This is a genomic window from Chromobacterium sphagni (genome assembly GCF_001855555.1).
Classification (GTDB): Bacteria; Pseudomonadota; Gammaproteobacteria; order Burkholderiales; family Chromobacteriaceae; genus Chromobacterium; species Chromobacterium sphagni.
Genome location: NZ_MKCT01000083.1, coordinates 1 through 57,671, shown reverse-complemented (window position 1 = coordinate 57,671; position 57,671 = coordinate 1). Strand labels below are relative to the sequence as shown.

Annotated in this window: 48 protein-coding genes, 3 tRNA genes, 2 CRISPR repeat arrays and 1 riboswitch (1 of these 54 running past the window's edge); of the genes, 25 read left to right on the top strand and 26 right to left on the bottom strand. The window is 61.9% G+C overall.

Going from position 1 to position 57,671, the window contains the following annotated elements; genetic code table 11:
• The 5 genes from BI344_RS21340 to BI344_RS21320 all read left to right on the top strand — a co-directional run.
• A protein-coding gene (locus tag BI344_RS21340; RefSeq protein ID WP_071114808.1) for an MFS transporter crosses the window boundary here: on the top strand, positions 1-957 show its 3' portion. The gene continues 225 nt to the left of window position 1, outside the view; 957 of the gene's 1,182 nt are visible here — the last part of the coding sequence; its start codon lies off the left edge, out of view; its stop codon occupies positions 955-957.
• A 10-nt stretch (positions 958-967) separates the two neighbouring features.
• Positions 968-1,660, top strand: a complete 693-nt coding sequence (locus tag BI344_RS21335; protein ID WP_071114807.1) for an HAD family hydrolase — start codon at positions 968-970, stop codon at positions 1,658-1,660.
• On the top strand, positions 1,657-2,628 hold the full coding sequence (locus BI344_RS21330) for an ABC transporter substrate-binding protein (protein WP_071114806.1): 972 nt from the start codon (positions 1,657-1,659) through the stop codon (positions 2,626-2,628). The genes BI344_RS21335 and BI344_RS21330 overlap by 4 nt, the downstream gene beginning before the upstream one ends.
• Positions 2,625-3,707, top strand: coding sequence for an aldose epimerase family protein (locus BI344_RS21325; RefSeq protein ID WP_071114805.1), 1,083 nt, complete (start codon positions 2,625-2,627; stop codon positions 3,705-3,707). The genes BI344_RS21330 and BI344_RS21325 overlap by 4 nt, the downstream gene beginning before the upstream one ends.
• Before the next feature lie 132 nt (positions 3,708-3,839).
• Complete coding sequence (locus BI344_RS21320; RefSeq protein ID WP_071114804.1) at positions 3,840-4,208, top strand: LysR substrate-binding domain-containing protein; 369 nt, start codon at positions 3,840-3,842, stop codon at positions 4,206-4,208.
• Positions 4,209-4,221: 13 nt separating this feature from the next.
• Here BI344_RS21320 and BI344_RS21315 read toward each other — a convergent pair whose 3' ends face one another.
• The gene (locus BI344_RS21315; RefSeq protein WP_071114803.1) at positions 4,222-5,124 is read right to left on the bottom strand and encodes a LysR family transcriptional regulator; all 903 of its coding nucleotides are present in this window, start codon (positions 5,122-5,124) and stop codon (positions 4,222-4,224) included.
• Positions 5,125-5,243: 119 nt separating this feature from the next.
• Between BI344_RS21315 and BI344_RS21310 the strand changes: the two genes are divergently transcribed.
• Entirely contained in the window at positions 5,244-5,429 is a 186-nt protein-coding gene (locus BI344_RS21310; protein WP_071114802.1) for a 4-oxalocrotonate tautomerase, read from the top strand.
• Positions 5,430-5,566: 137 nt separating this feature from the next.
• Positions 5,567-9,622: a CRISPR direct-repeat array (repeat unit 29 nt; unit sequence CGGTTCATCCCCACGCACGTGGGGAACAC).
• Positions 9,623-9,721: 99 nt separating this feature from the next.
• Here the strand turns inward: BI344_RS21310 and cas2e are convergent.
• The 14 genes from cas2e to BI344_RS21235 all read right to left on the bottom strand — a co-directional run bounded on the left by cas2e (position 9,722) and on the right by BI344_RS21235 (position 27,148).
• On the bottom strand, positions 9,722-10,027 hold the full coding sequence (gene cas2e / locus BI344_RS21305; protein WP_071114801.1) for a type I-E CRISPR-associated endoribonuclease Cas2e: 306 nt from the start codon (positions 10,025-10,027) through the stop codon (positions 9,722-9,724).
• Positions 10,008-10,925, bottom strand: coding sequence for a type I-E CRISPR-associated endonuclease Cas1e (gene cas1e / locus BI344_RS21300; protein WP_071114800.1), 918 nt, complete (start codon positions 10,923-10,925; stop codon positions 10,008-10,010). Before cas1e ends, cas2e begins: the two co-directional genes overlap by 20 nt.
• Positions 10,922-11,626 carry a type I-E CRISPR-associated protein Cas6/Cse3/CasE gene (cas6e, locus tag BI344_RS21295; RefSeq protein WP_071114799.1) on the bottom strand — a complete coding sequence of 235 codons (705 nt, stop codon included), beginning with the start codon at positions 11,624-11,626 and terminating at the stop codon, positions 10,922-10,924. Before cas6e ends, cas1e begins: the two co-directional genes overlap by 4 nt.
• A complete protein-coding gene (gene cas5e, locus BI344_RS21290) occupies positions 11,623-12,384 on the bottom strand; it encodes a type I-E CRISPR-associated protein Cas5/CasD (RefSeq protein WP_071114798.1) in 762 nt (253 codons plus the stop codon). Before cas5e ends, cas6e begins: the two co-directional genes overlap by 4 nt.
• A 4-nt stretch (positions 12,385-12,388) precedes the next feature.
• A complete protein-coding gene (cas7e, locus tag BI344_RS21285; RefSeq protein ID WP_071114797.1) occupies positions 12,389-13,483 on the bottom strand; it encodes a type I-E CRISPR-associated protein Cas7/Cse4/CasC in 1,095 nt (364 codons plus the stop codon).
• A gap of 20 nt (positions 13,484-13,503) precedes the next feature.
• On the bottom strand, positions 13,504-14,091 hold the full coding sequence (gene casB, locus BI344_RS21280) for a type I-E CRISPR-associated protein Cse2/CasB (protein WP_083370327.1): 588 nt from the start codon (positions 14,089-14,091) through the stop codon (positions 13,504-13,506).
• Positions 14,075-15,655, bottom strand: coding sequence for a type I-E CRISPR-associated protein Cse1/CasA (gene casA / locus BI344_RS21275; RefSeq protein ID WP_071114795.1), 1,581 nt, complete (start codon positions 15,653-15,655; stop codon positions 14,075-14,077). The genes casB and casA overlap by 17 nt, the downstream gene beginning before the upstream one ends.
• A gap of 418 nt (positions 15,656-16,073) precedes the next feature.
• Positions 16,074-18,818 (bottom strand): CRISPR-associated helicase/endonuclease Cas3, encoded by a 2,745-nt coding sequence (locus tag BI344_RS21265; RefSeq protein WP_071114793.1) that lies wholly within the window; start codon positions 18,816-18,818, stop codon positions 16,074-16,076.
• A 201-nt stretch (positions 18,819-19,019) separates the two neighbouring features.
• Positions 19,020-19,463, bottom strand: a complete 444-nt coding sequence (locus BI344_RS21260; protein WP_071114792.1) for an RES family NAD+ phosphorylase — start codon at positions 19,461-19,463, stop codon at positions 19,020-19,022.
• Positions 19,460-19,933 (bottom strand): antitoxin Xre/MbcA/ParS toxin-binding domain-containing protein, encoded by a 474-nt coding sequence (locus tag BI344_RS21255; RefSeq protein ID WP_158021099.1) that lies wholly within the window; start codon positions 19,931-19,933, stop codon positions 19,460-19,462. The genes BI344_RS21260 and BI344_RS21255 overlap by 4 nt, the downstream gene beginning before the upstream one ends.
• Before the next feature lie 230 nt (positions 19,934-20,163).
• Positions 20,164-21,839: direct repeats of the CRISPR family, unit length 29 nt; unit sequence CGGTTCATCCCCACGCACGTGGGGAACAC.
• Between the two features lie 166 nt (positions 21,840-22,005).
• The gene (locus BI344_RS21250; protein WP_071114791.1) at positions 22,006-24,258 is read right to left on the bottom strand and encodes a glycoside hydrolase; all 2,253 of its coding nucleotides are present in this window, start codon (positions 24,256-24,258) and stop codon (positions 22,006-22,008) included.
• A gap of 76 nt (positions 24,259-24,334) precedes the next feature.
• Positions 24,335-25,150: a DUF2861 family protein gene (locus tag BI344_RS21245; protein WP_083370325.1), complete on the bottom strand. Its 816-nt coding sequence runs from the start codon at positions 25,148-25,150 to the stop codon at positions 24,335-24,337.
• The gene (locus tag BI344_RS21240) at positions 25,147-25,794 is read right to left on the bottom strand and encodes a response regulator transcription factor (RefSeq protein WP_071114790.1); all 648 of its coding nucleotides are present in this window, start codon (positions 25,792-25,794) and stop codon (positions 25,147-25,149) included. Before BI344_RS21240 ends, BI344_RS21245 begins: the two co-directional genes overlap by 4 nt.
• Positions 25,775-27,148, bottom strand: a complete 1,374-nt coding sequence (locus BI344_RS21235) for an ATP-binding protein (RefSeq protein ID WP_071114789.1) — start codon at positions 27,146-27,148, stop codon at positions 25,775-25,777. The genes BI344_RS21240 and BI344_RS21235 overlap by 20 nt, the downstream gene beginning before the upstream one ends.
• An 88-nt stretch (positions 27,149-27,236) precedes the next feature.
• Here BI344_RS21235 and earP point away from each other — a divergent pair, with 88 nt between their 5' ends.
• The 4 genes from earP (at position 27,237) to serS (ending at position 31,739) form a co-directional block, all read left to right on the top strand.
• Positions 27,237-28,382, top strand: coding sequence for an elongation factor P maturation arginine rhamnosyltransferase EarP (earP, locus tag BI344_RS21230; RefSeq protein WP_071114788.1), 1,146 nt, complete (start codon positions 27,237-27,239; stop codon positions 28,380-28,382).
• Between the two features lie 61 nt (positions 28,383-28,443).
• Positions 28,444-29,007 carry an elongation factor P gene (gene efp, locus BI344_RS21225; RefSeq protein ID WP_071114787.1) on the top strand — a complete coding sequence of 188 codons (564 nt, stop codon included), beginning with the start codon at positions 28,444-28,446 and terminating at the stop codon, positions 29,005-29,007.
• A gap of 110 nt (positions 29,008-29,117) precedes the next feature.
• Complete coding sequence (locus BI344_RS21220) at positions 29,118-30,437, top strand: replication-associated recombination protein A (RefSeq protein ID WP_071114786.1); 1,320 nt, start codon at positions 29,118-29,120, stop codon at positions 30,435-30,437.
• Positions 30,438-30,452: 15 nt separating this feature from the next.
• Complete coding sequence (gene serS / locus BI344_RS21215) at positions 30,453-31,739, top strand: serine--tRNA ligase (RefSeq protein WP_071114785.1); 1,287 nt, start codon at positions 30,453-30,455, stop codon at positions 31,737-31,739.
• Positions 31,740-31,787: 48 nt separating this feature from the next.
• Here the strand turns inward: serS and BI344_RS21210 are convergent, their stop codons facing one another.
• From BI344_RS21210 to phaR, 4 genes are all read right to left on the bottom strand, one after another.
• Positions 31,788-34,310, bottom strand: a complete 2,523-nt coding sequence (locus tag BI344_RS21210) for an EAL domain-containing protein (protein WP_071114784.1) — start codon at positions 34,308-34,310, stop codon at positions 31,788-31,790.
• A gap of 175 nt (positions 34,311-34,485) precedes the next feature.
• Complete coding sequence (locus BI344_RS21205) at positions 34,486-35,598, bottom strand: DUF3472 domain-containing protein (protein ID WP_158021098.1); 1,113 nt, start codon at positions 35,596-35,598, stop codon at positions 34,486-34,488.
• Between the two features lie 144 nt (positions 35,599-35,742).
• Positions 35,743-37,047: a tetratricopeptide repeat protein gene (locus BI344_RS21200; protein WP_071114782.1), complete on the bottom strand. Its 1,305-nt coding sequence runs from the start codon at positions 37,045-37,047 to the stop codon at positions 35,743-35,745.
• Between the two features lie 117 nt (positions 37,048-37,164).
• Complete coding sequence (gene phaR, locus BI344_RS21195) at positions 37,165-37,725, bottom strand: polyhydroxyalkanoate synthesis repressor PhaR (protein WP_071114781.1); 561 nt, start codon at positions 37,723-37,725, stop codon at positions 37,165-37,167.
• Positions 37,726-37,909: 184 nt separating this feature from the next.
• Here phaR and BI344_RS25915 point away from each other — a divergent pair, with 184 nt between their 5' ends.
• Together BI344_RS25915 and BI344_RS21185 are read left to right on the top strand one after the other, a co-directional pair.
• Entirely contained in the window at positions 37,910-38,464 is a 555-nt protein-coding gene (locus BI344_RS25915) for a phasin family protein (protein ID WP_071114780.1), read from the top strand.
• A gap of 129 nt (positions 38,465-38,593) precedes the next feature.
• Entirely contained in the window at positions 38,594-39,727 is a 1,134-nt protein-coding gene (locus BI344_RS21185) for a M14 family metallopeptidase (RefSeq protein WP_071114779.1), read from the top strand.
• 61 nt (positions 39,728-39,788) lie between these two features.
• Here the strand turns inward: BI344_RS21185 and BI344_RS21180 are convergent, their stop codons facing one another.
• From BI344_RS21180 to ygfZ, 3 genes are all read right to left on the bottom strand, one after another.
• The gene (locus tag BI344_RS21180; protein WP_071114778.1) at positions 39,789-41,510 is read right to left on the bottom strand and encodes a hypothetical protein; all 1,722 of its coding nucleotides are present in this window, start codon (positions 41,508-41,510) and stop codon (positions 39,789-39,791) included.
• A gap of 162 nt (positions 41,511-41,672) precedes the next feature.
• A complete protein-coding gene (locus tag BI344_RS21175) occupies positions 41,673-41,978 on the bottom strand; it encodes an H-NS histone family protein (protein WP_071114777.1) in 306 nt (101 codons plus the stop codon).
• 96 nt (positions 41,979-42,074) lie between these two features.
• A complete protein-coding gene (ygfZ, locus tag BI344_RS21170; protein ID WP_071114776.1) occupies positions 42,075-43,109 on the bottom strand; it encodes a CAF17-like 4Fe-4S cluster assembly/insertion protein YgfZ in 1,035 nt (344 codons plus the stop codon).
• A gap of 217 nt (positions 43,110-43,326) precedes the next feature.
• On the opposite strand from ygfZ, the gene BI344_RS21165 reads away from it, so the two are divergent.
• The 6 genes from BI344_RS21165 to BI344_RS21140 all read left to right on the top strand — a co-directional run bounded on the left by BI344_RS21165 (position 43,327) and on the right by BI344_RS21140 (position 45,851).
• Positions 43,327-43,402: transfer RNA gene (locus tag BI344_RS21165), tRNA-Asn, on the top strand.
• A gap of 30 nt (positions 43,403-43,432) precedes the next feature.
• Positions 43,433-43,508: transfer RNA gene (locus BI344_RS21160), tRNA-Asn, on the top strand.
• A gap of 26 nt (positions 43,509-43,534) precedes the next feature.
• Positions 43,535-43,610, top strand: a tRNA-Asn gene (locus tag BI344_RS21155).
• Positions 43,611-43,695: 85 nt separating this feature from the next.
• Positions 43,696-44,553, top strand: coding sequence for a DMT family transporter (locus BI344_RS21150; protein WP_071114775.1), 858 nt, complete (start codon positions 43,696-43,698; stop codon positions 44,551-44,553).
• Positions 44,554-44,608: 55 nt separating this feature from the next.
• The gene (mscL, locus tag BI344_RS21145) at positions 44,609-45,070 is read left to right on the top strand and encodes a large conductance mechanosensitive channel protein MscL (RefSeq protein ID WP_071114774.1); all 462 of its coding nucleotides are present in this window, start codon (positions 44,609-44,611) and stop codon (positions 45,068-45,070) included.
• A 31-nt stretch (positions 45,071-45,101) separates the two neighbouring features.
• A riboswitch (yybP-ykoY riboswitch) is annotated at positions 45,102-45,281 on the top strand.
• 3 nt (positions 45,282-45,284) lie between these two features.
• Positions 45,285-45,851, top strand: coding sequence for a TMEM165/GDT1 family protein (locus BI344_RS21140; protein WP_071114773.1), 567 nt, complete (start codon positions 45,285-45,287; stop codon positions 45,849-45,851).
• A 59-nt stretch (positions 45,852-45,910) separates the two neighbouring features.
• On the opposite strand, the gene BI344_RS21135 is transcribed toward BI344_RS21140, so the two are convergent.
• From BI344_RS21135 to BI344_RS23310, 3 genes are all read right to left on the bottom strand, one after another.
• Positions 45,911-47,710 carry a methyl-accepting chemotaxis protein gene (locus BI344_RS21135; protein WP_071114772.1) on the bottom strand — a complete coding sequence of 600 codons (1,800 nt, stop codon included), beginning with the start codon at positions 47,708-47,710 and terminating at the stop codon, positions 45,911-45,913.
• Positions 47,711-47,790: 80 nt separating this feature from the next.
• A complete protein-coding gene (locus tag BI344_RS21130) occupies positions 47,791-48,396 on the bottom strand; it encodes a methyltransferase domain-containing protein (protein WP_071114771.1) in 606 nt (201 codons plus the stop codon).
• A 15-nt stretch (positions 48,397-48,411) separates the two neighbouring features.
• Positions 48,412-48,795: a DUF1289 domain-containing protein gene (locus BI344_RS23310; protein WP_083338851.1), complete on the bottom strand. Its 384-nt coding sequence runs from the start codon at positions 48,793-48,795 to the stop codon at positions 48,412-48,414.
• A 480-nt stretch (positions 48,796-49,275) separates the two neighbouring features.
• Here BI344_RS23310 and BI344_RS21120 point away from each other — a divergent pair, with 480 nt between their 5' ends.
• The 3 genes from BI344_RS21120 to BI344_RS23305 all read left to right on the top strand — a co-directional run bounded on the left by BI344_RS21120 (position 49,276) and on the right by BI344_RS23305 (position 50,514).
• Positions 49,276-49,563 carry a hypothetical protein gene (locus tag BI344_RS21120; protein WP_071114769.1) on the top strand — a complete coding sequence of 96 codons (288 nt, stop codon included), beginning with the start codon at positions 49,276-49,278 and terminating at the stop codon, positions 49,561-49,563.
• A 54-nt stretch (positions 49,564-49,617) separates the two neighbouring features.
• Positions 49,618-50,037, top strand: coding sequence for a hypothetical protein (locus BI344_RS21115; protein ID WP_071114768.1), 420 nt, complete (start codon positions 49,618-49,620; stop codon positions 50,035-50,037).
• 168 nt (positions 50,038-50,205) lie between these two features.
• Complete coding sequence (locus BI344_RS23305) at positions 50,206-50,514, top strand: H-NS histone family protein (protein WP_083370323.1); 309 nt, start codon at positions 50,206-50,208, stop codon at positions 50,512-50,514.
• A 412-nt stretch (positions 50,515-50,926) separates the two neighbouring features.
• Here BI344_RS23305 and BI344_RS24180 read toward each other — a convergent pair whose 3' ends face one another.
• Positions 50,927-51,250, bottom strand: coding sequence for a hypothetical protein (locus tag BI344_RS24180; RefSeq protein ID WP_139167105.1), 324 nt, complete (start codon positions 51,248-51,250; stop codon positions 50,927-50,929).
• 264 nt (positions 51,251-51,514) lie between these two features.
• Here BI344_RS24180 and BI344_RS21105 point away from each other — a divergent pair, with 264 nt between their 5' ends.
• The 4 genes from BI344_RS21105 to BI344_RS23295 are packed head-to-tail and all read left to right on the top strand — an operon-like array spanning position 51,515 to position 57,566.
• Complete coding sequence (locus tag BI344_RS21105; protein ID WP_071114766.1) at positions 51,515-54,160, top strand: type VI secretion system Vgr family protein; 2,646 nt, start codon at positions 51,515-51,517, stop codon at positions 54,158-54,160.
• A 3-nt stretch (positions 54,161-54,163) separates the two neighbouring features.
• A complete protein-coding gene (locus tag BI344_RS21100) occupies positions 54,164-55,018 on the top strand; it encodes a DUF4123 domain-containing protein (protein WP_071114765.1) in 855 nt (284 codons plus the stop codon).
• Positions 55,019-55,038: 20 nt separating this feature from the next.
• Positions 55,039-55,596: a DUF3304 domain-containing protein gene (locus BI344_RS23300; RefSeq protein WP_139167104.1), complete on the top strand. Its 558-nt coding sequence runs from the start codon at positions 55,039-55,041 to the stop codon at positions 55,594-55,596.
• A complete protein-coding gene (locus BI344_RS23295; protein ID WP_083370321.1) occupies positions 55,593-57,566 on the top strand; it encodes a phospholipase effector Tle1 domain-containing protein in 1,974 nt (657 codons plus the stop codon). Before BI344_RS23300 ends, BI344_RS23295 begins: the two co-directional genes overlap by 4 nt.
• The last annotated feature ends 105 nt before the right edge of the window (positions 57,567-57,671 follow it).

Here is a 57,671-nt window from a genome sequence, read left to right as displayed (position 1 = left end):
AAGCGGCTGCCGATCAACCTCCTGGTGCGCGGCAGCGCCATCGCGATGGTGGCGGCGGTGCTCAGCATCACCCAGGCCGCAAACTTCGCCGGCACCCTGGCGGCGGCGGCGGCAATGGGTCTTAGCGGCGGCGTGGTGCAAGCCGCCGTGCAGGCGGGGTTGGCCTGGCATCAGCCCGGCCACCGGGACATGGCGATGGTGGAGGCCTTCGTCTTCGCCGGCATCGGCGTGTTTTCCGGCCCCTTGCTGGTCGGCCAGCTGGCGGCATACGGCCTGTCCTGGCGCATGGCTCTGCTGGCGTCGGCCCTGATCCTGGCGGTGGTTATGCTGCTTCCCGGCCCTTCCGCCCGCAGCGACGCCAGTCGGCCATCCGCTCGCGCCGCCGCGATCCCGCTGGCCGTCGCGCTATGCTGGCTCACCGTGCTGCTGGGCATAGGAGCCGAATGGGGCATAGGCTTCTGGGGCGCGCAGTTCCTGCAGATCAGGCTGGGCCTCAACCCGCCGCAAGCAGTCAGCCTGATGTCGGTATTCTTCGGCGGCACCGTGTTCGGCCGCATAGTCTCCAGCCGCCTGCTGGCCATATTCGATGGCAGGAACATGCTGTTCAGCGTGATTCTGCTTGGTTGCTGCGCCATTCTCGCGCTGTGGGGCAGCGGCCATGCCGTCGTCACCGTCTTCGCGCTGGCGCTCGCCGGCATGTGCCTGGGCAACTTCTTCCCGCTGATCATCAGCAACGCCATCCGGCTGGAGCCGGCCCATGTCGGCCTGATCTCAGTGGGCTCCACCCAGGCGGTCGGCGTTTCCCTGCTGGTGGTGCCCATCGTGCTCGGCTATGTCGGCCAGTCTGCCGGCCTCATAAATGCGATCGGGATGCTGGCCGCTCTGCCGCTGCTGATGGCAGCCGCCTGCCTGGCCGCAAGCCAGCGCCATCTTCTGCCGCACAAGGCCACCTTTTGAAAGGGACATCATGAATTCAGCCGACTTCACCCTGCTGTTCGATCTGGACGGCACTCTGGTGGATACCGACATCCTCCATTTCGGCGCCTACCAGACATTGCTGGCCGACTACCAGCGCAGCATCACCATGCAAACCTACAAGCAGCGCATCATGGGCGCGCCAAACGACGCGATCATGCTAGAACTGTTTCCCGAGCTGCCGCAAGACGCCCGTCGCCGCTTGTCCGAGCACAAGGAGGAACTGTTCCGCGCCGCCATCATGGAGCTGGAACCAATGCCAGGCGTGTTAGCGCTGTTCGAGTGGGCCGAGGCTCGCCACGTGCCCATCGCGGTGGTGACCAACGCGCCCCGCGCCAACGCCGAGTTGATGCTGAAAGGCTTGGGACTGGCGAAACGAATCAACACGCTGGTAATTGGCGAGGAGCTGCCGCGCGGCAAGCCCGACCCCCTGCCCTACCTGACCGGGCTGCAGCGGCTGGGCGGAAGGGCGGAACGCGCGCTGGCCTTCGAGGACTCGCTGTCTGGCGTGCGAGCGGCCAGCGCCGCCGGCATCCACACCTTCGGCATCGGCACCTCGCTGCCGGAAGCGGCGCTGCTGGGTGCCGGCGCCCACGAGGCTATCAACGACTTCACCGCCGTCGCCCTGTGGCGGCGTCTGAACGCGCTGGAGCTGGGCACCGTCACAGAGGCATCGCGCGCATGAGCCATCCTGCCCCCCCTCACGGAGTGCCGGCGGATGCGGTGCGGATTGATGCCGCCACCGGCAGCGGCCTGGCCGGCAGACTGATCGCCTACAGCTCCTTTGAGCCCTACGAACTGGCCGACTACCTGCAGGCGCTGCGCATCCTGTTGCCCGATATCGCCATCGAGCTATGGCGCATGTCCACCACCAGCCTGACCGAACTCTTGCAGGCCGGCGTCGAGGGCGACCTGATACTGGGCTGGGCCGACACCGCCGCGCAGTCGCCCGGCATCGCCGAACGGATCGCGCCACCTGCTCCGGGCAGCGGCGCCGATCCCGACGGTTTCTGCCGACCAACCGGCTTTTCACTGGCCTTCATCACCGACCCGAGCTGCCTCCGCGCGCGCGGCGCAGATGCGCCAAAAATCTGGCAGGACCTGGCCGCGCCGCAGCTGGCCGACTGCATCCTGTTTCCCGACCCGCGCCGCTCCGGCGCCGGCTATCTCGCGCTGAGCACCATATTGCAATGTTTCGGTACGGAAGACGGCTGGCGGCTGATGACGGAAATAGACCGCAATGTGCGCGACTATCCCGGCTCCGCCTGGGCGCCCGCCGCCCGAACCGGACAGGACGGCATCGCTATCGGCGTCACCGTGCGCATCGCCGCCAGCCGCCGCCAGCAAGAGTTCCCGACTCTGTCCATCGCTCTGCCGCTGGATGCCGTAGGAGCGGAGGCGGAGGTCTACGGCGTGCTGGCCGCCAGCCGGCAACCGGCGCTAGCGCGCCGCGTGCTGGCATGGGTCATGTCGGACGATGCCGCCCATCGCTTTCGCAGCCACGCCAAACTGCTGCTGCAAGAGCCTGAACAGGCGCTGTTCGCCATCGACCCTTTACGCGCCACCCGTGAACGTCCGGCCATTCTGCAACGCTTCGACGAACTGATGCGGCAACGCGCCGCGCGCAGCCCCCTGACGGAAGGAATCCAATGATCACCCGATCGGTTTTCGGCACCCTGCCCGGCGGTGAAACCGTAGAGCGCATCGAACTGATGCTGGCCAACGGCTTCAGCGCCGCCATCCTTACCTGGGGCGCCACGCTGCAATCGCTGCGCAGCCCTGACCGCGAAGGTCGCTTCGCCTCGGTGGTGCTGGGCTACACCACGCTGGACGACTATCGCAACGCCGGCGGCAGGCTTGGCGCCACCATGGGCCGCTACGCCAACCGGATCGAAAATGGCCATTTCCATCTGGATGGCCAGGACCATCAATTGCAGCGAAACGAGGGGCGCCACGCCATACATGGCGGACCGGAAGGATTCGACCGCCGCCTCTGGAGCGTCGAGAGCATCCTCGACCTGCCGGACCGGCCGGAAGTCCGCCTGCGGCTGGAAAGCCCGGATGGTGACCAGGGTTTCCCCGGTCGCCTGGTTCTTACCGTATCCTATGCGTTGAAGGCGCCCGGCGATCTGGTCATCAGTTATGAGGCTAGCAGCGATAGGCCTACTGTGTTCAACACCACCAACCATGCCTATTTCAACCTGGCCGGCGAGGGCAGCGGCAGCGTGCTGGATCACCGATTCACCATCCCGGCCGACCGCTTCCTGCCGGTAAACGACGAACTGATCCCCACCGGCGAAATCCGCAACGTGGACGGCACAGAGTTCGACTTCCGCGAAGCCCGCCCCCTGGCCGCCGGCATCCGCGCCGATGACCCGCAGATCCGCCTGGGCCGCGGCTACGACCACTGCTACGTGCTGTCGGAAAACGGCCCCGAGCCTTACCCGCGGCTGGCCGCCCGCGTGGAGGAAGAGCAAAGCGGCCGCCAGCTGGAGGTGCTCACTACCGAGCCCGGCCTGCAACTGCACAGCGGCAACGTGCTGACCGGGCGCTACCACGGCGCATCCGGCCGCGCCTACCGCCAGTCTGACGGCTTTTGCCTGGAGGCCCAGCACTTTCCCAACGCGCCCAATGCCGCCCACTTCCCCAGCACCGTGCTGCGGCCAGGCAAGCCTTACCGCTCCATCACGATCTACCGGCTGGGCATCACCCCGTCTCTCGCTCGGAGTTGAGTGACCCGGCTTCCCCGAATGCCGGCGCCAACCTGGTGTCGGCATCCAGCTGGAAAATGGCGGCATACGCGCCGCAATGGCGTCGACCCACATCACGCCCAGCGCTGTCCTTGCGCCGGCCAGCCCAGCTTGATGGCGGACGGGCAGGCCCTGCTGGAGGAGCTGAAAGCCCGGCCGCGCTGGCCCTGGCTGGGCATACGCATGCGGCCAGGGCGCAAGACGCTGGTCAACGCCGCCGGCGAGGAAAACGCCTTCGCCTTCCGGCCTCTCCTCACCGTCAACAGCATAGACGCCGCCTGCCAGCTGGCCATCGCCGGTGCCGGCCTCGCCACGCCCCCGGCCTTCCTGGTGGAAAACGAGCTGGCCGCCGGCCTGCTGGTGGAGCCGCTGCCCGGCTGGCGAGCGGCGGCGCTGGGGGTCTACGCGGTATGGCCGGCCAACGCCGCCCGCGCCAGCCTGACGCTGCGGCTGGTGCAACATCTAGCGCAAACCGCTGGATAAACCGCTCGCAGCCTTAGCCGAGGGGACCATCCGCGCCGAAGCGCCGCAGCAGGAAATCCACCACGCTGCGCAGCTTGGCGGTGGGGCGCCGGTCTTGCGCATAGACCAGATGCATCGGGGTGGTCCGGAACGACCACTCCGGCAGCACCGGCAGCAAACGACCGGCGGCCAGGTCGTCGGCCAGGATGGCCTCCGGCTGCAGCACAATCCCCATGCCGTGCAGGGCGGCGATGCGCAGGGCATTGCCTTGGTTGGCGGTGAAAGGCCCTTGCACCGACACCGTGCAATTTTCGCCGCCCGGCCCCAGCAGATGCCAGCGGTCATAGCGCCGCCAATACGACATTCCCAGGCAGGCGTGCCCGCTCAGCTGTTCCGGATGGCCTGGATGGCCATGCTGTTCCAGATAGGCGGGCGCGGCGGCCAGTAGCCGGCGATAAGGCTGCAACGGCCGCGCCACCAGGCCGGCATCGCCAACCTCGCCGATCACGATGCCCAGCTCATACCCTTCGTTGATCAGGTCCGGCGCGCGGTTGTCCAGCGTGAGATCGACGCCGACTTCCGGATAGCTCGCCAGATAGTCGGTCAGCGCCGGCACCAGGCTGTGGCTGCCGAAGCTGACCGGCGCGATCAACCGCAAGCGGCCGCGCGGACTGGCCTGCAGCTCCAGCGCGCTGGACTCCGCCAGCTCCACTTCCGCCAACACATGCTTGCAGCGCTCGTAGTACAGCCGCCCCACTTCGGTAAGCTGCTGCCGTCGGGTGGTTCGGTGCAGCAAACGCGCGCCCAAGCGCTGCTCGATGACACGGATGTGCTTGGCCGCCATGGTAGCCGAAACCTGGCTGGCCTCCGCCGCGGCCGCGAAGCTGCCGCTTTCCACCACCCGCACAAACATCGCCATGCTGGCCAGCTTGTCCATGATTAACAACCCATAGGTTTGGAATGTATCAAATCATGGCATATTTATCGGCGGCGCGCGCTGGATGATACTGGCCTCATCGGCACCCGCTTCGCGGCGCCGCCCACTGGAGAATTGTCATGCCCATCCTGCACCTGGAACTGCAACCCGGCCGCACCCCGGAACAAAAACGCGCCTTCGCGAGCGAAGCCACCCGCGTCATGGTGGAAACCCTGGGCTGCCCGCCGGAAAGCGTGGACATCCTGATCAACGAAGTATCGCGCGAAAACTGGGCCAAGGCCGGCACGCTGTACGCCGACAAATAAGGCCGGCCCACGGCGCCAGCAAACCGCCAGCAAGACCGCGCGCTGCTGGCGCCGCCCAGCAAAACCGCTTGGACAGGCCTACCTCCCCTGACGGAAAAGGGGTTAGCGAGAAAGGGCAGCGCGAACTGTTCCGAAGCCTGCTCATCCCCACGCACGTGGGGAACACGTGGCCAGCCATTCCTGGGAACGCTTGCGAGCCGGTTCATCCCCACGCACGTGGGGAACACGATCAGGCAAAAGGCCTATTCATCAAAACAGCCGGTTCATCCCCACGCACGTGGGGAACACTTAAAAAACGCCTGACAATCCGTACCGGGCGGCGGTTCATCCCCACGCACGTGGGGAACACGTTGGCAGGCGGCTGCGATCCGTTGCCAATCCCGGTTCATCCCCACGCACGTGGGGAACACTCGAATTTCTGCCGCTCCCATTCTAGAAGTTTCGGTTCATCCCCACGCACGTGGGGAACACGCCAGGTGGAGGGCCAGAGCCTGCCCGGAACGCGGTTCATCCCCACGCACGTGGGGAACACCGACGTGGCCGAGCGCGTAAACCCAGATCGCCCGGTTCATCCCCACGCACGTGGGGAACACCCGCGTTTCCCGATCTGGGATGACGTGCGCACCGGTTCATCCCCACGCACGTGGGGAACACATCAAGTCTGCGATGCAGGGATAGCTCATTTCCGGTTCATCCCCACGCACGTGGGGAACACTGAAAAGCATGAGTTTGCCGGCCTTGTTCGATCGGTTCATCCCCACGCACGTGGGGAACACTCGGGGTAAGCCTCATCCAATGTCGTCGCGGCCGGTTCATCCCCACGCACGTGGGGAACACGTCAACCATTTGGTCGACGACGATTTCGACACTGGTTCATCCCCACGCACGTGGGGAACACCTGACTGCGTTTAGCGCTTGCGCGCCCAGCTGCGGTTCATCCCCACGCACGTGGGGAACACGAGTAGTCCATGGTTTTCCTCCTCAGCTTTGGCGGTTCATCCCCACGCACGTGGGGAACACCCGGCGGAATCACATCCCCCCTGGCAGCAGGCCGGTTCATCCCCACGCACGTGGGGAACACGCGTTGAAATTTGCGCTGTTTCTGTCGTTTATCGGTTCATCCCCACGCACGTGGGGAACACCGCCTTTTGCGCGCTCTTGGAGTTCGGATTCTCGGTTCATCCCCACGCACGTGGGGAACACCGCGGCCTCATCGGCCGGGAAAATGAGATGCCCGGTTCATCCCCACGCACGTGGGGAACACCATGGGGTTACTTGGAGCGTGGAGGCATACGCCGGTTCATCCCCACGCACGTGGGGAACACTCCAGATGCGGGCGTTCGACGATGCCAACTGGCGGTTCATCCCCACGCACGTGGGGAACACAGCGCCTGCAGCACCTGGTCGCCCGGCAGCGACGGTTCATCCCCACGCACGTGGGGAACACACTTTTGGCGGAATCACTGACGTTCTATCACCCGGTTCATCCCCACGCACGTGGGGAACACGTCTGCACCGTCCTGGTATTCGACAACGCTGACGGTTCATCCCCACGCACGTGGGGAACACCCTGGACCACTCGTGGGCGTGATCATTCCGGACGGTTCATCCCCACGCACGTGGGGAACACCAGGGAGACGGCGCGGGCATCGGCACCTTGCACGGTTCATCCCCACGCACGTGGGGAACACGCGCGCGGCGGCCGAGGCTGCGACGCCTGGGCCGGTTCATCCCCACGCACGTGGGGAACACGCACGAGCCATCATAGACTTAACGTCCATGCCCGGTTCATCCCCACGCACGTGGGGAACACGGCGGCTCCGTTACCGATTAATAGGAGATTTCCGGTTCATCCCCACGCACGTGGGGAACACAGCTTTACCCTGCGCGCCCGACAAATTCAGGCCGGTTCATCCCCACGCACGTGGGGAACACCCTTGAAAGCAGCCAGCATGTCCTGACGCTCTTGGTTCATCCCCACGCACGTGGGGAACACAGCGGATCGGGGCCATATACCGTGAGCCAAAACGGTTCATCCCCACGCACGTGGGGAACACTTGGCCTCTGAAATCCTTCTATTGGGCAGTTTCGGTTCATCCCCACGCACGTGGGGAACACCCAGCCCATGATGCCGGAGGTATCACACGGCACGGTTCATCCCCACGCACGTGGGGAACACCCAGGTGCGCCTGCCGCTCCGGTTTCGCCTGGCGGTTCATCCCCACGCACGTGGGGAACACTGCTGCTGCTTCTTTGCGATCCGGTTCGCCAGCGGTTCATCCCCACGCACGTGGGGAACACGCCCTTCATCAGCTGGAGCAGCAGCGCGGGGTCGGTTCATCCCCACGCACGTGGGGAACACTCCGGGATGTACCAGCTAGATAAGTGGTGGTTCGGTTCATCCCCACGCACGTGGGGAACACCGCCCGGGGTGGCCAGGAGGTCTAAAGGCGAGCGGTTCATCCCCACGCACGTGGGGAACACTCCGGGCAGGCCAGCGGCGATATCTCAATAACCGGTTCATCCCCACGCACGTGGGGAACACTCCATCACGATCAAATCGTAGGGCTCGCGCGCCGGTTCATCCCCACGCACGTGGGGAACACCCGCATCAGCTCAGCCATGGCAGTCAGCTGCGCGGTTCATCCCCACGCACGTGGGGAACACAACAGGTTGGAAGAAGAAATGCTGTCTAGACCCGGTTCATCCCCACGCACGTGGGGAACACATCCCTTTGCCGTTCCAGCCGGTGCGAGCCACCGGTTCATCCCCACGCACGTGGGGAACACTTACGTACATTACGCCGCATTGCAGGTTGGCCGGGTTCATCCCCACGCACGTGGGGAACACGGAGTATTATCCGGAAATAAAACGGTATAAGCCGGTTCATCCCCACGCACGTGGGGAACACAATCGGTGCGGATGCGTATTCTTCAGCCACGCCGGTTCATCCCCACGCACGTGGGGAACACGACTGCAAGCTGTCGAAGGAACACAAGTCGTTCGGTTCATCCCCACGCACGTGGGGAACACTATGGCCCTGTCCATCGCTCATGTCATTTCTCCGGTTCATCCCCACGCACGTGGGGAACACTGTTGTCGAATCCGATTTGGTAGGTCATTTTGCGGTTCATCCCCACGCACGTGGGGAACACAGGCACCGTGCTGTCCCAAGCGCTCAGGATCAAGGTTCATCCCCACGCACGTGGGGAACACTATTTGGTTCCTCTCCAGTTCGCGCAACGCGGCGGTTCATCCCCACGCACGTGGGGAACACCTGAGCTGGTAGCCGACGTCGAAGTCCTGACCCGGTTCATCCCCACGCACGTGGGGAACACGAACGCGCCTGTGTCAAGGGGTCCATGATGATCGGTTCATCCCCACGCACGTGGGGAACACCTTTGTGGTGTGCGTTTGGGTTCTTAGCGTGACGGTTCATCCCCACGCACGTGGGGAACACCGCGGACCTCCTCCGCGTCCGCCGCTTTCAGTAGGTTCATCCCCACGCACGTGGGGAACACATGGCCGGCATCCCAACGGCCATATTAGACTGCGGTTCATCCCCACGCACGTGGGGAACACAACGAGGTGAGCCACCACGACGGTCATAAGGCCGGTTCATCCCCACGCACGTGGGGAACACCCGCAGTGCGGGCAGATGAGGTCAGCCATGAGCGGTTCATCCCCACGCACGTGGGGAACACTCCATCGCAGTCCTGAGGGATTCTTTCTTCATCGGTTCATCCCCACGCACGTGGGGAACACCACGCCGATTTCGAACTCGCCGGCCTCGCCCACGGTTCATCCCCACGCACGTGGGGAACACGCAACTGGTAGACAACCTGACGGCCAACCGTCCGGTTCATCCCCACGCACGTGGGGAACACCCGCGCTGGGGTATGACGCGCAATGGGCTTGTCGGTTCATCCCCACGCACGTGGGGAACACGATAAAAAGTCCGCCAAACTACGTATTTTTACCGGTTCATCCCCACGCACGTGGGGAACACGCTGGCCGAGGTCTCGCGTGTGCTGAAGCCAACGGTTCATCCCCACGCACGTGGGGAACACCAGCCGCTATAATCACGTCAAGGTTTTTAACTACGGTTCATCCCCACGCACGTGGGGAACACAACGCAACAACAAAGAGCCCCGCCCGCCGGGGCGGTTCATCCCCACGCACGTGGGGAACACACCAATCTCAAGTAATTGATTTTTAAAAACAAAAATAGCGCGATAAAATCTACCGATTTTTAAAGAGCCAAACCAGCCTTCGGCAGGGTGAAAAGCGGACTACTCCGCCGCCGGTTCCTGCGACGCAGGCGGAGGCAGGAAGGACACCAGTTTGGCGCCGTCGAACTCCACCGGCATACGGCGGTTGGCGCCTAGGGTGACGAAGTCGAAACCGGCCTCGGTGGCCGCCTGCCAGGCCATCACCGCGTTGCCGTCCTCCAGCCCCTCCTCTACCTGCTGCCACAGGTAGTCGCGGATCTTGCGGTTGTAGGTGCCGATGTAGACGCCGGCGCGGATTTCCAGCAGCCAGATCGCCAGCCGGCCGCGTAGCCTGGGCGGAGCGTTTTCAAGTACGATGACCAGCATCGCCCAGCCCCTCGTCTTCCGGAAACGCCGCCCCCACCACGCCCTCCGCCTCCGGCTTGTCCAAGCCGCCGGCATCCAGCAGGGTTTCGATGTCAGGGATAACGCGCTCCAGCAGCCGCGTCTTGCGGAACATGTCGCGGCAGCGCTGGCGCACCTCTCGCTCCACATTGTTCACCGGCTTGGCCGCTACCGCGAAGGCCACCGGCACCACGGTTTCAAACTTGTAGATGTCGGCCACGTCGTAGACGAAGGACAAGGGCTTGCCGCTGTGGATAAAGCCGATGGCCGGCGCGTAGCCGGCGGCCAACACCGCCGCCTCGGCTACGCCGTACAGGCAGGAAGTGGCGGCCGACAGGCAGCGGTTGGGGATGTCGGCCTGGTCCCAGTCTTCGCGGTCGTAATTGCGCGCCTGCCATTTCACGCCGTACTGCTGCGCCAACTGCTGGTACATGGCCCGCACCCTCGCGCCCTCTATGCCGCGCAATTGCTCCACGCTGCGGCGCTGCGGCGGCTCATCGCCGAAGCGGCGGCGGTACATTTCGCGCACCACCTTCAGCCGCGCGTCCTCGTCCAGCGCCAACCTCGCCTGATACAACAGCCGGTCGGCGCGCGCGCCGCCGGGCTGGCCAGCGGAGTACAGCCTCACCCCAGCCTCGCCCACCCAAACCAAGAGCGTGCCCACTTGCGCCGCCAACTTGCAGGCGGCGTGCGACACCCGCACGCCTGGCTCCAGCATCAGGCAAGCCACGCCGCCCACCGGAATGTGGGTGCGCACGCCAGTGACGTCCACCGCGACAAAAGCGCCGTCCAGCACGTCCAGCTGGCAGCGCTCGACAAACAATACGGAAAGCCGCTCTTTGATGGGAAGCGGCTTCAAGGGCGGGAGGGGTTGGCTCATGGCAGCCGTTTCACCAAGAGCAGGCCGCAGCCGAAGCCCAGCGCGTGTCCCAGGCTGGAGTGCGGCTCGGCGGCGGGCTGACCCAACAACGCGCGCGCCAACTTGTCGCCATCCGCCACCCTGGCCATTCCCTGATAGTCTACCGAGGAGAAACGCATGCGGCGGCCCTTGCTATGGAGCACATGCTGGAAATAGGCATCCACCTGTACTTCGTCCTCGTCAATCGTCAGCCCCCAGGCCGCAGCGCGCCGGATGAGCCAATCCAGCGCGGCTCCGGTCATCGCCGTCTGCATGGCTTCCGGCGACAAGCCTTTGGCTTTCGCCTCGGTCTTGGCCGCCATCAATACATCATGGCGCTGGCTGCGCTGTCCCTTGTCCTTGGGCTTAGCCACCACCGGATTAGCGCGCAGGCTGAAATGCACCCATTCGCCGGATTCCAACCGAGGCTGGTAAGGCTTGCTTTCCACCCTCACTGCCGGATGCCAGGCTTGCGGCGGCCGCTCCGACAGCAGGTAGTACAGCAGATGGCCATTGGCGCCCTGCTCCGCGCGGAACAGGAAATCGCGCTTGGCGTCCGGCGCATCCGGAAATAGCTTCCACATCAACCGGTGGTCGCGATAGGCATTGCCGGCAATCATCACGTCCGATTCGCAGGCGGCCGCAGAGGCCTGAATCGTGATGCGGGACAGATAATGGCTCATAGCTTGCCTCCCGCCAGATAAGCCAGTTCGCGGCGCGGCTCGAACTGCCAGCGCCGGCGCGACAGCGGCTGGTCGTGCCGCGTCAGTTGCAGTGTGGCCTCCATGCCTACATCCGCCATCGCCTCGTCCCAGAAATAACGCGCCTGCCTGTCCTCATTGAGATCGATATCAACCGCCAACGGCTCGTCGCCATCGACATCGACAGCGGACACCAGCGGTTCGCCGTCGCGGCTGTCCAATGCCTGCTTCAGCGTGTCGAAACCTGCGATGCGCGGGCCCAACGGCAAAGCCAGCGGGCAGGACTTGCGGCCGAGATAAGGCATGAACACCGGAGAAGCCAACGCTTCCGCCAACGCAGGCAAGCCATGCGGCGCATCCGGCGCGGCCTCCACCGCCACCACGCTCAAGCTATCGCTGCGGTATTCGCGGCTGGTGAGAATAGTGTTCAGCTTTTCCTTGTCACGCACCTCCTGGCGGCGGGTGCGGTAGGCAAACTTCTTGGGAATGTCCGGCCACTGCACGGTGTGGTAGTCGCGCAGCGGCATGCCAGCAGCGATCAGCTTGATGCCGAAACGGTAGCCGCGGCTCAAGGCCTGCTGGCTGGCTTCGTCGTCCCTCCTCGCCCCCAACGCTGCGCCCAGCAGGCCCAGCAGCGCGGAGCGGGACGGGTGGTCGGCGCTGATGCGCTGCTCGCCCACCGCTAGCTCGCCCCAGCTTGCCATCGGGCCGTACAGCCGGAAAACCAGATACTCACGCATGGCCCTACTCCGCGGCAAAAGCCAGCAACGCTTGCAGGCTGCCCTCGCCCTTGATCACGTCTAGCTCGTAGCGGCTATCGGCGCAGGCGCCGTACACCTTGTCCATATTCTCCCGCACCGACGTCAGCGCCGCGATGCCGCCGATAGCATAATCGCTCCCGCCCAGCGGCTTGAGAAAGGCCAGCGACAGGCTGCGCGGCTGGCGGTCGCCGCGTTCGGCCAGCGCATAGTGGGCGTAAGCGCGGCTAGCGTAGCTGTTCTGCTTGCCGCCCGGCGCCACCGTCAAGGCGGCCTCGATCAAGGCGGCGATGGCGCGCTGCGCCAGCGCGTGGTCGCCGCCCAGGTTTTGCAGCAGCAGTTCACGATCTATGCAGATGTATTGGTAGAACACGGCGGCGGCGAAGGCGCTTTCGCCCACATGCCCCGCCCCAGTATCAACCTCCTTGCCCTTCTCGCGGCGATGCAGCTTGACCAACTCGCTATCGTTCAGATCATCCACTGCCGTGAAGTAGTCATCCTCCACCGCCGTGGCGTGGATGCCCAGCGCGTGCGCCACCTGCACCGCCGCCTCCACATTGTGCTCGGTCTTGCTGGCCAGCATGCGGCCGAACATGGCGATGTCCGCCGCCTGTTGCTTGTGCAGCAGCGCGTCCAGTTCCTCTTTTTCCGGCGCGCGCTTGTCGGCGATCAGCTTGGCCACCAGCTTGTCCAGCGATGCCTTCTCTTCCGCCGAAACATGCACCAGTTGCTCAATCTCGTAAGGCTTGTCCTTCTTCAGCGCGCCGTACACCTTGGAGATTTCGTTGGCATACTCACCAGCCAGCTTTTCCGTGAAACCCGCAGCCTTCAACTTTTCATGCACCTCCACGCCCAGATGTTTGGTGCGTGTGCCCAGCGCGCCCTCGCTCTGGCCCACCTTGCTGAACAGCTTTTGCTCGAACAACTCGGAGGTGCGCCAAGCGCGCTTCAGGCTTTGCGACGACACGCGCAGACGCTCGACGCCGCCCATCATCGCAGTCTTGGGTCGGCCCAGATCGTCGCGGTTCAGATTGGCCGGCGGATAGGAAATCAGGGTGTGCAGCTGGATGAAACGGCTCATGTTTTGTCTCCAAATAGCAATCAGGCGGGTTCTTGATCTGCGTCGCGCAGGGATTCCTGGTAATAATCGGTGGCCCAGCGCAGTTTCAATCGTTCTGTCGGCGGCAGGGCAGCGTCCGGCTGGCGGAATTCGCGCGCCCACTGCAACAGGTCCACCGCCAGCTTGCCTACATCGACCTCGCCGCCCAGCAGGTCAACCGCGCGGCGCGCCTGACGGAAAAAGCTGGCTTCGTCGCGGCAGGTTTGCAGCTGGCGGAAACGCAGCTCGCTCATCGCCGCACGGCCGGAATCGTTTTTACGGCCCAGGCTGCGGGCAAACGCCTTGCCTGGCGCATGCTGGGCATGCGCCGCCACGCCAACGGCCAACGCCAGTTCATCCGCCCTCACCGCCAGCTGCTGGCGTTGCAGCTCTTGCATCAGCCGATGAAAGGCGGACTGCAACAGCACGTCGTCCGGGGTTTCACAGCGCCGCAGCTGAGCGCGGTCGGCCCGTTTCAGCATGGCGAACGGACCATGTTTTTCTTCATCGCTCGGATCCAGCGCCAGCCGCCACTGCACCACCGTTTTGGCCAAGGCCTCCCGGCCAGTCTTATCAAGCAATAGCTTCATCGCTTTCCCCCTGATAACGGGCGATCAGCTCGCCCATCGCTTTGTGATGCTTGGACCACCACAGGCCCCGCCGCAAATCGGCACGCGCCGCCACCACCTTGGGCATGTCCATTTCCTCTATCGGCGCGCATAGCACCCAGTAGTCGAACAAATCCGACACCAGCCGGCGCAGCGGCGGCAACCAGGCGGCAAACACCTGCGCCTGCGCGGCAGCGTCGAGCTGCGGCGCCTTGGCCAACCCCTCCACCGCCTGATAGAACAGCGCCTCGCTGCGCTGCCAGAAGCTCTGCTCGACTGCGGGCTCCTTCTTGTCCATATTGCGGGCCTTCTTAACCTGCTCGCCCAGCATCAGCGAGCTCTGTCTGGCCACTTCCAGCAGTTGGCGCGCGGCCTCGCCGAAATGGCGCTCGTCTCCGCTTTGCAAGCGGAACAGCGGCAGCGTGGCGTCGCGCCAGGCCTCGGCCTTCATATTGTCCATCTGGTAGCCGAAACACCACAGCCGCGCATCGCCGCGCAGCTTCAGCCTGTCGGCCTTGCCGCCGATGCGGTTGAAATCCCGCGCCACCCGCGCCACCTTCTCGTTGTCATTTTCGCCCAGCGTCAGGCTCAGCCAATGGCGGTAACCGCCGGCCGCGCGCGCGCCCTTAGCCGACAGCGGCGGTTTGGACGGGTCTTTGGCATCGAATAGATATGGCGTCAGCGGGTGCTGCCAAGGGCCGGCGTAGTTGACGCCGTAATTGCGGGTACGGTACTGGCGGTACAGCGTATCGTGCGTCTCGCCGCAGACCTCGCACACTCCGGCGGCCACATCGTCCACGTCCAGCCGGATGCGACGCGGCATGCTCCAGTAAGCCTGAGCGGGATGCACGTCTTCCGGCAGCGTCTCCACCCCGCTCTTGTCGCTGACGCGGGTAGCCGCCAACCACGGCAGCTTGGCGGACAGCGGCGGCTCAGCTCGCCAGTCGGCACCTTCCCCGTCCAACGGCAGCACGTTCAGCCACAGCTTGCGCCACAGCGAGGCGTCGGCATCCTTCGGCAGCACCAGCGTGGTCAGCGGCCCGCCACCTCTTAATGAGGTGCGGTGGCCCACCCCGCCGCCGGGCGCGTTGATCTGCAAGGCAAACAAGGCCTGCGCCGCACAGCCTGCGCACAAGCCCTGCCAATCGGCTAGCTTGTTGAAAAACAGGTTGGAGTCGGAGCCGGTGTCTATCAGCAACTCGGCCGTGCTCTTGACATTGCCGTCCTGCAACGGGTCCCGGTCCTGCATGAAGGCGGTATCGCCTATCAGTTCGAACGCTGGCTTGAGCGGCGCAAGCCAAATCTCCAACTCCGCCGCGCTAGGCGCTTCGTTCCAATAACCCAGCCAGTCATTCAGATTGCCCGGTGGTGCCGCCGTTTGCAGCAGGCCGATCAGCAGCTGGTACAAGGCGCCGCGGAAATCCGCGCGCGGCGCCAGCACATCCACCACCTCCGGGTCCGCCACGCCATAGACGCTGCCCGGCGACACGCTGCCGTCGCGCCGTTTGAGGCGGAGCCAGCGGTTGGCGGGGTTGAGTAGATTCATTCCGTCTCCTCTCGATCTTCCGACCACTCGTCACTTCTCGCTTTACCAGCAGGCTCTTGGCTGACACGGACCAATCCTGCCAATCCGATAACGAACAGGACCCCAAGGCATATCTTCACGACGCGGCTAATCATCAAGAAGATCAACGCTCCTGCTCCAAGCAGCAACCCTAGAGTCGTGCGCATGCCCCATCCCCGTAAGCGCTCCACCACCATCAACATAGGCGATCTTTCATCAATATAAAAGGATGGTGTTGCTTAATATTTTCCTTTCGTTTTGGGTCGCCTCTAGCTATGGTGAGGGTGGTGTTCCCCATAGATGTGGGGATGAACCCGATGGCGTGGCATAAAAGTCATAATCATTGACCAGTTCCTCACACGTGTGGGGATGAGAATCCAGGCGGCCCCGGCCGCCTGGTTCATTTCCACAACAGTCCCAGCTCCAGGCTGTACCTCACACCCAGCTCCCTGCCCCTGGCATCGACGCCCTGCCCCAGCCACGCGCCCGCCTCTTCGCCGGCAAGCAGGGGCAAGACCAGGTCGTATTCCGTCAGCCAGGGTTGTTCCTGCGCCAAGCGATCCAGCAAGAGCTTGAAGCGCTGCCGCCAGGCCGGCGCGATGTCCTTAAGCCTGTTGGCATCCACCCGCAGCGCGGACAGCTGCCATTGCAGGCGCGGATCGTCGCTTGGGTACAGCGGCCGCAAGGCCTCCCCATCTGCTACCGCCAAATAAACCAGCCGCGTTTCATCGGCCAGCCGGGTGGCAACATCGGTTTCCTCCATCCAGTGCTTGCTGCTGTCTTCGCAATAGCCTTTGTCCAGCTGCAGCGCGGTGAATAGCGCCATGCTGCGCTCGCTCATCGCCTCGCCTAGGCACTTGTCCGCCGCAGCCTTCAAGGCTGCCGGGGTTTCACGCTCGCCGGCTGCGCCATACACCGACTCCACCAGTTGCCGCACCGCGCCGGCTTCGCCCTCATCGCCCGGCGACACAATATTGCCGGCGGCCAACAACGCCTGCTGGGTCTGCCACAATGCGGCAAAGTCCGGGTACACATATTGCGCGCCGGCAAACAGCCGGCCGTACCAGTCCGCCTTGGCCTCGTCGTCCGGCGGCGGACCATAAACGCACAACACCGGCTCCGGCCGCTGCTCAACGTGTTGCACCATCGGGACCGCGTCCGGCCACCGATCGCCATTGGCCAGACGAACATGGCGCTGCAGGCGGCCGGCACGTTGGATCAGCAAGTCGATGGGGGCGAGATCGCTTACCATCACATCGGCATCAAAATCCAGCGACTGCTCCAATACCTGGGTGCCAATCAGCACCCGCCCCCTGCGCATGGCGGCATCCGACCGTTTGCCAAACGCATCCAGCACCTCGTCCTCTATCGCCAACCGATGTCCCATCGCGTAGCGGCTATGGAATAGATGCAGCTTGTCCCGTGGAATGCTGTCCTTCAGCAGATCAAAAGCGCGGCGGGCATCGTCCACCGTATTGCGCACCCAACACACGCAGCGACCAGCCGCAACCTCGCTGGCAATCAGACGAATCACCTCGGCCTCGTCATGCCGATGCTCCACCCGCACCCGACGCTTCACCTCACGCCGGGTTTCGCAGGCTTGCTGGTCAAAATGCGCAGCGGACAAGTGGCTGGCCAGCGGGTAGGCGGATACAAACGATTCAGCCAAGACCGGCTGCGCCAGCCCTTGGCGATAAGCGTTCAGCAGTTCGGTCTTGATCTGTTCCGGCACGGTGGCGGACAACAGGATGGCGCTGCCGCCCTGCGCCGCGTGCCAGCGCAGCAGGCCGGCCAACAGCGTGCGGACATAGGAATCGAAAGCGTGCACTTCGTCTACCACCAATACCTTGCCGCTCAGGCCCAGCAAGCGCAGCGACTGATGCCGCACCGGCAGCACCGCCAGCAAGGCCTGATCTATGGAGCCAACGCCCGCCTGCGCCAGCAAGGCCTTTTTGTTATTGTCCGCCAGCCAGGCGTTGCAACTCATGCCGGCCGAAGCGTCATCCTTGGCATAGGGCTTGCCGCCGCTCTGCACGCTGAGCGCGAAGTCCTCCACCAACTGACGGGCGGAATGCGCCAATACCAGCGACGGCCGCTCGCCTTCGGCGAACAGACGGCGATACACGCCGCCGACGCGGCGGTACATTTGATTGGCCGTAGCCATGGTGGGCAGAGCGAAGTACAGGCCATCGGCCAACCCGGCTGCCATCAACCGGTGCGCCAGAATCAGCGCAGCTTCGGTCTTGCCGGCGCCGGTCACATCCTCCAGCAGGAACAGCTGCGGCCCTTCGGCCAGAGGAGTGCTGGCGGCGTATTCCTGCAATGGCGTGGGGGAAGAAAGATAAGGAATGAAGTCCGCCAGTTTCTGCGGCCCGGCATAAGGCGCGCAAAGACAGGACTGCAGGCCTGATTCGGCGACTACCCGCGCCGCCGCCGGCTGCGCCTGCTCGCGCCAGTAGTCCGCCAAGGCCATCGGTGCGGACCGGTAGGGAAAATAGCGCTGATTGGAGCCCAACCAATCCGCCAGCACCATCAGGCCCGCCAGCTGCCAGCCTGCGCGCGTATCCAGTTGCTCTACACGGATGGCTTGCGGCAGATCGTCGAACAGGCTGGCCGCATCGCATGCGAATTCCAGCGCCGCCGCCATGTCGTCCGGCAGAAAATGGTCGTCGGCATACAAGCGGCGCGCGCTGCCCTCGCGCGGCGGCTGGCCGTGGTGGCCACAGACTATGCGTATCCAGCCTTGCCACAGCCGGTGGTCGGGCTCCAGCAAAATGTCATGCGGCAATCCGTGTCGCAGATGGTCCATCCACAGCAGGAAGCCCAAGGTATCGTGGCGCTGGGTGTAGCCAGGCGCCCGGTCAATCGGCACCAGATCGGCGCTGCACGATGAAAACAACGCCTGAAAACTGCGGGCAAACTTGCCAAGATCGTGCAAGACCGCGAAATAGCAGGCCGCCGCCCGGAACTGCGCCGCGCTCCAGCCAAGGCTATTAGCGCATGCCGACACCCACGCCGGCCTCTGATCCAGCAGCGCATTCATCACCGCCGCCACATCCAGCGCGTGGAATGGCAACAGATGCCAGCCAGCACCCAATTTGTCGCCTGGGGATGCCTTGCCCCAGTACCGCCAATAAGCCTGCATCGCCCCTCCGGACCGCACCAGTCAACCTGCTGGACCCAAGCCAAGCAGGCAGACTAGCAGCAAGAAATGCCCTTGTCATTTCACGTTGAAAATGTCCTGGTATGCATGAGCCGTTGCAGATACGTGGAAAGTCGCGCTGAAAAAGCAAAAACCGAACGACGATGACGTTCGGTTTTCAAGGAGCTTGCCGCCGGGATTGGGCTACGCCATCCGGAAGCGGGAATCGAGCGGGGCCCGTATGGTGTCCACTATCCGGCAACTGGCGGCACCGGAATGGACGGGATTGAGCAGGTAGTTCCACCCTTCCACCGCCAGGGCGCTGGGCACCCGCAACACCGCGGAGGGAGCCTGGGCCAGCCAGGTGTCGCCCAGCGCGCGGGTCTGTTCCTGATCATTGCGCCAGTCTGCCGACAGCTCGTTCAGATCCAGCACCTGAACCAGGCCATCCGGAATGTCCACCTTCAGCAGCGTGAAGGTATCCGGGAGCGCGGCAAACTCGCTATGCACCAGCATCTCCAGCATGGAACTGGCCGAGTGATCGGCCAGATAAACTATCGGCTGGCCGGCATTATGCCAGCGGCCGCGCGCCCGGATGCCACCCAGGCCGCGAAGGTCTTCAAACCGGCTGATCCGCCAGGCGATCATGCCACGTAGCCTTCCTCGATCTGGATTAGCAACTCCTCCACCAGCCGCGCGCCCTGCTCGGTTCTGGCCACTTCCAGCGCGCTGCGGCCGTCGAAGCGGCGCAGCGGTTGACGCAGCCAGGCGGTTGCCGCCTCCTTGCCACCCAGCAGCTGCTCGGCCTGCAACAGCAGATTGACCAGCCGGACGCTGCGCTCGGACTCGTCGGTGCTAAGGCGCTCGCCGTTCTTGATACGGTGGGTAAGCGTGCGCGGGGGAATGACAAACTCCAGCTCGCGCCGGGTCAACCCCTCATTGGTCAGGCGGGTGATCACGCCTGGGTCCAAACCATTGGCCACCACCTTCACGATGTCGTAATCGGTGCTGACAGGCTGGCCCAACAGATCGGATTGGCGGGAACGGCGCTCCCCCTCCCTGACCATTGCGCGGCGGATGATGGCGGGGTCCGGCCTGAATGCGGTGCGTGTGGGCATGACAACCTCCAATTGGCGCAATCTGCACATCAATTATCGGCATTTTGCCACCCTTATACAAGCTCAGCCTTCCCCTCGCCATCAACCACAAGACCCGCGATGGCGGACCGACACATTTCTGATGACCCGGGGAGCACGGGGTCGTTACGCTGTCCGTTCCACTGCTGGCCGGCCCATCCCCGCTCTCGTGGCAAACACGCCGTCCTGGGCACGTCGACTATGGTCAATGGCGGTTCATCCCCACGCACGTGGGGAACACTCCGCCACGCATCAGATCAGCCACACCAAGGGCGGTTCATCCCCACGCACGTGGGGAACACCCGTAGAGCTCCGGCGGTTTGAGCATGCGCAGCGGTTCATCCCCACGCACGTGGGGAACACGAAATCGCGGGACGCGTTCGGGGAAAACTGGCCGGTTCATCCCCACGCACGTGGGGAACACGCTGTCCTGGTAGGCCGTATTCCGCTCGCCCTCGGTTCATCCCCACGCACGTGGGGAACACGTTGGCCGCCGCCACGGAGCAGTGCCGACACGCGGTTCATCCCCACGCACGTGGGGAACACACGATGAACGGCGCGTCGCTGTCGATGACATACGGTTCATCCCCACGCACGTGGGGAACACCAATGCCTCAGGGTCGCGATCAGATGCGCTGCCGGTTCATCCCCACGCACGTGGGGAACACGATTCATTGCGCCTAGTCACGATTGACCTAGTCGGTTCATCCCCACGCACGTGGGGAACACGAGGTATCCACCGGCGGCAGCTGCTGCGCCGGCGGTTCATCCCCACGCACGTGGGGAACACTCTCGTACCCTGCGTTTTCGATAGCCGGCATACGGTTCATCCCCACGCACGTGGGGAACACACGATGATAGACGGGGAGCTGTACAGCTGGGCCGGTTCATCCCCACGCACGTGGGGAACACGTGGTTTGCGACGAGGCGACGAAGCTGAAAGGCGGTTCATCCCCACGCACGTGGGGAACACCAGTCCTCGGCCACCCACGCGAAGGGCCAGGACGGTTCATCCCCACGCACGTGGGGAACACCTCGTCGAAGAACCAGCCGCCGGACATCACGCCGGTTCATCCCCACGCACGTGGGGAACACAGGGTGAGCAGGTACACGGCCCAGCCCTTCGCCGGTTCATCCCCACGCACGTGGGGAACACCCAAACGCCTATGCTTTGTGCATGTGCGTAAACGGTTCATCCCCACGCACGTGGGGAACACTCATAGCCGCGGCAGAACTTGCCGTTCGTGCGCGGTTCATCCCCACGCACGTGGGGAACACCTTGATCAGCTTCTCTTCGATTTCGAATCTGTCGGTTCATCCCCACGCACGTGGGGAACACCCAATGCCGATTGGTCTGGCTTCCCTCCTGGCCGGTTCATCCCCACGCACGTGGGGAACACTTCTTCGCGCTGTTGCCTTGTCGTCGCTGGTGAGGTTCATCCCCACGCACGTGGGGAACACCGGGGCATGTCAGTCCTTTCACGCATCGCTAACGGTTCATCCCCACGCACGTGGGGAACACGGAGTCTCGGAACCCGCCGAGTCGGTGGACTGCGGTTCATCCCCACGCACGTGGGGAACACTACACAATCAAGCGCGAAGTCCAACCGCAGAGCGGTTCATCCCCACGCACGTGGGGAACACGCACCACTCGCCGAAATGCTGATGCCGTCGATCGGTTCATCCCCACGCACGTGGGGAACACAGCCTGGACCACTCGTGGGCGTGATCATGCCGCGGTTCATCCCCACGCACGTGGGGAACACGGGCATGAACTTCTATCGCGATACATGGGTGTTGGTTCATCCCCACGCACGTGGGGAACACAGCCGCCGCCAATATCGTGACCGTCAAGGCGGCGGTTCATCCCCACGCACGTGGGGAACACACCATTCTCAAGCTGCTGATTTTTAAAGATAAAAACCACACCCGGAATTCCACCGATTTTCCCGACTCAAAAACCGCCATCCAAATCACATCACGCCAGCCAGCCGCCGGCCGCGGGGAGCATGCCCCCCACGGCCGCAAAACGACATCGGCATTATCGCCGCAGCTTATGTGCCGGCGCAATCCGCCACCCGCAGCAGCCTGGACGGCTGGCCGGCCAATTCCACCCGCAGGCTTTGCGGCGGCAGCGCCTGGCCGCCATCGCCCGCCGCCGTCGAACCGAAATTGGCGGTGAGGCGGCTGCCGTCGGCGAAGCGGGTTTGCTGCACCGTGCGCTCGGCATTCAGCCAGGCGAAGCCGGTAAGCGCCAGGGTGGCCAGTTGCCGGTGGATGGGGCTGAAGGCCTGGTCGGCGCATTGCAGCTGCGGCAACCTGGCCTTGAGGCTGGCGGCGGACAGGTGGAACAGCGGCGGCACGTTGTACAGCCATTGCGCCAGCAGGTTGTCGGCGTAGGCGTTGGAGAATTTCAGGTTGTCGTACAGCCAGTGGTTGGTAGTGATCACCGAACCGTGGAACACCGCCTGGTACAACGGCAACCGGTAGCCCGCGCCGTAGTAAAGATCGCGGTAGGGCTGTTTCAGCGGCACTTGCTTGAAGAAGGTTTCCGGCTGGTCGGCCGGGTACCAGCGGCCCAGGTAATACGGCGACTGCGGGTGCTTCTGCAGATCTGGATCCACCCAGCTCAGCGCCGGCGCCTGCATGCCGTGGGCGAAGGCGATGCCGAGGCTGGTGGCGGCGTTGCCGTTCTCCGAACCCACCGGAAGTTTGTAATTGTCCGCCACCCATTGCATGGACTGCTCATAGCCTTCCGCCATCTTCGCTTCGCCGGTGCGGCGGCCCGGGGCGTAGTCGTCGAAAGTCATGCCGGTGGCGTAGGCGTCCAGGAACCAGCTGTTGAAACCGGTGGCCGGCAGCAGCGCGTGCGTGCGTTGCTTGAGGGTGTCGCGCACGCAGTCGGGATTGGTGTAATAGCCGGACTGCTGGAAGCCGGTTTTTTTCTTGCCGTTGGCCAGCGTGATGCCGCACTGGCGGTAAACGGCCTCGCCCAGCTGGGCGGTGAGCCAGTCCACCCGCTCGCCCGGAGGCAACGTGGTTTCATAGGAATCGTAGGCGGCCATCAAATAGCCGGCCTTGACGCCCTCCGCCACCGCCCGCGGCTGCCACAGGCCTCCTTCCCAGTTGTCCACGCCCAGCCACAGCCGCTTGAGGCCGGCAGCCTGCAGCGCGTCCATGGTTTTGCGAGACAGGCCGCCGCCCCAGCGGCTTTGATCCGGCGTCAGCGCGGGGCCGAACAGGGCGGCCACCTGGGCGTGCAGTTGCAGATACGGCTGCGCCATCCGCGCCCAATCCGGCTGCTTGCCCAGCCATCCGGCGCGGGCCTCGCCGGTCAATGCCTGGTTGACGGCTTCGATCAACACCCTTCGCTGGTAGCGGTCAGGTTTGGCTCCGGCTTGGCGCAGCGCCTGTCCGGCTTCGGCGTCGAAACGCGCGCGCAGCCTGGCCGCCAGCGGATCCGGCCCTTGCAGCAGCTTGAGGAAGGCGGGCCAGTCGCGCACGTCGGACGCGTCCAGCAGATTATTGCCCCATAGATAGATGTGGCTGGCGCCTATCAGCTTGGCGGTGCCGGGCTGCGCCTTGATCTTGTCGGCCAGCGTCCGGTAGCGGCCTTCCGACACCAGCCATTGCTTGTAGCGCTGCGCGCCTGCCAGCGGATTGTCGTCGGCCAGCCGCAACAGCAGCGTCATCGGCCGCTGCTGGTTGAGCGCGTTGAAGTCGTGGCTCAGGCCCAGCGCCATGCCCTGGCCGTCGGCGCGGAAGGACAGCCGGTTGTTGAACGGCTCCAGCAGCAGCCAGTGCAGGCTGTGGCGGCCATAGTCCATGCCCCATAGCGGCAGGCTGAGGTTTTCGCTGGTATTCAAGCCGTCGCCGGCGAAGGCGGGCAGGAAGCTTTGCCACCGCTTGTCGCCGGTCGGGATGTAGCTGCCTTCGGCCAGCGGCAGCAGCAGGCCGCGCCCCATGGCGGCGGCGGGCTGGCGCAGCAACTCCACCCGGCCGGGCGCGGCGGCGCGCAGCGTCAGCATCAGTTCGCGCCCCCGCAGCCTGGCCTGCCAACGGTAGCGGCCGCCGTCCCATTGCCAGTCGGCGGACTGGCCATCCTGCCGCAAGGCGGACACCTCGCGTCCAGCCACGCCATCGGACAACTGCCGCGCCGGCTCACTCGCCGCCGTGACTCGCAGCGCCAATGTGGCCGGCTCCAGCTCCACTTTCCAGTCCGGGTTCTGCAACACCAGCCCGGCCCAGGCCAATTGAGGCAGGCCCAGCGCCGCGGCCAGCGGCAATGCTTTAATAAAATGCTTCATTCCTTCTCCCGCAATCCGTTCATCTCGGTAAAACCGCATTGCAGCGCAAAAGGAAAAGGTAATTGTCAGGATAATGTCAGAACTGCCGCCATGGCGCGGCCAGGCGGTGGACCTGGCGGACGGCGACGGCGCCGCGGAACTCGGCGCGCAATAGGGACACGCTGGCCCATAGCGGCTGGCCGTCTTTGCCGGCCGGCCAGCTCAACGGCTGGCCCAGCTCGCGCCGCCGCCACCATTTCAGCTCGAAATCCGGCTGCGACAGCAGCGCCTGCTCCAGCCAGGGCCGAGGGCAGGCGGACGGCTGCGCCGGCGGGCGCGGCTCCAGCCGGCCGCCATCGCGCCGCAGCCAATCCAGCGCGGCCGCGCCCGGCAGCGACAGGTCCTGCCGCCACGCCTGGCCGCCGCTTTGAACGGTCAGCCGGTACACGCCGGGCGGCAGCGCGGCGGCCTGCTCATCGCTATCCAGCTCGAAGCGCCGGCCCTGGTAGCGCGCCGCATTGCCGGCCAGCAGCACGCGGCCATCCGGCAGCCGCAGCGACCACTGCAGGTCGCGCCGGGGGCTGGCGCCGCTCAGCCGTACGCTATAGATGCGGCTGAGCGGGATATCGCGCTGGATCAGGTCCAGCTCCAGCTCTTCCAGCCACGGCGGCGGCGCCAGCGGCATGTCGCGGCCGCACTGGCCGGATACCAGCTCGCGCTGAAGCTGCAACCAGGCCTGGCGCTGAGCGGCACTGGAAAGCCCGGCCCCCAGCGCGTCCAGCTGGCGCCAGGCGCCTGCGCGGTCGCCGGAAAAAAGCGCGTGATAGGCCGGCTCCAGCGGCGTGGCCGGCAGCACAGGCGCGGCCGCCGCCCGGGCCGCCCAGCCCAGCGCCAGCCACCAGGCCGGCCTCACGCCTCGCCCTCGCGCAGCCGGTAGCCGACGCCGCGCACCGTTTCTATCTGTATGTCCGGCAGTTTCTGCCTGAGCTGCAGCACATGGGTGTCGACGGTGCGGGTGGACGGAAAATGCTGGTAGCCCCACACCTGGTTCAGCAGCTCATCGCGGGTGAACACCCGGCCGGGCATGCGCGCCAGCATAGCCAGCAGGTCGAATTCGGTGCGGGTGAGCGCCACTTCGCCTCCGCGCCAAGCCACCGCCTGCCGCGCCGGCCACAACTGCAGGCCGCCGCAGGCCAGCTGCCCCTCGCCCAGCGGCCGCAACTGGGCGCGCACCCGCGCCAGCAACTCCACATGGGCGAAGGGCTTGGTCAGGTAGTCGCGCGCGCCCGCCTCCAGGCCGGCCACCCGGTCCTGCAGCTCCACCCTGGCGGTCAGCACGATCACCGGCAGCGCCTTCAATGCCAGCCATTGCGGCAGCAGGCGCAGCGCGTCGCCGTCCGGCAGCTGGCGGTCCAGTATCGCCAGCTCGGCCTGCCGCCAATGGGCGGCCACTTCGCCGCCATTCCGCAACCACACGCAGGCATAACCCTGCTGCAGCAAGAATTGGCGCAGGCCAGCGCCCAGCTCGGCATCGTCTTCAATCAGCAATATCGTCACACGGCAACTCCAGCACGAATGTCGTCGGCGGCCCTTCCAGCGCCAGCCGGCCGCCCAGGCGTTTCATCACCCGCCGCACGATGGCCAGCCCCAGCCCCATGCCGGCCCCCAGTCCCAGTTCGCGCCGCAACAGCGACAAACGGTAGCGCGGCAGCGCGCCGCCGTCGCTGACCGCCAGCCGCAAGCGGCGGGAGCGCCAGACAGCCGTCACCCGCACCGGCGGCCGGCCGTGCTGGCGCGCGTTGCGCAGCAGATTGTCCAGACACAGCCCCAGCCAATAAGCGGGCAGATTCAGATTTCTATCCTGATCCAGACAGTACGTCGCGCCATGGCGTTCCGCGACGCTGTCCAGCCACTCGGCCAAGGGCAGCGGCTGCGGCGCTTCCAGCCGGCTGTCCGCCGCCAGGAAGTGGCGGCTGGCATCTGCCAGCTGACGCAGCCTCAGCACGCCGTCGGCCAGGCGGCCGAAGCCCTGCCGGGCATCCTCCGGCAGCCGGTCGAAGCCGGCGCGGAACTCCTCCACCACATTGCCCAGTCCGGCGATCGGGGTGCGCAGCTCATGGGTAAGCATCTGCAGCACGAAGCGCCGCTCGCGCTCCAGGCGGCGGCGCTGCCGCCAGCCATATGCCAGCACCCCCGCCGCAGCCAGCAGCGAAAAGCCCGCCAGCGTCCGCCACCACCACGGCGATGGCGGCAGCGGCCGCGCGCATACCCGCCCCAGCGGCTGCGGGCAAGCGTCGCCGTCAGCCAGCGGACTCAGCTCCAGTCCGGCCGCCTCCGCCAGCGGCCGCCACTGCCCTGCTCCGTAGCGCCGCCAGAATGCGCCGTCGCGCCACCACAGCGCGCCGCCGTCCAGCAGCCAGCGCTCGCCGGACAGCAGCGCGGCCAGATTGTCGTCGCCCAATCGGCCGATGCCGGCGAAGGCCGCCGGCCGCTCGCGCAGGTGCAGGTAAGGCTGCAGCGTGGATGCGGCTTCGGGATGGCGCTGCAGATAGTGCCAGGCATAGCTGCCGCCCAGCGGATGGATCAGGTGGGAGGCGAACCAGCGGGTCGGCAGCGCCTGGCCGCCGCACAGCGCGCGCTCGAAACGCAGCAGCTCGGCCGGCAGCGCCGGCCAGGGCTGGCGGCACTGGCCGCGCTGGCGGTACAAGGCCTGCAGTTCGGACAGCGGAAACTGGTCCAGCGCCGGGTACAGCGAATCGGGCCGCAGCAGCGCGGCGTCCAGCTGCTGCAAGGCGGCCACCGCCGTCTCGGCCTGGGGGTGGGCCTCGCGCAGCGAGGCCTGCAGCGCGGCGACGTCGGCGCGGGCGGGCAGGCTCAGGGCGATCAAAAACAGGGCGAATAGACGCGGCATGGCTGGATTATAAGGCCCGCCGGCCAAAGCTCGCAGCGCGCCGCTTCCATGGTAAGCTGCCGGCGTTTGCCAACTATCATCTTGCCTCATGCCACCTCGCAGCTGGGATATCTTCTGTACCGTCATCGACAACTACGGCGACATCGGCGTCGCCTGGCGCCTGGCGCGCCGGCTGGCGCGCGACCACGGCCTGGAAGTGCGGCTATGGGTGGACGATCTTTCCAGCTTCGCGCGCATCGCGCCGGGGCTGGACCCGTCCCTGGAGCGGCAGCGGCTGGCCGGCATAGACATCCGCCACTGGCCGCAGCAGGACTTCCCCGCCGACGCGATTCCTGGCGAGGCGGTGGTGGAGGCCTTCGGCTGCCGGCTGCCGGACAGCTTTGAAGCCGCGATGGCCGCCCTGCCGGCGCAACCGGCATGGATCAACCTGGAGTACCTGTCGGCTGAGGATTGGACACGCGGCTGCCACCTGCTGCCCTCGCCCCACCCCAGGCTGCCGCTGACCAAGCATTTCTTCTTCCCCGGCTTTGACGAACATAGCGGCGGGCTGATCTGCGAAGACGGCCTGATCGCCGCGCGCCAGGCGTGGCAGGCGGACGAGACGCAGCAGCTGGCCTACTGGCGCAGCCGCGGCCTGCCGCCGCCGGCCGAGGGCGAACTGCGCGTCAGCCTGTTCGCCTATGAAAACCCGAGCGCGGCCGCGCTGCTGCAAGCCTGGGCCGATGGCCCGCAGGCCGTGCGCTGCCTGGTGCCGGCCGGCAAGGTGCTGGCCGATGTGGAGAAGGTATTTGGCCGGACGCTCGTGGCCGGCCACCATGCCCGCCTGGGCCGACTGGCCGTCCACATCCTGCCCTTGAGCGGCCAGGACGACTACGACCGCCTGCTGTGGGGCTGCGATTTCAACTTCGTGCGCGGCGAGGACAGCCTGGTGCGCGCGCAATGGGCGGCGCGGCCGATGGCGTGGCACATCTACCCGCAGGACGACCAGGCCCATCTCGCCAAACTGCGGGCTTTCCTGGACCTGTACTGCCGGGATCTGCCGCCCGAAGCGGCCGCCGCGGCGCGCGCGCTCAATCTGTGCTGGAACCGGCATGGCGACATCGCCGCAGCCTGGAGGGACGCCGCGCCCTGGCTGCCGGCCTGGCGCCGACATGCATCAAACTGGCAACAGGCGCTGCTGCAACCAGGCGATCTGGTCGCTAGACTGCTGCACTTTATCGGCGATATCGGCTAGAATACCGCGTTTTGTCGGGAATCTTTCCCGGCTTCCATCAAGAGTTTGGGATTAGACAAGCATGAAAACCGCACAAGAACTGCGCGCTGGCAACGTATTCATGGTCGGTAACGACCCGATGGTCGTGCAAAAAGCTGAATTCAGCAAATCCGGCCGCAACGCCTCCGTCGTCAAGATGAAGATGAAAAACCTGCTGACCGGCACCGGCAGCGAAACCGTATACCGCGCGGACGACAAGTTCGACGTAGTGGTGCTGGACCGCAAGGACTGCACCTACTCCTACTTCGCCGACCCGATGTACGTGTTCATGGACGCCGAGTTCAACCAGTACGAAGTGGAAGCCGACAACCTGGGCGACACCCTCAACTACATCGTTGACGGCATGGACGACGTTTGCCAGGTAACCTTCTACGATGGCAAGGCCATCTCCGTGGAACTGCCGACCACCGTGATCCGCGAAGTGGAATACACCGAGCCGGCCGTGCGCGGCGACACCTCGGGCAAGGTACTGAAGCCGGCCCGCCTGGTAGGCACCACCTTCGAAGTACAAGTTCCGGCCTTCGTCACCACCGGCGAAAAGATCGAAATCGACACCCGCACCAACGAATTCAAGAAGCGCGCCTAAGCCCCTTCTGTTTCCAGCAGTGCGAAAAAGCGCCCTACCAGGGCGCTTTTTTCATGCCCGCCGCCAGCTGGTATACTGTTTGCCCTGCCCCGTCCCGCCAGATTAACGCCATGCCCGACCTCTTCGCCACCGAACCCAACAAGCCGCTCGCCGAAGCGCTGCGCCCGGCTCGGCTGGCCGACGTCATCGGCCAGCAGCACCTGATAGGCCCCGGCAAGCCGCTGAGCCTGGCGGTGGAAGCCGGCAAGCCGCACTCGATGATATTGTGGGGGCCGCCGGGCGTGGGCAAGACCACGCTGGCGCGCATCCTGGCTGCCAGCTTCGACGCCGAGTTCATCCCCCTTTCCGCCGTCTTCGCCGGAGTGAAGGACATCCGCGAGGCGGTGGAGCGCGCGCACGCGGTGCTGCAGCGCGACGGCCGTCACACCATACTGTTCGTCGACGAGGTTCACCGCTTCAACAAGAGCCAGCAGGACGCCTTTCTGCCCTTCGTCGAATCCGGACTGGTCACCTTCATCGGCGCCACCACCGAGAACCCGTCGTTCGAAGTGAACTCGGCGCTGCTGTCGCGCGCCCAGGTCTATGTGCTGAACAGCCTGACCGAAGACGAGCTGAAGCAATTGCTGGCGCGCGCGCAGGCCGAACACGCGCTGGATGGCCTGGAGTTCGACGCTCCGGCGGTGGCCACCCTCACCGGCTACGCCGACGGCGACGCTCGCCGCTTCCTCAACCTGCTGGAGCAGACCCGCACCGCGGCGCTGGCGCGCAAGGTGGAAAAGATAGACGCCGTCTTCCTGGAAGAAGTGCTGACGCTGAACGCGCGCCGCTTCGACAAGGGCGGCGACGCTTTCTACGACCAGATCTCCGCGCTGCACAAATCGGTGCGCGGCTCCAACCCGGACGCGGCGCTATACTGGCTCACCCGCATGCTGGACGGCGGCGCCGACCCACGCTACCTGTCGCGCCGCATCGTGCGCATGGCCTGGGAGGATATCGGCCTGGCCGATCCGCGCGCGATGCAGATCGCCAACGACGCCGCCGCCACCTACGAGCGCCTGGGCAGCCCCGAGGGCGAGCTTGCGCTGGGACAGGCGGTGATCTATCTGGCCGTGGCCGCCAAGAGCAATGCCGGATACAAGGCGTATAATGAGGCCCGCGCCTTCGTCAAACAGGACAAATCGCGCCCGGTGCCGGTACACTTGCGCAATGCCCCCACCCGGCTGATGAAGGAACTGGGCTACGGGCACGCTTACCGCTACGCGCACGATGAACCCCACGGCTACGCCGCTGGAGAAACCTATCTCCCGGAAGGCCTGGAAGACATCGAATGGTATCGCCCGGTGCCGCGCGGACTGGAAAGCAAGATTCAGGATAAACTGGCTTTTTTGCGTCAGCTGGATGCTGACGCCCAGCAAGATCCCGACAAGTAAAAAACAGGAATAACCATGCTCGACATTACTCTGCTTCGCAACGACATCGACGCCGTCGCCGCCCGCCTGGCAGCGCGCGGCTACACCCTGGACACCGTGGCTTTCAACCAGCTGGAATCCGAACGCAAGTCCCTGCAATCCCGCATGCAGGAACTGCAGGCCAAGCGCAACGCGTCTTCCAAGCAGATCGGCGTGGCCAAGGGCAAGGGCGAGGATGTCTCCGCGATCATGGCGGAGGTGGCCACCCTAGGCGACGAGCTGAAAGCGGCAGAACAGGCCTTCGAGACCGTGCAGAAGCAGCTGGACGGCTGGCTGATGACCATCCCCAACCTGCCGCACGAATCGGTGCCGGCCGGCAAGGACGAAAGCCAGAACGTGGAAGTTCGCCGCGTCGGCGTGCCGCGCCAGTTCGACTTCGAAGTGAAAGACCACGTCGACATCGGCTCCCCGCTGGGCCTGGACTTCGACACCGGCGCCAAGCTGTCCGGCGCCCGCTTCACCGTGCTGAAGGGCGACATCGCCCGCCTGCACCGCGCGCTGGCGCAATTCATGCTGAACACCCACACCGGCGATCACGGCTACGTCGAGCACTACACCCCCTACATCGTCAACGACAGCGCCTTGCTGGGCACCGGCCAGCTGCCCAAGTTCGCCGAAGACATGTTCAAGGTGACCCGCGGCGGCGACGAATCGGCGGCGCCGCAATACCTGATCTCCACCTCGGAAGTGACGCTGACCAACACCGTAGCCGACACCATCCTGAAGGCGGAAGAGCTGCCGCTGAAGCTGACCGCGCATTCGCCCTGCTTCCGTTCCGAAGCCGGCAGCTACGGCCGCGACACCCGCGGCATGATCCGCCAGCACCAGTTCGACAAGGTGGAGATGGTGCGCATCGAGAAGCCGGAGCATTCGTACGCCGCGCTGGAAGAAATGGTGGGCCACGCCGAGAACATCCTGAAGGCGCTGGAGCTGCCATACCGCGTGGTGACGCTGTGCAGCGGCGACATGGGTTTCGGCTCGGCCAAGACCTACGACCTGGAAGTGTGGCTGCCGGCGCAGAACACCTACCGCGAAATCAGCTCCTGCTCCAATATGGGCGACTTCCAGGCGCGCCGCATGAAGGCCCGCTACAAGGACGAAAACGGCAAGAACCAGCTGGTGCACACCCTGAACGGCTCCGGCCTGGCGGTGGGCCGCACCCTGGTGGCGGTGCTGGAAAACTACCAGAACGCCGACGGCAGCGTCTCCATCCCGGCCGCGCTGCGCCCGTACATGGGCGGCAAGGCCAAGATCGGCGGCTGAGCCCAGGCCTGGTCCAAGACAAACCGGCATCCCGCGATGCCGGTTTTTTCATTGCGCCGGCAATGCCTCCGCTTCCCTGCATCCTTGCGCCGCCAGCAAAGCTTCAAACTCCGCCTTCGGCAGCGGCTTGTGGAACAGGTAGCCCTGCGCGCAATCGCAGCCCTGCTCCAGCAGGAAGCGGCGCTGCGACTCCCGCTCCACCCCTTCGGCCACAATGTCCAGCCCGAGGCTGCGGGCAATCGACACGATGGCCCGGGTGATGGCGGCGTCGTCGCTGTCGCAGTGCAGGTCGGCGATGAAGGAACGGTCTATCTTCAGGCCGCGCACCGGCAGCCGCTTCAGGTAGGACAAGGACGAATAGCCGGTGCCGAAGTCATCGATGGACAGGTAAATGCCCAGCTGCTGCAGCCGGCGCAGCGTCTCCACCATGCCGCCGCCCTCCTCCATCGCCACGCTCTCGGTGATTTCCAGCTCCAGCGCCGCGCTGTCCAGGCCGTGCTCCGCCAGCACCCGCTCCAATTGCCGCACGAAATCGCCATACTTGAGCTGGCGGCCGGACACGTTCACCGCCACCCGGCCGGGCGCCAGCCCTGCATCGCGCCAGCGGCGGATGTCGGCGCAGGCGGTTTCCAGCACCCAGGCTCCCATCTGCACAATCAAGGCGCTTTCTTCCGCGATGGGAATGAAGCGGTCCGGCGCCACCAGGCCCAGCTCGGGATGGCGCCAGCGCAGCAGCGCCTCGGCGCCGACGATGCGCCGGCTGTCCAGCGCCACCTTGGGCTGATACCACAACTCCAGTTCCTGCTGGGCCAGCGCGCGGTGCAGGCTGTACTCCAGCTTCAGCCTTTCCAGCGCGCGGGCGTTCATGTCGGCGGTATAGAACTGAAAGCCGTTCTTGCCGCTTTCCTTGGCGCGGTACATCGCGGTGTCGGCGTGCACCAGCAGGGTATCGGCCTCGCGGCCGTCATCGGGAAACAGGCTGATGCCCATGCTGGCGGAAACGAACATCTGCTGGCCGGCCGCGCCGGACAATTCGGTAATGGCGTCCAGAATGGCCTGCGCCCGGCCGGCCACCTGCGCCACCCCGTCGACGCCCTCCAGCAGCACGGTGAATTCGTCGCCGGACAGCCGCGCCACCGTTTCGGCGGGCTGCAGTTGCGCCTGCAACTGGCCGGCGATGCGAACCAGCAGCTGGTCGCCGGCGTAGTGGCCCAGCGTGTCGTTGACCAGCTTGAAGCGGTCCAGATCGATGAACAACAACGCTAGGCCATGACCTTTGGCCGCCGCCCGCTCCACCGCGCCCTGCAGCTTCTCCAGGAACAGCGTGCGGTTGGGCAGGCTGGTGAGCGCGTCGTGATTGGCGAGGAAATGCAGCCTTTCCTCAGCCTGCTTGCGCTGGGTGATGTCGGAGAACACCGCCACGTAATGCAGGCATTCGCCATCGGCGTCCCGTATCGCGGTGATGCTCAGGTGCTCGGTATACAGCAGGCCGCCCTTGCGGCGGTTCACCACCTCGCCCTGCCAGCGGCCGTCGCGCAACAGGCCGCGCCACAATTGCTGGTAGAACTCCGGCGGCTGCTTGCCGGATTTGAGCATTGCCGGCGTCTGCCCCAGCGCTTCCTCGCGGCTGTAGCCGGTGATGCGGGAAAAAGCAGGGTTCACCGACTGGATCAAGCCATTGCGGTCGGTGATGACGATGCCTTCCATCGTCGATTCGAACACCTTGTCCGCCAGCAGCAGGCTGTGGCGCGACTGCTGCAAGGCCTCGTCGCGCTGACGCAGCGCCTGGCCCAACTCATGCTGGTATTCATGCTCGATGCCCCGCACGATGTCGTCGAAACCGAGCAGCCGGAGCAAACGGCCATCGTCGCCGAACACGCCAAGGTGGCGGATATTGTGCTGCTGGATCAGCTGCCGCGCCTGCAGCAGGCTGGCTTGTGCCGGCACCCCGATCAACGGCTGGCGGCAACCTGCATCCAGCGTGGCCGGCATGCTGTCGTCGGCCAGCCAGCGCAGCGCGTCGCGCTGGGTGAGAATGCCGTAGCCGCCCTGCGGCAGGGCAAACACCAGCGCGGTGAGCCCCTGCTCGCGCATCAATTGCAACGCCTCGACCGGACTTGCCGCCACCGGCAGGATAACGGCCTGCGGGCCGGGCAAACTGCTGACGCGCTTGACGATCAGGAAGGACTCCACCCCCTGATTGCGGACGATGTCGGTCAGGGTCAGCATGCCCAGCGGCTGTCCATTCCGCGACACCAGCGCATGGCGCAGCTGGCGGCGGCGGAAAATCTCCACCGCTTCCGCCAGCGGCATGTCGTGCGGCAGGCTGGCCGGCGGCGCGCCCAGCGCAGCGCCTACCGGCTGCAGTGGATCCAGTGCCCCCGGCAAGGCCCACAGCGCGTCGGCCTCAGTCCAGATGCCGCAGATCGAACCATCGTCATTTTGCACCAGGATGGAACTGCATCCCGCCGCCATCATGCGGCTGGCCGCCTCGCGCAAACTCAGCGACGGCGGGCAGCACAGCAGGTCGCAGGAAGCGATCCCGGCAATCGTCTGTGTCGGATAGGGCATGGGAATTAAAATGGCTTCGTCATAAACAATGCGGCCATTATACCCTCAACCCTGTTCACGGAAGGGTTGTCCGGTCAAAATCCGAGCAGAATGAAAAATGGCGCGCCATGCGCCGTTTTTTGCATCTTAAAACCAACAACAGCCGCACGGCACATGGACCGTGCCAGCCGCCCCCTTATCGCTTACCCCCCGCAAGCGGCGATACCGGTCCAAGCGGCGGCTGCGACCAGGCCTGGCTGGCCGCGTCGCTGCATTGCAGCAGGCTGGGCCGCTGCCCGGGGCGATTCGCGCTCAGACACAGGCCCGACTGCTGGCTGCGGATTTGGCCGCCGCCCAAATTCCAGCCGGAGGCGCCGCTGCAGGTGCGAACCTCGACTCCGCTGCCGTTCTCTTCCAGGCAGTAGTTATTCTGCAACTGCAGCGACTGGTCGCGCGCCCACACCCATGATTGGAAGGCGCTGCCGTTGCAGACGGAAGTCAGCGGCGTCGAGCCGTCTTGCAAGCCATTGCTGGCTTCCAGGCACAAGCCGCGGTTGGCTAGAGCGCCGCGCGCGCTGTTGCCTATGCCGTTTTCTTGCACGCTGGCGCGCGCCGAGACAGTCACATTAGAAAATCCCAGGCAGGCTTTGCTGGTTTCGCTGCCGTTGATAACCGCCTGTTGCGGCTTGCCGCCCACAATGCCGGCCGGCGCCGCGAAAGTCGCTTGGCTGTATGGCTGGCCCAGACAGGTGGAGCGGCTGTTGTTCCACTCGAAATACTCGGTCCAGTTCACCATATTGTTCGGCGAAATCCGCTTGGAGGCCGTTTTGATGCTGCCCAACTTGAACGAGGTCTTGCTGGTCAGATCGTTGACGGTCACCCCCAGCCAGCCGCCGCCCTCGTAAGCGACATGAAACTGATAAGCGTGGCCATGCGTCCAGTCGACATGAATGCGGCAGCTGCGTCCCTCGCCCTCTCCGGAGAAGCTGGTGCAATAACTGCCGGGCGAGCCTGGTCTGGCATCGGTGGTGTCCCAGGCGGAAAACAGGAAAGTGCGCTGGCGGCCGCCATTGCTCTGCATGCCGGCATAGGCGCCGGAAGTGCCCACCAGATCGAACTGGTTGGCCCAGTAGACGTTGGCGGAGTCACCGGGATCGTGGTTGACGGTGATCGTGAAATCAACCGCGTCCAGCGCTTTTACTCCGGCCGGAAAACGATAATGGGTATAGCTGCCTGGCGTCTTGCCGGCGGCTTGCGCCAATGGCGCCAAACTCAACAACAAGACGGGAATCACGGTTTTCAGCTTCACGGCCGGGCCTCCTTGCACCATGGCGCAAGGCGAGCGGATCAGACTGATCACTCGCCAATTCGATATATATTTTGCAAAATAAAGCCTTAATTATCACATTAACAATTACAAACATAGCGGCGCCACAATCATCCGGCGGCAAAGTCATCGCTCGGCATGCGCGGCGCAGACGAAGTGGCCGGCAATCGGACAGCCGGCCTCCTCCCGGATCTTGACTTCGGCAAACTGTCGTATCCGCAGCCCCGCCGCCCACAGCTCGGCGCGGATGTAATCCGGATGATGCCGATAACGGCCGCTGCGCCCCAGCAGGTATCCGGAACCCTCATCCAGCCTCTCGGTGCTGAACAGCAGCGCGCCGTCCGGCCCCAGACGGGCCGCCGCCAGCGCGAAAAAGCGCCGCATATCGCCCAGATAGATCAGCGTGTCCATGCAGCAGATCAACTGATAACTGGCCGCGCCGCTAGCCAGAAAGTCGCATAGATCGGCATGGTGCAGCTGCTGGTAAAGCCGCTTGCCGTCAGCCTGCCTAAGCATGCCTTCGCTCAGATCCACCCCGGTGAGCGTCCGGGCATAAGGCGCCAGCACGCTGCCCACCAGCCCGGTGCCGCAACCAAGGTCCAGCGCCTCCAGCGATGCCGGCTGGCAGCCCTCCGCCATCAGCCAGTCCGCCACCAGCTGCGGACCGCGGTAGCGCAAGCGCTGCAAGGCGAGGTCGAATGCAGGAGCGGCGGCATCGAAAGTGTAGGCCACGTAGTCGCGGCTGCAGACCGTCGGCGCTTCGCCTTTGCCGAAAGCGATCAGCAGGTGGGCCGCCACAGGATTGGACGGCTCCCGCTCCAGCCAGCTCTGCGCCAAGGCTTGTGCCTCGCCGTGACGGCCTAGATCGCACAAGGCCTGGCCGACCGCGATCAGCGACATTCTGCCAGCCGGCTCGGTCAGCACCCCTTGCGCATTGCACTGCCGCGCTTCCGGATAACGCTGCTGGCCCAGCAACAGCGTGGCGAGCAGGTAGAAGGCATCGGCACAGGCCGGGTTCAGCGCCGCCGCTTGGCGGTAGGCCGCCTCCGCGCGGACGGCCTGCCCGTCCTGCGCCAGTTGCGCTCCCAGATTGGTCCAATAGAAATACTGGCCGGGATCCAGCTCTGCCGCCGTCTGCATGGCCGAAATGGCCGCTGCGGCTTGCCCCAGCCGCGCATGGGCCATGCCCAGATTGAAATGCCATTCGGGATGGGAGGCATCCTGTGCGATAGCCGATGCCAGCAATAGTTGCGCCTCCTCCAGCCTGTCTTGCTGCAGCAGCAGAAAGCCCAGCCAGTGGCGGGCGGCGGTGCCGGCCATGCCGTCATCCAGCAACTCGCGGTAAGCGTGTTCGGCCTCCGCAGCCCTTCCCTCCAGATGCAAACGCTGCGCAAGCTGCAAGCGCCCGCCGCCGCTTTGCTCATCCCTCATTTCCAGCCCCTCATTACCATGCCGACTCACCCATCGCAAACAACAAGGCCGGAAGCGTGTTCGCCTCCGGCCCTTGGTATCCGTCGCTCAGGCATGCCAGGCATGCCGCGCCATCATTTATTCCTTGTCCTTGGTTTCGCTGCCCGGATAACCGGGAAAGCCGAAACCGCCGAACAGCTGCTTGGTCTGCTCCTGCATGCGGTTCTGCATTTCCAGGAACATGCCGGTGCTCTGCTCCATATAGTTGGCCATCATGTTCTGGATCGCCGGCCCCTGCAGATTCATGAACTCGCCCCACAAGGTGGTATTGAGCATGGCGTTGTCGCCATACATCGCTCGGGTCTGTTCCTGCATTTTTTGCTGCAACTGCGAGAAAAGCTGCAGATTTTTCTCCAGGAAGGGCCCCATCATGCCTTGCATCGCCTGGCCGTAATAGCGGATGAACTGGGTCAGGACTTCATAGCTGAACATCGGCATGCCGCCGTTTTCCTCTTCCAGGATGATCTGCAGCAGCACGCCGCGGGTGATGTCTTCCTGGGTCTTGGCGTCTTGGACCTGGATGTCGACATTGTCCAATACCAGCTGCTTGACGTCTCCCAGCGTGATGTAGGAACTGGTGGCGGTATCGTACAGACGGCGGTTCGGGTACTTCTTGATGACCCGTTTCTCAACACTCATTTAACGCTCCTGGTTATTGTCGTGGCGTTGTGCGCTGGCAATCTAACATAAATACAACAAACTAGAGTAAATCTTCTACCACCCCCTGACGCGTCATGCTACATTTCCACGTCATTGTGCGGCGCACAATTACCTTTACGGAATATCGTTGGCCCCATTTTCCACGCAATGGAGGTTTTACACCATGTCCTTCAACAATGAACAGCTGAACAAACTTTCCCTGACCGGTTTCGAATCCTCGCTCCGTTTCGCGCAAATCGCGCTGGACAGCACCGAGCGCTTGGTCAAACTGCAACTGGACGCATCCAAGCAATCCCTGGAAGACCACACCACGGCAGCCAAGCAGTTGACCGAGTTCAAGGATGCCCAGGAAGCGATCAACCACCTGAACAAGCTGGCCACTCAATCGATCGACAAGGCCGTCAACCACTCCCGCAATCTGTACGAAGTGGTTTCCGGCGCGCAAAGCGAGTTGAGCAGGCTGGTGGAAGAAAGCGTCGGCCAGTTCAACAAATCGCTGATCAGCTCCATCGAATCGGCGGCCAAGAACGCCCCGGCCGGCTCCGATGCCACCTTGAACGCGGTCAAGACCTCGTTCGCCGCCGCCGCCGCCGCGGTCAACACCTTCAGCAAGGCCGCCCAGCAGGTTGCAGAATTCACCGACAGCAGCGTCAAGGCCGCCACCAGCGCCACCGCCGACGCGGTGAAAAACTCGGCCAAGCGCGGCGCCACCGTTTAAGGCATCGTCCGCTTCCGCCCATGCCCCGCCCTCTCATCGGCGGGGTTTCTGCTTTAAAGGATGCATAGCCCCCGCGACAGGTTTACAATCCGGGTTCTAGAGATTCAGCAAGCACTACGGGTTCCACGCATGAAAATCAGCAGCAACTTCGACGCCGGCAGCATCGAAATCGTCTCCGCCGTCTCGGCGGAGGACATCCAACTGCGCATCCGCCGCGACAACGCAGCAGAGTTCGCGCAATGGTTCTACTTCCGCGCCCAGGGCGCTGCCTACCAGCACTGCAACTTCCGCTTCCTCAACGCCGCGGAATGCGCCTATCCGCAGGGCTGGGTCGATTACCAGGCGATGGCCTCCTACGACCGCATCAACTGGTTCCGCGTACCCACCCGCTTTGAAGACGGCGTGATGACGATAGAGCACGTCCCGCTCTCCAACAGCATCTATTACGCCTACTTCGAGCCCTACTCCTACGAGCAGCACCTGAATCTGATCGGTCAGGCACAGGGCTCCGGCTTGTGCCAGGTCACCGATCTGGGCTTCACCGTGCAGCAGCGCGACATCAACCTGCTGACCATCGGCCATGAAGTGGAATCCGATCTGAAGATCTGGATCACCGCCCGCCAGCATCCGGGCGAAACCATGGCCGAATGGTTTGTCGAAGGCTTCCTCAACCGTCTGCTGGACCCGCAAGACCCGACCAGCCGCGCGCTGCTGGACCGCGCCACCTTCTACGTGGTGCCCAATATGAACCCGGACGGCTCGGTGCTGGGCAATCTGCGCACCAACGCCGCCGGCGCCAATCTCAACCGCGAATGGTCGGAACCCAGCCTGGAACGCAGCCCTGAAGTGCTGCTGGTGCGCGAAAAGATGCTGGAAACCGGCGTGGACCTGTTTCTGGACATCCACGGCGACGAAAACATTCCCTATGTCTTCCTGGCCGGCACCGAAGGCGTGCCGTCGTGGAACCAGCGGCTAGAGAAGCTGGCCGACAGCTTCCGCCACCACCTGTTGCTGGCCAGCCCGGACTTCCAGACCGAGCACGGCTATCCGCGCAACGAGGCGGGCAAGGCCAATATGGGCATCGCCACCAATTGGGTCTGCCAGCAGTTCGGCTGTCTGGCCTTCACGCTGGAAATGCCGTTCAAGGACAACAACAATCTGCCGGACGACGACTTCGGCTGGAGCGGCCAGCGCAGCCTGCGCCTGGGCGAAGCCGCCCTGTCGCCGATCTACGCCATCCTGGACGACCTTGCTGGCGAATAAGCCGCGATGTCCAATAAAAAAGCCGACCACGTGGTCGGCTTTTTTCATGCGGCCTTACCAGTCACAGCAAAACCGGCAGCTTGTCCAGGGTCTTGACCAGCTCGACCTCCACCATGCACCAGTCGCTGCCCTTCTCCATCACCTTGCCCAGCGCAATCTGGAAATGCTTGCCGCGGGCGGTCATGTAGAACTGCTTGCCCAGCATGTACAGCGACAATGGCAGAATCAGCGCGTTGATCAGCTTGCCATTGCGGCGATAGGGCATGAACAGGCTGATATGGCCGGCCAGCCACACCTGATCCGGCGGCAGAGTGGGATCGATCAGCCTGGCGTCCGTAGGCCGCAGCGACGCCGCCAGCGGACGGGTGCTCAGCGTTTCTATCCCCAGATAGATGCTCTCCCGGTTGGTGCGTTTGACGCGCCGTATAATGCCGAGATTCCAGGATTCGCCGCCAGCCTCGTGAAAACCGATCAAGCCGCCCAGGCTCACCCATTCGTTCCCCATCACATCCAGCGATACGCCCAGTCCGGTCTGGCTGATGTTCTCCAGCGCCCATTTCTGGAATTCCTGCTGTACGGCGGCCTCAGCCGTTTCGCCAGACAGCGACAATGCCCCCGCCGGCAGCGGCGACAACGACTTTTCGCGCTTGCGGCTGGTGACAAAGCCGTAGATGCGGATATTGGCCGCATCGTCATAGCTGTCATTGTCGACGCCGCGATGCTGCTGCATCGACTCCTCGTCCGGCTTGCGGATCAGCTTATGCAATACCGTCAGGCGGTGCGCAACTTCGACATGGCGATTGCTGACCGCCACCCGCTCCGCCCGCTCGAACACCACCGGCTTGGCGGCCCACTCCCGCGTCAACACCCGCAGCAGCCCGGCATCGATGCCCGGCTCCACCAGGCGCTTCAGCTCCTGCGGAATGCGCCCGCCTTCCATCACAATCGCCCAGCCATGCAGGATCTCCACCGCCTCGACCGTGCTCCAGTAGCGGACCCACTCGCTGGCTCCCGCCCCATGCACCCGGGCGGCGGGCTTGGGATCGGTCAGCGTCACGGCAAAACTGGACTCCTCAACATAGGCCTTGGTCAAGGTCATTCGATTGCTGAGCAACGTCAGCAACTCGTAGGAAAAATTGATCTGCCTGACGCTCAGATTGCCGTTGCACAGCACCGACAGCATTTGCATGACCAAATACAGATCCTGCACAGTGGTGGCGGCAGATTTTTCGCCAAACAGGAATACCGGCTGAGAGTCGAAACCGCGCTGTTCGGCAAAGCGATACAGCTGGTTTACATTCATCCAGAATACTTCATCCGGTTGAAAGTTTCTTATGTATTGCCATCTGGCGTATTCCGTCAGGTAATACATCATGCGCGCCAGCACTAAAGGCAGGCGATCGTGTATTTTCAAACCGTTGGGGTGGTCCGCCGCTACCGGCAAGGCATATTGATAGAAATCGGTAAACTGCTTGCCATAATTGAGGATTTGTCCGCGCAGTTGGCTTTCCAGGACTTTCGGCATCCGGGTGTTCATCAAATACTGAACGCACAGGGTGTCGTGCAGCGCCTGCGTCTCCAGATTGAGCGTCAGCACCGCATCCAGCAGATCCGCCGACATCTCCAGCGAAGGTGAATTCAAGCCGCCCAGCAACTCCGCCACCTTGTCGTGGGCGCCAGCGCCATACTCCAGGCGCAATGCATCCGCATAAGCCTTGGCGGTCACTGCATTGGTCAAGGGATCCGGCTTGCCCTTGGACCCCCTTGAAAAGAAATCCAGCATGCGCTTGTCCAGTCTCGTTCAAAACCAGGTGCAGCGTCAGAGCACTGCCAACCAGAGCAATGCTACTAGTATTTATAGCAAGCGTAAAACGCTATCGCATGCCGCTCGACTCAGCAAAAAAAAAGCGCCGAAACGGCGCCTTTTACAATCCGATGGCCAGGTTCAGATAGCCAGCTTGTCCAAGGACTTGCCACTGTCAATCCAGGCCTGCACCCAAGCCGGTTTACGGCCACGGCCAGTCCAGGTCAGTTCGTTGTTCGACGGGTGGCGATACTTGGCTTCAACTGGCTTACGCACGGCAACAGTCTTGCTCAAAACATCTTCAACGCTCAGGCCATAAGCGCGGGCCAGCTCGATAATCTGCTTCTTGGCTTTGGACTTTTCTTCAACTTCGCGGCGCTTGATTTCGTTTTCAACGTCGGCTTTCAGCGCGACCAGTTCGGTGAATTCCAGCTTGGACAGATCCATAACATGTTCCTTGATTATTGGTTTATCGATTACAGGATGTAATGTAGCCAATGGAATTGGGACAAGTCAAGAATTAAAAAGAAAACACATTACCCATTATTCGGTTACGGACTCCATCGAGTATGGCAATTCCAAGACCGTCAATGCAATAGTGTAACCCTCATCGCCAAATACTCCAGACTCCCAAGTCTGCGATTGCACGACAGCAAGGCCTCGATATCCATCTTCGGACACCCGGCAAACCGCCGCCAGCATGCCAATTCCCTGATCCGGCAATTGCGGGCTATATAGCTTGGCGCCGACAGCAAGCGGCTTTTCAAACTCGACCCTGAACATCCTGCGTTTCATCTTGCCCAAGTACTGGCTGCGAGCAACGATTTCCTGACCCGGATAGCATCCCTTCTTGAAGTTTACCGCGCCAATCAATTCCATATTCGCCATTTGCGGAACAAACTGCTCTTGAGTCTCTTGCACCACCCAGGCAATTCCCGCCTCGATATCGCGCAGCGCCCATGCTTCTGGCGCAAGCGGGCATAGCTGCTCGTCCGCGGCAATTTCCCGCGCCAGGGCGCCAGTCTCGCGCAACGCCAACACATATCCGCCACCTGGCAACGCCAGCAGCGCCGCGCCATCAATAGTCAACGCTTGCAATTGCTCCAGCTCGGCAATTCCGGAGAAATGATTCTGCAATAGCGCAACCGCCCGCGCGCCGGACATTCCCAACAAAGACCATTCATCAGCCAGAGATAGCCTAACCTTGGCCCGCAACACAAACATGCTCAAACGCTTGCTTATCGCGGCGGCAATATCGGCCGCCACCATCAGGTAATAAGCGCCTTGATACTGCCAAACCAGAAAACTCGCCAGCATGCGGCCTTTCGCGCTGGAGTAAGTGCTGTACTGTGCCCGACTTTCGACCACGTCGCGAATGTCGCTGGACAATTGATTCTGCAAAAACACGGCGGCATCTTCGCCTTCCACCCGGATCAGGGCGAAGTTCACCAAGGGCGCCGCCACCGACTGCCGCTGCAGCGCCTCAACCTGACGCAGTTGCAGCGCCAACGGCAACTCGCCATGCTCATCGCGCTCGACGCCCTTTTGCCGCAGCCATTCACTCCAGAATGCATCCATGCCCCACTCCCGATTGTTATTCCGATGCGCGATCTTAACGCCAACCAGCTCACCATCGCCAGCCGCCTAGCGAGTCCGATGCGCCACAATGAAAATTCCATTCGATAACAACAACCTACCGTACAGCCTGAAAAAACACGCCCCGGGCCGCCATTTTTTACCGCCCATAGCATTGACATCCCTTCCTGGCCCAGTATATAGTTCGCCCTCACTCAATTCCCTGATAGCTCAGTTGGTAGAGCGACGGACTGTTAATCCGCAGGTCGCAGGTTCGAGCCCTGCTCGGGGAGCCAATTCATCTTGGCTAATTTTGAGTCGCGTGTTCCCTGATAGCTCAGTTGGTAGAGCGACGGACTGTTAATCCGCAGGTCGCAGGTTCGAGCCCTGCTCGGGGAGCCACACGCCGCCCGATTTCAAAGTTTTGTTCCCTGATAGCTCAGTTGGTAGAGCGACGGACTGTTAATCCGCAGGTCGCAGGTTCGAGCCCTGCTCGGGGAGCCAGCCTATATACGATAAGCCGCAGCCTACGCTGCGGCTTTTTCGTTTGGCATTTCCCACTTACAATCAATCTCCCCCCGGAGACGATATGCCAAGCAAACCCACCCTGCTAGCCGCCGGAGCCATCCTGCTCTGGGCCTCGCTCGCCACGCTGGGCGCCCTGACCCGCTCGCTGCCGCCTTTCTTCGTGGTAGGCATCAGCCTGACCATAGGCAGCCTGTTGGCGCTGCGCCGCATCCGCGACTGGAAAGTGCCGCTGCCCACGCTGCTGGTTGGCATCTACGGCCTGTTTGGCTATCACTTCCTGCTGTTCTTCGCCTTCCGGATGGCCCCCGCGCTGGAAGCCAATCTGCTCAATTATCTGTGGCCGTTGCTGATCGTGATGCTGACTCCGCTGTTCCGGCCCGGCTCACGCCTGGGCGTCCGCCACATCGCCGGCGGCACGCTCGGCTTCATCGGCGCCGGGTTGATCGTCTCCGGCGGTTCGCTGGCGCTGTCCCAGCAATACCTGCCAGGCTACCTGCTGGCCATGGCCGCCGCAGTCGTCTGGTCGACCTTCAGCCTGGCGCTGGGCCGGCTACCCGAGTTCCGCGGCAGCGCCGTCGGCGGCTTTTGCCTGATTTCCGGCCTGCTGTCGCTGCTGTGCCATGCACTGTTCGAAACCCGCGCCCAGCCCGACGCCATGCAATGGGCGGCGCTGCTGCTGCTGGGCCTGGGGCCGATGGGCGGCGCCTTTTTCCTGTGGGAGCGCGCGCTCAAGCACGGCGATCCGCGCCAGATCGGCTCGCTGTCCTACATCACTCCGCTATTGTCCACCCTGCTGCTGGCCATCAGCGGCCAAGGGCGGCTGAACCCGCTGACGCTGCTGGCCATCCTACTGATCCTGGGAGGCGCACTGCTGGGAACCCTGCCCGGCTCTCGCAGACCAGCCAGTCAAGCAGCATGAGTTTTCACCACAAGCTCAAACAGTTAAAATCAACCTAATCAAAAAGGGAGAAACCATGTCTGTTCTGAAGGAATTCAAGGAATTCGCCGTCAAAGGCAATGTCATCGACCTGGCCGTCGGCGTGGTGATCGGCGGCGCTTTCGGCTCCATCGTCAAATCGCTGGTTGACGATATCATCATGCCACCGGTAGGCCTGCTGATAGGCAACGTCGACTTTTCCAACCTGTTCTTCGTGCTGAAGGAAGGCGCCAAACAGGCCGGCCCCTATGTATCGGTAGCCGCCGCCAAGCAGGCAGGCGCCACCACACTGAACCTGGGGCTGTTCATCAACGCGCTGGTCAGCTTCACCATCGTCGCCTTCGCCATCTTCATGCTGGTCAAGATGATCAACCGCCTCAAGCGCGAGGAAGCCGCACCAGTCCCCGCGGCTACCGCCACCAAGGAGTGTCGTTACTGCCTGTCCGCCATTCCGGACAAGGCCACCCGCTGCCCCTGCTGCACCTCGCAATTAGACTAAGCTTGCCCGCGCCGGGCAATTCCCCTACAATCCGCCTCGTTCTGGGGGAGTAGCCTCGGCGAGCGACAGCGCCGGCAACTGTCAACATGCTTGGCTTCACAGCCATGGCAGTTGCGACGATACCTTCCGTTTGGCAAGACCCATGACATGCTTGCGCATCGCGGGGCCGCGGCGCAGGTTTGTCATGGCGTATGCGCGGCCCCTGGAGTTCCCAATGGAAGCATTCCTGATTTCCACCGGCGTGGTGGCATTGGCCGAGATCGGCGACAAGACCCAGTTGCTCGCCCTGCTGCTAGCCTCCCGCTTCAAAAAACCCGTACCCATCATCCTGGGGATTTTCGTGTCCACTCTGGTCAACCACTTCGCCGCCGCGGCCGTCGGCCAATGGCTGATGGTCAAAGTCGGCCCCGACATCATGCGCTGGGGCCTGGGCATTTCCTTTGTCGCCATGGCGGTGTGGATGATGATTCCGGACAAGCTGGATGAAGACAACAAGCTGCGCGAGCGTTTCGGCATCTTCGGCACCACCGTCATCGCCTTCTTCCTGGCGGAGATGGGCGACAAGACCCAGATCGCCACCGTCGCCCTGGCCGCCCGCTTCCACGATCTGCCCATGGTAGTGGCCGGCACCACGCTGGGCATGATGCTGGCCAATGTACCGGCGGTGCTGCTGGGCGAAGTGGCCGCCAAGAAGCTGCCGCAAAAGCTGATGCACGGCATCGCCGCGGTGCTGTTCGTCGTGCTGGGCATCATCACCCTGCTGTCGCCGCTGAACATCTGATACCGGCCAAAAAGCAACGGGGAGGCTTAGCCTCCCCGCCCCTGCCCGAGGTACAGGCCTCAGACTTGCGCCAGCAGGCTGTTAGGATCGAAACCCACCCGCAAGGCGCCCCAATGGCGGCCCCGCACTTCCAGCGGCAGCACTACTTCGGACAACACTTCGCCGGTATCGCGGCTATAGGTTTGCAGCAGGAAAGGCTGATGATTGCGCGCGGCGCGCAAACCCGCCGGGTCATTGAATATCCGCTTGTCGCGGCTTTCAGCCAAGTCCTTGGACGCATCACCGCTCAGCGGCCGGCTGTACCAGCTGTTATGGGTGGGCGCATAGCCGTTGCCGTCCACCGCCACGCAGAACTTGCCGCCGGGAATCAGGCCCACCAGCCGATCCAGCAGCGGCTGCAGCATTTTTTCCAGCTTGCCGTCGTAAACGGTGCGGTACTTCGCCGGGGTCGTGCCGGCAATCGGCTGGTAGCGCTGATCGAACAGATCCAGTCCGCGCGTCAGCTCATCGTGCAGCAGCTGCTGCACCTCGTCGCGCACCCCGCGCGCCTGGTTGACCGCTTGGTCGAACACGCCATCGCCGATCACAAACTTGGACACCAATTCCTGCACCTGCTCGGCCGCCGCGGTCAGTTCCGCAGCCGCGCCCTCGGTCTGCCCCAGGCGGGCATTCACCTGCTGTCCCAGCAAATGGATTTGCGCCACATGTTCGTTCACCTGATGATTGGCCTGCGAGAAATCGTGCATGGTCGCGGCGATCTGGCTCAGACTGGACGAAGTGGCCTCGAAATCGCCCATCATCTTGCTGAAGTGCTCGGAAGCCCGCGAAATCACATCGCGCGCCTGATTGGTGTCCTGGGTAATCGCCGCGGTTTCCTGCTGGGTCTCCGCCACCAGCCCCAGCATGCCGTCGATATTGTGCGAGATTTCATCCGTGGCCTTTTTCACCCGCTCGGCCAGCTTGCGCACCTCGTCCGCCACCACCGCGAAGCCGCGGCCGCTCTCGCCGGCGCGCGCCGCCTCGATCGCCGCATTCAGCGCCAGCAGATTGGTCTGCTCCGACACGTCCTTGATCAGGTCGACAATGGTCTTGATGCTGGCCGAACGCTGGCTGAGATCTTCCACCGTCAGATTGAAGTGTCCGACCTTGCGGCTGATGTCGTGAATGCTGCCGGTGACCCGCCGCAATTCCTCGCAGGACTCCTGCGCCACCTTGAGGTTTTCCGCCGTGGTGGACGAAATGCCCTCGGTCTGCTCCGTCACCTGCTCGACTCCCCGCGTGCTCTGATCGCTGGCCTGGCTCACCCGCTTGGCTAACTCGTCCTGCTGGCGGGCGCTGCCCAAAGATTCGCTGACATTGCGCCGCGTCACCGCGGAGTCCATCGCGATGCGCACCGTCATAAGCCGCACATTGCTGATGATTTCGCGCATCTTCAGCAGAAAACGGTTGTACGACAGCGACAGCTCGCGGATTTCATCGTAAGTGACGGTGGGGATTTCGCGCGACAGATCGCCGGCGCCCGCGCCGATTTCATTGAAGATCTGGATGATCATGCGCAGCGGGCGCACGATCAGGTAACGCAGATACCACACCATGAAAGCGATGAAGACAAAACTGACCAGCCACAAACCCAGCGTCCAGCACAGCGCGCTGTCTATATTGTTCTCTACCCGGGCCAGCACTTGCGGCGCCACCCCGGCCGCCCGCAACGTGGCGCGGATATCCGACAGTGCGCAATAGCAATAAGCCACCATCAGCAACTGGAAGCCGCTGATGAAAAAGAAACTGCATAACTTTCTGGTCAGCGTGTTCCAGAAGTTTTTTTCCGAAAACGCGTACAGCCGCCAAAACGATTCCATTTGCTCTCCTCCTGAACAATTCGCATCATTATTTTTATTGGTCGGTATTTTTTCTTAAATCGACTCGAATAGCCAGAACCTCACGCCGTCGAAACTTGATCCAGATCAAACTTGCGCCTGCGCCAGACCATCCAATACTCCTGGCCGCGAAATACATGCAGACCATCCGGCAAAAGCTGCTTGTCCTCCAAGAAAAACCATTGGCCGACAAGCGCTTCCAATTGTTCAATATCCATGCCGAAAGGCGGACCCCGGTCGGTTTTCGCCAGAAAAAACACGCCCGCCAGCACCCCGCCCGGCTTGACCATCCTAGCCACGCCATCAGCATATTCCTTTCGCATCGAAATAGGCAACGCGCACAAAAAAGCCCGCTCGAACACGCAGTCGAAAGCGGGCAAATCCAATTGGAAAAAATCGGCCAGCATCAGCCTGCCAGCCGCATCCGGCCACTGCCTTCGCGCCAGCTCCAGCGCCGACTCGCAGAAATCCACCGCCAGCACATCGTGCCCCATGCCGAGCAGCGGCGGCATATCGGACGCGCTGCCGCAGCCCGGCAGCAACATTCGCATCCGCGGCTGAGCGGAAAAGAATTTTCGGGCCGGCTCCAGCAGCTCCGCCCCCTCCCATGGCATCACGCCCTCGCGGTAGCGACGCTCCCAGAACTCCTGCTGCGAACTGTCCTGCATGCCGCCTCCATCAAATCATTGCGCCAACAGCCACTGCGCCGCCTGCTCCAGCGCCAGCTCCCGGCATGGCAATTGCGCCCTGCCCCCGGCGGCGTCCCGCCAGAGCAGCAGGCGCTCGTTCCCATGCTCATCCAGGCGATAATGCGAACCATTGGGCAACCTGGCCCACTCGACGCCATCCAACTTGTCCAGCTCCAACAACACCGCGCACGCTGTCGCCAACTGCAGCAGCCGCTGCCGCTGCGGCAAACTCCGCCAAACCCGCTCTCTCTCGTCCTCACCCATGAAACACCATTGGCTGATCTCGGCAAAAGTGCGCGCGCAGCCACGGCAGACGTTATCCCCCAGCGCAGTGGAACACAAGGCGATGCAAGGGGAATCAGGACGGGAGGTGCTCATGACTATCAGCGCTCAATTCAATTGAAAGCAATAACTTGCGAAAACCCACAGCCACCTGTCGAGAAAGCTGCGGGATTCAGCAGAATATATCAGTTGCAAGCAAATTCAAATGCCGCGGAGAACCCGCAAGAAAATGACAATAAAAAACCCGGAATTTTCCGGGTTTTTTATTAAACAGAATTTGGTTTTGGTCGGGGTGAGAAGATTCGAACTTCCGACCCCCTGCACCCCATGCAGGATGTTCTCACACCTGTCCAGCAAAATCAACCACTTACAATGATGACATTTATGTAAATTACTCCGAAAGAGTACTGCACGGAACTACGCGGCAATACGCACCCCCGCAAATCCCCCACATGGATTAGTGGAGTATTCCCATGGACAGTTAGGCTTTTTTAGCCTAATATGTGCGTATTAGGTGGCACGCAGAAAGCCACTCAGCGGTCCGAGGGGGCTAGTCGTTGCCACCTTGAGAACGACATGAAACTGTCCCAACTGGCAACCATCCGCGTCAACTATCCTGAGGCTCATTTCTGGATCGTCCGGCGAGGCTCAGCAGAGCGATGCGGCGAACCAACCCGAGAGTTCAACCCTGAACATATCGGTATACGGATCGAAAAAACCGACATCCTCTTACCTGATTATCTGTTTTACGTAATGATGCATGTTCATCACTGCGGGTACTGGAAGCAGATAGTCACAGGCAGCCTGAGTCTGGTTAACATTCAGGTTTCAGACGTTCGCAACATCAAGCTGTCACCTAGGTAAGCCCACCCCAAGCCGCAAGGCTTGGGGCTGGCCTCCCACTCATGAGGCACTGAAATGGAAATCCCTCTCCCCAGCATCGCAGATCAGCAGAAATTCATTTTTGAAGCCGCCACCCGCGAAGCCATTGCAACCCTGCAATCCAACTTACAAGCACCTAGGCTGCCGCCTCAAGATGAAGTAGATGAAAGCCAATACAGCCGCGCTCACTTGCTGCGACATGATGAGGGCTGGGAAGTGCCTAACCCTGATCTCGTTGCAGCCTATTTTCGGCATTTCCAGATGCACTTTCCCGAATATGGAACGGATGCAAAACTAGGCACCCTGCTTGGGCTACGCGGCTCTAACCGTGATAGGCGCATTCGCTCCTTCAAAGACGGCAGCGCTGACATACCCTACGACTTGTGGCGGAAGTTCCTCATTATTACTGGCCGCGTACCTCAAGATGTTTTGAAGGTTATGGCCTTCATGGCCTGACAGATATGTTCTCTCTGTTAGCAGGTGAGTCATGGGCTAAATGACTGGCAGTAATGAGAAACTGAAAGCAAATTAAAGTTAGATCTTTTAATTCTTGACTTACCCCGTTTCCATTAGCTACATTACAACCTGTAAAGTTATCAAATCAATAATCAAGAGGGTTATCTCATGGATTTGTCCAAATTGGAATTTACCGCATTGATTGCCCTGAAAGCTGACGTAGAAGGTGAAATCAAGCGCCGCGAAGTTGAAGAAAAGTCTAAGGCTAAGAAGCAGATTCTCGAATTGGCTCGCTCCTTTGGCCTTAGCGTAGAAGATGTGTTGAGCAGCAAAATCGTCAGTGTTCGCAAGCCTGTTGAAGCCAAGTACCGCCATCCAGACGATAGCAGCCTCGCCTGGACCGGCCGTGGTCGCAAACCCGCTTGGGTACAAGCTTGGATCGACAGCGGAAAAACGCTGGAAACGCTGGCTATCTAACCCCAAGCCTACGCCTCATATAAAAAGCGCCTCTCGGCGCTTTTTTATTCCACGTCATACCACCATATCTACATAATACACAATGCCCTGCCTGCCCATCTTCATTTAACAGGTAGATGTATACTCAACCACGCCTCCCAACCATCCGGCACGCTTAGGGAAAATGCCGGATTCAACTCAACATTACCATCATACTGATGCAGTATAGCAAAACCATTCCGCCCACAACCTTCTCATTTTTATGAGATGGGGAAAAGCCAATGCAGCTGCATCAGCATGATTTACTACAAACTCAACAGCAGAGTCATAATCTATCAATTCACCCTTGAAATTGACTGCATTTTATAATTATCGTTTGCCACATGCATCCTAATTAAATTTAATATTAATAATTACAAATAGATATTTTAGATTAATGATAGAGTGGATTGATGGGCATACTAGCAGGCATAGGCTGACCATCAAGAGGTGAGCACAATGCATCACTACTCATCTCACCCGATCCAGTGTAATAGCATTGGAATGACCTTCCTTTTGCTTGGGCATTAAATTTCACCGTCAGGTTATCTGTACGCCTAACGTTTGAAATATCAACCTCTTTCGCTGGCATCCCCAAAGAAAAACCTACCTTTTCCTTAATAACATCGACGTTGAAAATTTTGACCTCTGGCGAACCATTAGCAAGTGAACTAGCAGTTGCAAAAACAAAGACAAGATTTACCAAGCCATTCCGCATAATAATTCCCTTTTTTAAATTTCCCGGATCATAATGCCCGCATCAGTTTCCAAAGATATAGGCAGGCGACCTATCAGTAAAATACAAGAAAAACTCAATTATCATAACAAAGAGTAAGCACTTCGTCATTTGCAAGCCCACCCTGTCCAAATGGACAGTCTCGGCCCAACACATCCATATCAATAAAACGGTTATCCTTCGTTCTTCTCACTTATGTTGCAGTCGCACAAGCGCCCCAAACAGAGGCGCACGCATGGAAGAACCATGGACATCACCGCACTTCTCGCCTCCTTCGCCTCAGCCTTTTCCCAAAATAACCGCCACATCACCCTTGCCATAGACAGCGACGCCGCCGGCCCGGAACAGCTGCTGCCGCAGACGCTGGATGGCGAGGAAGGCGTATCCCGCCCCTACCGCTTCCAGCTGGATTGCCTGTCGCCGGATGGCCAGATCGAACTCAAGTCCCTACTCGGCCACCCGGCCCGCATCGGCCTGATGAATGCCGATGGCGGCGAGGACGTGCGCTGCGGCGTGATCAGCCAGGCGCGCTTGCTGGGCAGCGACGGCGGCTTTGCCCGCTATGGCATCACGGTGGAGCCGCCCTTTGCCTTGCTGCGCCATCGTCGGACTTCCCGCGTGTTCCAGGACATGACGGTTCCGGACATCATCAAACAGATCATCAGCGAGCATCAGGCCGCCAATCCCGCCTTTGCCCGCGTGCAGACACTGGACATCAAGGTGGATGCCTCCCAGCCTTCGCGCAGCTACTGCCTGCAATATAAAGAGAGCGATTTTGATTTCATCGTGCGGCTGATGCATGAGGAGGGTTTCGCCTGGCGCTTCGAACACATCGATGGCGACAGCCCGCAGGTGCGGCTTGTCGTTTTTGACGATGCCTTCAGCCTGCCCGCCGCCAGCGTGCCCAGCGTGCGCTTCCACCGCGTCGACGCCACCGAGGAACAAGACGGCCTGACCGACTGGCAAGCCACGCGCCAGATCGTCGCCGGCGGCGTGGCGCTGGCCAGCTACGATTACCAACCCACGAGCACCAGCCACAGCAGCGACACAAGCCAGGTGGACCAGGGACAAGCCGGCCAAGCATTGCAAAGCAGCCTTAGCCATTACGATGCCCCCGGCCTCTACTACGCCAGCGACGCCGACCAGCTCGGCCGTTACGCCCAGCTGCGCCAGCAGGCGCACGACCTGCAGGCCAAGACCTTTACCGGTTCCGGCGCAGTGCGCAGCCTGCAGGCCGGCGCGTGGTTCCGGCTGGACGACCACCCGGCGCACCACGGCGACAGCGCGGAACAGCGCGAATTCGTCGTCACCGGGCAACGCATCCAGGCCCGCAACAACCTGCCCGGCGACCTATCCCAGCAGCTGCAGGCCATCGCCCCCGGCTTGGGCCTGCAGGCGGCAGACCCGACGGCCGCGCCCTATCAGACCGAATTCCAGGCGCAGCGGCGCGGAATCCCGCTGACACCGGCCTATGCCGACACCCCGCAGGCCAAGCCGACCAGCCTAGGCACCCAAACCGCGACCGTGGTCGGCCCTGCCGGCGAAGAGGTCCATACCGACGAACACGGCCGCGTCAAGGTGCAATTCCACTGGCAGCGGCCGGAGGAACACCCGACCATCGGCGCGGGGATGGACGACAAGTCTTCCTGCTGGCTGCGCGTGGCCATGCCTTCGGCCGGCGCGGCGTGGGGGCATCAGTTCATTCCGCGCATCGGCCAAGAAGTGCTGGTCAACTTCATTGAAGGCGATATTGACCGCCCCTTGATTACCGGCGTGCTGTACAACGGCAGCCATCCGACGCCGACATTCAGCGGCGCCGGCAGCCTGCCGGCCAACAAGACGCTATCCGGCATCCAGTCGAAAGAGCACCAGGGCGGCGGCTACAACGAACTGCTGTTCGACGACACGCCCGGCGAAGTCCGCGCCAAGCTGTCCAGCGAGCCGGGCAAAACGCAGCTGAACCAAGGCTTTCTGACCCACCCGCGCAGCGACGGCAAGGCCCAGCCTCGCGGCGAGGGCTTCGAACTGCGCACCGACAACCACGGCACTATTCGCGCCGCGCACGGCCTATTGCTGTCCACCGAGGCGCAGAACGGCGCAGGCGGCAAGCAACTGGCACGCGAACATGCGCAAAACCAGCTCGACGCCGCGCAGAGTCTCAGCCAGGCGCTGGCGGAAACTGCCACCGGCCAACTGGCCGACACCATGGAAACCGGCCCGGACGAAATCACCCCGGACAACGCCAAGGACGGCATAAAAGAAAAAGGCCACCTGGCGCACCTGACCAGCGCGCTGAAGGCATGGGAAGCCGGCACCAACACCAACGGCGGCGGCGAGGTTCCCGGCCAGCAACCTGTTATCATCCTGTCCGCCCCGGCCGGCATCGCCAGCCTGACCGAACAGAGCCAGACCCTGGCCGCCGGCCAAAATCTGGATCTGATTTCCCAGCGCGACAGCAACCACACTACTGGCCGGCGCTGGCTGCACAATGTCGGCATGCATATCAGTCTGTTCGTTGCAGGCGTCAAAGACAAAGTGGCATTCAAGCTGATTGCGGCGAAAGGCAAGGTGCAGCTGCAGGCGCAGAGCGACGCGATGGAGTTGACCGCCGACCAGGATTTGACCATCACATCGGCCAAGCAAAAGATTCACGCCAACGCCAAGAAAGAAATCCTGCTGACCAGCGGCGGCGCCTATGTCCGGATCAAGGATGGCAAGATCGAACTGCACGCGCCTGGCAACGTCAGTATCAAGGCCGGCAAACACGATTGGAGCGGGCCTGACAGCTTGAGTCCGGCATTACCTGTCTTGCCCAAGGATGTGTGCATTCCCTGCCTATTAAAAGCGATGGCTGCGCGCAGTCCGGTTGCCACTACCATGCCCGGAGCCTAAGTCATGGAGTTTCTGCAGAACCAAAAGACCCCCCAACTACTGCCACAGCTGCATCAATGGATGGCCCAAAGCGAGGACGGCTATTATTGCTGGCTAATGGACGGCAGCCAGCTCAGCGACAAAGAGAAACGGTGGCTACAGCGCCGTCAGCCCTGGCAAAGAGCACTCGACAACAGCCCAATGGCTCAATTGGAAAACTTCGGCCCGCTGATCTGGACACAGCCGCTGCATCTGCAAGAATGGTGGCCGGCATGGCTGGCCATCACGTCCGGCCGCCCGCTGCTCAGCGTGGTGGAATTCCGCCATGCTGTCCCGGATAGCGCGTTCTGGCACTGGCTCAGCGATTTCCGCACCGACGACGGGCAAAAGCTGTTGCTGCGCTTTGCCGACACTCACACGCTAGCTAACGTGCTGCCGCTGATGTCCGACGAACAATTGACGCTGCTCGCCTCCCAAGTCGCCCGCTGGGGCTGGATCGGCCGCACTGGCGAATGGGAGGCCGCCACCCTGCGCGACACGCCCGAGATTCCGGAACCGTGGGAACCATTGGAGTTTACGCAAGCGCAGTTTGACCGAATGATGCAACATGCACTACCGGATATGCTAATTCCATCTTTGGAACATTATTCTGTAATGTTGCCCGAAGAAGTAACACCCCACGCCCTGCATCAAAGACTGATAAGTCTTGCTAATGCAATTAACCAATATGGCATTGAAGATGCTGCCAGCCAAGCTTTCTTTGTTCGTACAGCCTTTATGGAAGGCGACGAATTTCATTTAAAGCCAGAATATGAACCAAATTGGTCAAAAACAAAAAATGGCACACCTTGGTTAGAAGTTATATTGGGCGATGCCTAGCTCACTTTAAAGGTTGAAAATTGAAACCATTTATCTTTCTCCTCATTACGATCTTTTCAATGATATTTCTTCAAGGCTGCGAAGAAAAGAAAGAATCATCTTCAGTTGATTCACCAATGCAAATATTTAACTATACAGATCATGTCATAACATCCGTATGGATAAATGGAGAATGGGCAGGTCGGTCACGCACTAACGAGAACGGCGGAACGACCTGCTGTGTCTCAATCCCAGCCACCTATCGGCTCGGGATAACCATGATCGTTAATTGGGAGCGCAACGCATGCACATCCAGCAATAAAGAATGCTATGAAAAATACGGAAAAAAAGATTTAGACTTTCCACAAGTAAAGCTGCAAAAAACTATCACCCTCCCCCCATACGACACTAAAGAGGTCAGCGAATTACAAATAGCATTTCTACCAAACGATGAAGTCAGAGTTTATGCTGACAATCGAGGATTTGAAAGATTAGACCATCCATCCGTTGCGGAGTTTGGGAATCTGCTACAAGATGGCCCACGTCCACTTGAAAAGCTTTGGGTCAATATCACTGGCAAACAAGGAGCAAGTAATTGAGCGCACAAAATGCACCATTGCCAAGGCTATCCGATGGAAAAATTGATGTTGCGAATTCTTTTTTTAAAAAGAGTCAGCTAACGAAAGAAAAAAAGACAACTCCCAATTGCATCGTAAACCCATGGGTTACATTTTTCTTTGATGGCACAAACAACAACAGAGATCGTGATTTAACTGAGTCAATGCAGGCCGGCAAGCCAAGAAAGTTATGCGAGCACTCGAATATTGTATCTCTTTTTGAAATAGCCAAAAACAATCCAATTAGTCATCTATTTAGCCATTACATTCAAGGCGTTGGTACAATTTTTAAAAATATTGGTGAAGAAGAACCTGATGATAAAGGTCTCGCAATGGCAAAAGGTGGGAGCAAAAGAATTAGCTATGCTCTTTTTCAGCTATGCAACTCAATTACTTACTCGTTTAATAAAAAGAGAATTTTCTCAATCGATGACTTCAAAAAGGGTTTGGCTGTAGAAAAAATATCTACCGAACCAGCCAATGCCAATATCTTCACTGCCTTACCCTCAGATGTGAAAGAAGCACTAGAAAAACTCTCCATCACCATCGGAGATAACAAAACCAAGCCGACTATTGGCATTGTAAATGTAGCTGTTTTTGGATTCTCTCGGGGAGCAGCAGAAGCAAGGTCATTTGCTAGAGTACTAGAGCTTTGCTGTGAAAAAAAGGGAGATGTCTGGCTATTCGCCAAATGCATACCCATACGACTATATTTTATGGGGATTTTTGATACTGTCGCTTCTGTGGGACTAGCACACTCGACCCCTGCACTAGGTCGCGCCCCCGGCAAATCAGCTGACGGTGTAATTGATGGCCAAATGGACTGGGCTAAGCCATTTTTTTTGAAAATTACCGAATTTACAAAAATGTGCCGACACTATGTCGCTGCCCATGAAATCCGCTACTCTTTTCCACTCACTAGCATAAGATACAGTGATGGCTCCACTCCGACTAATGCAATCGAAGTTGTTTATCCCGGCTCACACTCAGACGTTGGCGGGGGATATGGCCCAGGCGACCAAGGGAAATCTATTGGAAGTCGAAACAAGTTATTAAGTCAAATACCTTTGCTCAACATGTACAACGATGCAATTTCTGCTGGCGTCCCACTTAGTTCCTTAGCCTCTTTGAAAGAAGATGATCCACAAAAACAGGATTTCTTATGCGACCAATCTTTACTACAACGATTTAGCGCATACATGGCATGGTCTGGGGGTAGCGGTTCGCTAGTAGAGGATAAGTTGTACAATCATTTAAAAAAATACTGGCAATGGAGATTCGCCAACAGCACTCATTTCATGCAGCAAGACTGCATCAATAAACTTACCCAAGGCACAGGGCGAAGCACTAGAGCAGACAAGCAAGACTTAGAAGACATGCGCGCAAGCGAACAGGACTGGATAAAGGATTCACACAATCCAGATGGGCTATCAGCCAATGAAAGTGCAGAATTAATTGGGATGAAAAAACTGGCCCAGCAAACAAAAATCCCTCAACTTGTTCATGAATTCTTTGATCAACATGTACATGACTCTCACGCATCTTTCTATATGCTGGGACCAACTACGACTTGGCAACAGAAAAAACATGTTGCAGCGGCTATGAAGAGGCGAGATCTTGTACAAAAAAATGGATTGAAGCGCTTAGGACCAAGCGGCTACCCGACTGCAGGCGAGCTGCCCCTATTCCCATATGAAGAGGCGATATTAAAGAACTGTCACGGCCCCGCCAACGATCCATCAAAAATTGACATATCCAACTTCCCCATTGTTACCGATGCAGACTTCCCCGCTCTCACTCAAGCAGAAGGCTTGCCAAGCAAGGTTGCAAGTGCCATGACCAACAGCCGAAGAGAGGTTGGCGGCCATGCCCACCAGCGTGCCACCTTCGTTGGCAGCAAGGCCATGTACGGCAAAGCTAAAGGGGGAGCAACCACCTCTCAACTTCCCTAGCTGCATACAACATTTAGTGCGGCTCTACACGCCGCCTCTTGCGACCCCGCAGGAAGATAGATATGCTGTTCTAGCAACACCTCTTCAGCGGCTGTTTAGCGAAGA

What these genes read in the sequence shown, in the direction of transcription:
- ygfZ (WP_071114776.1), bottom strand. Translation starts at nt 43,109, where the DNA reads ATGGATGCATTCTGGAGTGAATGGCTGCGGCAAAAGGGCGTCGAGCGC.
- BI344_RS21130 (WP_071114771.1), bottom strand. Translation starts at nt 48,396, where the DNA reads ATGCAGGACAGTTCGCAGCAGGAGTTCTGGGAGCGTCGCTACCGCGAG.
- BI344_RS21315 (WP_071114803.1), bottom strand. Translation starts at nt 5,124, where the DNA reads ATGGACAAGCTGGCCAGCATGGCGATGTTTGTGCGGGTGGTGGAAAGC.
- BI344_RS21310 (WP_071114802.1), top strand. Translation starts at nt 5,244, where the DNA reads ATGCCCATCCTGCACCTGGAACTGCAACCCGGCCGCACCCCGGAACAA.
- BI344_RS21150 (WP_071114775.1), top strand. Translation starts at nt 43,696, where the DNA reads ATGCCAAGCAAACCCACCCTGCTAGCCGCCGGAGCCATCCTGCTCTGG.
- BI344_RS21335 (WP_071114807.1), top strand. Translation starts at nt 968, where the DNA reads ATGAATTCAGCCGACTTCACCCTGCTGTTCGATCTGGACGGCACTCTG.
- cas2e (WP_071114801.1), bottom strand. Translation starts at nt 10,027, where the DNA reads ATGCTGGTCATCGTACTTGAAAACGCTCCGCCCAGGCTACGCGGCCGG.
- BI344_RS21330 (WP_071114806.1), top strand. Translation starts at nt 1,657, where the DNA reads ATGAGCCATCCTGCCCCCCCTCACGGAGTGCCGGCGGATGCGGTGCGG.
- BI344_RS21180 (WP_071114778.1), bottom strand. Translation starts at nt 41,510, where the DNA reads ATGCTGGATTTCTTTTCAAGGGGGTCCAAGGGCAAGCCGGATCCCTTG.
- cas5e (WP_071114798.1), bottom strand. Translation starts at nt 12,384, where the DNA reads ATGCGTGAGTATCTGGTTTTCCGGCTGTACGGCCCGATGGCAAGCTGG.
- BI344_RS23305 (WP_083370323.1), top strand. Translation starts at nt 50,206, where the DNA reads ATGGATTTGTCCAAATTGGAATTTACCGCATTGATTGCCCTGAAAGCT.
- efp (WP_071114787.1), top strand. Translation starts at nt 28,444, where the DNA reads ATGAAAACCGCACAAGAACTGCGCGCTGGCAACGTATTCATGGTCGGT.
- BI344_RS21235 (WP_071114789.1), bottom strand. Translation starts at nt 27,148, where the DNA reads ATGCCGCGTCTATTCGCCCTGTTTTTGATCGCCCTGAGCCTGCCCGCC.
- BI344_RS21220 (WP_071114786.1), top strand. Translation starts at nt 29,118, where the DNA reads ATGCCCGACCTCTTCGCCACCGAACCCAACAAGCCGCTCGCCGAAGCG.
- BI344_RS25915 (WP_071114780.1), top strand. Translation starts at nt 37,910, where the DNA reads ATGTCCTTCAACAATGAACAGCTGAACAAACTTTCCCTGACCGGTTTC.
- BI344_RS21175 (WP_071114777.1), bottom strand. Translation starts at nt 41,978, where the DNA reads ATGGATCTGTCCAAGCTGGAATTCACCGAACTGGTCGCGCTGAAAGCC.
- earP (WP_071114788.1), top strand. Translation starts at nt 27,237, where the DNA reads ATGCCACCTCGCAGCTGGGATATCTTCTGTACCGTCATCGACAACTAC.
- casA (WP_071114795.1), bottom strand. Translation starts at nt 15,655, where the DNA reads ATGAATCTACTCAACCCCGCCAACCGCTGGCTCCGCCTCAAACGGCGC.
- BI344_RS21320 (WP_071114804.1), top strand. Translation starts at nt 3,840, where the DNA reads ATGGCGGACGGGCAGGCCCTGCTGGAGGAGCTGAAAGCCCGGCCGCGC.
- BI344_RS21250 (WP_071114791.1), bottom strand. Translation starts at nt 24,258, where the DNA reads ATGAAGCATTTTATTAAAGCATTGCCGCTGGCCGCGGCGCTGGGCCTG.
- BI344_RS21200 (WP_071114782.1), bottom strand. Translation starts at nt 37,047, where the DNA reads ATGAGGGATGAGCAAAGCGGCGGCGGGCGCTTGCAGCTTGCGCAGCGT.
- BI344_RS21210 (WP_071114784.1), bottom strand. Translation starts at nt 34,310, where the DNA reads ATGCCCTATCCGACACAGACGATTGCCGGGATCGCTTCCTGCGACCTG.
- cas7e (WP_071114797.1), bottom strand. Translation starts at nt 13,483, where the DNA reads ATGAGCCGTTTCATCCAGCTGCACACCCTGATTTCCTATCCGCCGGCC.
- BI344_RS21265 (WP_071114793.1), bottom strand. Translation starts at nt 18,818, where the DNA reads ATGCAGGCTTATTGGCGGTACTGGGGCAAGGCATCCCCAGGCGACAAA.
- BI344_RS21255 (WP_158021099.1), bottom strand. Translation starts at nt 19,933, where the DNA reads ATGCCCACACGCACCGCATTCAGGCCGGACCCCGCCATCATCCGCCGC.
- BI344_RS23310 (WP_083338851.1), bottom strand. Translation starts at nt 48,795, where the DNA reads ATGAGCACCTCCCGTCCTGATTCCCCTTGCATCGCCTTGTGTTCCACT.
- BI344_RS21105 (WP_071114766.1), top strand. Translation starts at nt 51,515, where the DNA reads ATGGACATCACCGCACTTCTCGCCTCCTTCGCCTCAGCCTTTTCCCAA.
- BI344_RS21325 (WP_071114805.1), top strand. Translation starts at nt 2,625, where the DNA reads ATGATCACCCGATCGGTTTTCGGCACCCTGCCCGGCGGTGAAACCGTA.
- casB (WP_083370327.1), bottom strand. Translation starts at nt 14,091, where the DNA reads ATGAAGCTATTGCTTGATAAGACTGGCCGGGAGGCCTTGGCCAAAACG.
- mscL (WP_071114774.1), top strand. Translation starts at nt 44,609, where the DNA reads ATGTCTGTTCTGAAGGAATTCAAGGAATTCGCCGTCAAAGGCAATGTC.
- cas6e (WP_071114799.1), bottom strand. Translation starts at nt 11,626, where the DNA reads ATGAGCCATTATCTGTCCCGCATCACGATTCAGGCCTCTGCGGCCGCC.
- cas1e (WP_071114800.1), bottom strand. Translation starts at nt 10,925, where the DNA reads ATGAGCCAACCCCTCCCGCCCTTGAAGCCGCTTCCCATCAAAGAGCGG.
- BI344_RS21120 (WP_071114769.1), top strand. Translation starts at nt 49,276, where the DNA reads ATGAAACTGTCCCAACTGGCAACCATCCGCGTCAACTATCCTGAGGCT.
- BI344_RS21140 (WP_071114773.1), top strand. Translation starts at nt 45,285, where the DNA reads ATGGAAGCATTCCTGATTTCCACCGGCGTGGTGGCATTGGCCGAGATC.
- serS (WP_071114785.1), top strand. Translation starts at nt 30,453, where the DNA reads ATGCTCGACATTACTCTGCTTCGCAACGACATCGACGCCGTCGCCGCC.
- BI344_RS24180 (WP_139167105.1), bottom strand. Translation starts at nt 51,250, where the DNA reads ATGCGGAATGGCTTGGTAAATCTTGTCTTTGTTTTTGCAACTGCTAGT.
- BI344_RS21185 (WP_071114779.1), top strand. Translation starts at nt 38,594, where the DNA reads ATGAAAATCAGCAGCAACTTCGACGCCGGCAGCATCGAAATCGTCTCC.
- phaR (WP_071114781.1), bottom strand. Translation starts at nt 37,725, where the DNA reads ATGAGTGTTGAGAAACGGGTCATCAAGAAGTACCCGAACCGCCGTCTG.
- BI344_RS21100 (WP_071114765.1), top strand. Translation starts at nt 54,164, where the DNA reads ATGGAGTTTCTGCAGAACCAAAAGACCCCCCAACTACTGCCACAGCTG.
- BI344_RS21260 (WP_071114792.1), bottom strand. Translation starts at nt 19,463, where the DNA reads ATGATCGCCTGGCGGATCAGCCGGTTTGAAGACCTTCGCGGCCTGGGT.
- BI344_RS21135 (WP_071114772.1), bottom strand. Translation starts at nt 47,710, where the DNA reads ATGGAATCGTTTTGGCGGCTGTACGCGTTTTCGGAAAAAAACTTCTGG.
- BI344_RS21115 (WP_071114768.1), top strand. Translation starts at nt 49,618, where the DNA reads ATGGAAATCCCTCTCCCCAGCATCGCAGATCAGCAGAAATTCATTTTT.